Genomic DNA, 56,265 nt, shown 5'->3' with positions numbered 1-56,265 from the left:
TCCGTCAACCGGAGCAACTGCACACGCTCCGCGCCACCTAGCGCCCACCAAGTCTACGGGCTCGGCGAATTAAAGACCAATTCGGGGCCCGGCGGTGTATAAGGCGAAGCGGTCTGCACCTGCGGGCAAGTCTTACCCGGGACGCAGTTCTTTCACAGCGAAATGATAGGCAACGGGCAGACTCTGGAGACATGAACACATCAACCCAGACTGCCTCGCAGCCCGCGGTCCGTCGGGTGCCGGTGGAGCGGAACCCCTTCGAGGGACAGCAGCGCCGGCGGATGCTCAAAGCAGACCTCCTCACCGTGATCGCCTGGGCGTCGCTGGCGGGTGCGTTGGCGTTGTGGCTGGCCGACGGCGGCGCCAACGGCTTCTCGAGCTTGGCCGGAGCCTTCACGGCGGCGGGGATTGTGGCCGGGCTGGCCGGCATGGACCTGGTGCTGCTCATGCTGCTCCTCGCGGCTCGGCTTCCGATCATCGACGGCGCGGTCGGACATGACCGCGCCCTCGAGTTCCACCGCAAACTCGGCAAGCCTTCGCTGTACCTCCTGCTGGCCCACGGCGTCCTGCTCGCAGTCGGCTACGGGGTGGCCGAGGGACTGGATCCGGTCAGCGAGGCTGTGGCCCTGTGGGTCCAGGTTCCGGACATGTGGCTTGCGTATGTTTCGACGGCGTTGTTTATCGCCGTCGTCGTTACCTCCCTGGTGGCCGTCCGCCGGCGTTTTCCATATGAGTTTTGGTACGTCGTTCACCTGCTCACCTATGCCGCGGTGCTGACGTCCCTGCCGCACCAGTTCAGCGTCGGTGGACTCTTCGCCGAAGGGACCTGGCAGCGCTGGTATTGGCTTGCGGTGTGTATCGGCACGGGGGCAGCGCTCGCACACTACCGGGTCCTTGAGCCGATCGTTGCCACTTTCCGGCTCAGCTTGCGGGTCAGCCGGGTGGTGGCAGTGGCCCCCGGCGTGGTCAGCATCGAAATGGCGGGTCGGCACCTTGACGAACTTGCCGGCAGTGGCGGGCGCTTCTTCATCTGGCGCTTCCTCACCCCCGGTCAGTGGTGGCATCCGCATCCGTTCAGCCTCTCCGCCGATCCGCTGCAGTTCGACGACGGCGGCGGACGGCTGCGGATCACGGTCCGCAACCTCGGCCGGGGTTCGGCACGCCTGGCACGGCTGAAACCCGGCACCAGGGTGGCGGTCGAAGGGCCGTACGGACTGTTCAGCACCGCGTCGCGCAGCCGCAAGCACATTGTGATGATTGGTGCAGGTATCGGCATCACCCCGATCCGCGCCCTGCTGGAGAGCACTCCGTTGGCACCGGGCGATGCCACAGTGATCCTCCGCGGCCACAGTCCATCCGGGCTGTACCTCGGCCAGGAAATCCTCGATCTGTGCCAACGCCGCGGTGCCACGCTGTTCCACTTGACCGGCCGCCGTCCGCGGGGCGCGCACACATGGCTGCCGGAAAGTGAGGCGCGCTCCGGCTACCGGCTGGCAAGCTACGCGCCAAACCTCGCCGACTCCGACGTCTACGTCTGCGGGCCCTCCGGCTGGGCACAAAACGTCCTAGATGACGCGCGCCGGGCCGGCGTGCGGGACGAGCAACTCCACTACGAAAGGTTCGACTGGTGAGAATTCGCGCAGTTCTTTCAGCAACCCTGGCCTCGGTCGGGATCCTTGTGGTCGGCTGGCAGTCGGGAACCCACGTCACCACTACGGCCAGCGCCGTCGGCACGGCAGCAGGTACCAACGGGGCCGGGTCTAACGGAGCCGGGTCCGGCGCCACGGGCTCCAGCGGTTCGGCCGGGAGCCCGACGTCGTCCTCAGGGTCAACCGGGCCCACCGGCGCGCCGGCCGCGGCCGGCGCCACCTTCGCGGGCTCCGTCGTGCAGACGCGCTTCGGCCCCGTTCAGGTGCAGATCGCCGTAGGCGGCAGCACCATATCGAATGTCGCCGCCCTGCAATTGACTAATGAAGATCGCAGGTCGGTGCAGATCAGCAACTACGCCGCCCCGTTGTTGCGCTCCGAGGTCCTCCGGGCGCAGTCGGCCAAGGTGCAGACCATCAGCGGAGCCACCGTTACCAGTTCCGCGTACCTGACCTCACTCCAGTCGGCCCTCGATGCAGCCCACCTCTGAGTTCGGCCGGCCGGGCCTCAAGGCCAGGACCTTCCGCTGTATGGGCACGGTCGTCAGTCTCACCGTTCCCGCCGGAACCGAGATCGGGACCGCGGCGGCCGATGCCGCGCTGGCGGCCGCGACCGTCGTCGTCGAACAGCTGTTCCTGGAACTCGACGCCCGCTTCAGCCTCTACCGGCCCGGGTCCGAGGCCAGCCGGCTGGCACGCGGGGAGCTTTCGCTGCGCGAGGCCTCGCAGGATTTCCGGGACCGCTACGCCGAAGCCGCCGAATGGCGGCTTCTGACCGAGGGTGCGTTCACCCCCGAACGGCCGGACGGCGTGCCGGATCTGTCCGGGCTGGTGAAGGGCTTCGCGATCAAGGAAGCCGGGGCCGCGCTGGAGGCACTGGAGCTCGGCGACTGGTGCCTGAACGCCGGCGGCGATGTGCTGGTCGCAGGTTCGCCCATCATGGCCAGCGGTGCCTCGTGGCGGGCGGGGATCGTTGATCCGCAGGACCGCAACACCCTGATCGCCGCCTACCCGCTCGGCGGCGGCACCGGCGCCGCCGCGCTGGCCACCTCCGGCTCCGCCGAACGCGGCGACCACATCTGGACCAGCGGCGCGGGCCTTTGTGAATTCCACCAGGTGTCGGTGGCCGCGGCAGACATTGTCACCGCGGATGTGCTCGCAACGGCGATTGTGGCCGGCGGGGTTCCCATGCTTAACCGGGCGACCAGCGGCTGGGACGTGGAGGTGCTCGCCATCCGGAACGACGGCGGCCTCCTCGCCACGAAGGGGTTCCGCGCCTAGGCTCGCCTCCGCCTCGACTTCCGCCGGCATTGCCCGTTCCGTGTCTGCCGTCACCTATGCGGGCAGGACGTTCGATGCCGCCACACGCGAGTACCAGAGGCCGCTCGCCTTGGGGATCCTGCGCTGCGATTCGTATTCCACCCGGACCAGCCCGAAACGCTGGTGATAGCCGAAGGCCCATTCGAAATTGTCCAGCAGGGACCAGGCAAAATATCCGCGGACATCCACGCCGTCCGCCAGCGACTGGTGGAGGGCCCGCAGGTGCTGGTCGAAGAAGGCGAGCCGCGCCTGGTCATCGACGAATCCCGCGGCGTCCGGCACGTCAGCGAAGGCTGCGCCGTTTTCCGTGATGTAAGTCGGGATTCCGGCCGGGCCGGTGTATTCGCGCTGCAGCCGGTTCAGCAAACGGCGCAGGCCCTCCGGCTGGACCTCCCATCCCATCCCGGTGACGGGGAGGCCGCGCAGAACCTCCCGGACGCCGTCGGCCGCGACAAGGGGTGACGCATGCTGCTCCGGCTGCTCCGCATCCGTGGTGAAGGCGGCACCGTGGTAGTAGTTGACGCCCAGCACGTCGAGTGGCTCCGAAATCACGTCGAGATCCCCCGGCCGGATTACGTCGGCCATGCCGAGGTGGGCCACGTCGGCGAGCACGTCGGCCGGGTACTCGCCGTGGAAGAGCGGGTCCAGGAAAAGCCGGTTCGACTGGCCGTCAACCCTCCGGGCTGCATCCAGGTCCCCGTCCCGGGCGGGGTCCGCCGGATCGGCCACCGTTAGGTTCAAGGTGATGCCCAGGGTTGCCTCCAGATCGCGCCGACGGAGCTTCCGGACGGCCAGGCCGTGCCCCAGCAGCAGGTGGTGTACTGCCGCGAGCGCGGCAGCAGGGTCCCGTCGGCCCGGGGCATGGATGCCCGCAGCGTAGCCAAGGAACGCGGAGACCCAGGGTTCGTTGAGCGTGGTCCAGATCCTGACCCGGTCGCCGAGGGCCTCGTGCATCACCGCGGCGTAGTCGGCGAAGCGTTCGGCCGTTTCCCGCGCCGCCCAGCCGCCCTTGTCCTCGAGTGCCTGCGGGAGGTCCCAGTGGTACAGCGTCACCCAGGGCGTGATACCTGCGGCGAGCAGCTGGTCGACCAGACGCGAGTAGAACGCGATGCCTTCGGGATTCGGCGTCACGCCGTCGGGCATGCAACGGGCCCAGGAGATGGAGAAGCGGTAGGCGGCCAGGTTCAGGTCCGTCATCAGCCCCACGTCCTCGGCCGTGCGGTGGTAGTGGTCGCAGGCGACGTCGCCGTTATGGGCATCCGCGACGGCGCCGGGAACGCGGCAGAAGACGTCCCAGATGGAGTCCCCGCGGCCGTCCTCGTGCGCAGCCCCCTCGATCTGGTAGGCGGCGGTGGCGGCTCCCCACAGGAATCCGGCCGGGAAGGCGAGAGGGCTGGTGTTCATCCTGTTGTTGCTCCTTGCGTCGTGCCGGAAGGCGTCTTGCTAGAGGCGGGTGAGCTGAGCGTACCGCGGTGACAGCCCGTCGCCGGAGGATTTGCCGGTGACCCGGCGGAGCACCCAGGGTCCGGCGAATTCGCGCACCCAGCGGGCGTTCGCGCGGATCGCATCGGAGCGGCCGAGTTCCGGAACCGGGGTCATCGGCGGGACATCGATCGAGTGCTCGTGCTCCAGCACGGTAAGGACGCGCTTGGCCATGTTGGCGTGGCCGGCTGCCGACATGTGCATGCGGTCGGTCGCCCACATGCCCCAGTCGTAGTATTCGCTGAACCGCCAATAGTCCACCAGCAGGGCGTCATGGTCTCCGGCGATGCCGCGGACCAGTTCGTTGTAGATGGCGGTGCGGCCGCGCATGGTCCCGAAGACCTTGGAGCCGCGGGCGTCGAAGCCGGTGAACATCACCACTGTGGCCCCGGCCGCTCTCAGCTTGCGGATCCCGGCGTCGTATTCCGCCAGCAGGTCATCGATGTCGACCTTGGGCCGGAGGATGTCGTTCGCGCCGGCGTAGATGGTCACCAGGGTCGGATTGAGCGCGACGGCGGCGTCCACCTGCTCAGCCATGATCTGGCGGAGCTTCCGTCCGCGGATGGCGAGGTTGGCGTAACCGAATCCCGGATCTGCTGCGCCCAACTGCTCGGCGACCCGGTCGGCCCAACCGCGGACGCCGTTCGGGCGGGTCTGGTGATCGTCGCCGACGCCCTCCGTGAAGGAATCTCCGAGAGCAACGTAGCGGGCCGTAAAATCCATGGAGCCAGTCTGCCACCGGTTGCTGAGAGCAACCAAGGGGCGCTACGCGGGGGGAGGCGTGCTGTCGCGCAGGATCCAGTGGCCCGCGTCGAGCCGGGACACGATCTTCTCGCCAATCCGGGCCATCATCGCGACGTCGTCCGGATCCAGGGCGTCAAGGAACAGCGCGCGGACGGCCTCCACATGGTCCGGAGCGAGCCCCGCAATGGTGGTCATTCCGTCGTCGGTGAGATGCGCGGTGGTGACGCGGGCATCGCCGGGATGCGGCCGCCGCTCGAGCCACCCGCGGTTCTGGAGTTTGGTGACCACGTGCGAGAGCCGGGACAGTGAAGCGCTGGTGCGGGCCGCCAACTCGCTCATGGGGAGGTAGCGGCCCTCCGCCTCGGAAAGCATGGCCAGGACGTTGTAGTCGAATAGCGAGAGTTTTCCAGCGGCATGCAGCTGGGTGTCCAGTGCGGCGGGCAACAGTGTATTGATACTCAGCTGGGCCAGCCAGGCACGGCGTTCGTCAGCGGTGAGCCAGCGCGGTTCGGTCATGGCTCTATTCTAGGAGCCTTGATGATTGACGGTTCAACGTCGGTGCGGGCCGGGGCACCCGACTGCCCGCCTGCGAGCCCGGCGCAAGCGGTAGGCTGGCGCTATGTACGTAGTCTCCCTGACCTACAAGGTGCCCGAAGAGATCGTCGATTTCCACCTGCCCGCGCACGTCGCCTGGCTGCAGGATGCGTTCGACCGCGGGGTCTTCATGGTCGCAGGGCGCAAAATCCCGCGCACCGGCGCGCTCCTGCTGTCCAACGCGGACCGCGCCGAGCTGGACGCGGCACTTGTCAAGGACCCCTTCTACGTTAACGGCGTCGCCGACTACGACGTAGAGGAATTCCATGCCAGCCGCGTCGCACCAGGGTACGAGAACCTACAGGACAGCTAGCTCAGCCGGGCAGCAGCTTTTTCAACCCAGCCCAGGACCAATGCGGGTCAGCGCAGGACGATGTCCACCGGGTTGGCTTCGGACCGCCACTTGCCCTCCGAGCCCGGGCCCGCCGCGATCACCGGGGCCGTAAGGATACCGGACCGGTTGGTGCGCTTGTCCCGGAGAATCTCCGTCACCGAACCAAGGTGGCGGGACAGGTCGATCACGTTTTCCGGCGCGGCCAGCAACAGCTGGAAGCCGAACTCATGCAGCGCCTTAATCCCAGCGCCGGCGAACTCCTCCGAGGCCAGCACGAACGCCTCGTCCATCATCACCGTGCCATACGTGGTGAAGCCCTGCTCGGCGATGCCCAGCTGGTAGCTCAGCGCCGCCGCCATGATGAACGCGGTGAAACGCTGCCGCTCGCCGCCGGACATGGAGCCTGTGTCCGCGTGCATGAAGACCTCAGTCTTCGCTGCACGGTTCCCGGCGCCGTCCTTCGCCGCCGCTTTGGAACCGGGGGCCCGCACCTCGCGGTGCTCCTTGCACTGGATGAACAGATGCCCGCGGACGTCCAGCACCTCGGCACGCCAGCGCCGGTCCTCGGGGGTCTGCGACCCGAGCCGCTTCACGAGCGTTTCGAGCGACTTGTAGCGGTTGGTGAGCTCGTCGTCGTCGTCCGTCTGTGTGCTGGCGACGGCGGCCGGCGCGGCGGCCCTTCCGGGCCGGGCGTGCCGGACCTTCAGCGCGTTCTGGATAGCGTCCTTGAACTGCTTCGCGGTAGCCGGCAGGGTCTGCTTGATGTCCAGCGCCAGGAAGCTGCCCTCGTGGAAGTTGACCTCGGAAAGAATGCCGTTCAGCGGCAGGATGCGGCTCGTGATGGAGCGGCGTTCCTCGTCCAGCAGGTGCAGCAGCGTACTGAAGGACTCGTGCGTGCGCTGGTTGAAGAACTGCCGGAACTCGGCTTCCTGCGCGGGCAGTCCGTCGCTCACAATCGCGTGGTAGCGGGATTCAAACTCGCCCGCGGCTCCGACGGAGGTGCCGTGGTCCGCGGAAATTGCCGTTCCCCATTCGCGGACGAAGCCCTCGAAGATGCGGGTGAGCCGCTCGGAGGTGGCCTGTCCGCGGGACTCGGCCGCGTGGAGCTCGGCCAGCAGCCGGGTCCGGACCTGGTGGGCGAGGTTATCCAGCTCGTACATTTCGAGCAGCTCGCTGAAGCCCGTGAAGTAGGGTGCCAGCGCCGTGACAGTGGCGTCCGACGGCGGCTGCTCGGCCAGGCGCTGCCGGGCGGCGTCCAGCAGGGAGTCCGCCGCGGTGAGCTGCGCATCGAGGGCCTTGTACTCGCTTTGGAGGACGGCCGCGGCCTCGGTGCTGGACTGGTGCTTATGCCGGGCGGCTTCGATGTTGGCGCGCAGCGGCTCGAGGTCCGCCTGCGCGGCGAGGGCGTCCCTGAGCCGCTGCTCAATCCTGGCGAGCTCCTCGGCGGCAACCGCTGCGGACACCTGCTCCCAGGGCCGGTGGTCACCGGCCACGCGGCGCAGGGCGTCCAGCTGGCGGGCCATGCCCTGGTGTGACTCTTCCCGGCTTTGCGCCAGGTCGGCGGCCTGGGCGAGTTCCTGCCGGAGCTCCTCGACCTGCGCCGCCACCACCCCAAGCTTGGCGGCGTTGTCGAACCCGAGCACGTAGTCCTGCCGCGAGGTGAAGCGGTCGTCCTTTTCCACCGTGTGGCGGTTGCGCTTGACCACGCCGCCCAGGCTCAAGCCCTTGTCCAGCCGGGCCAGCTCGCCCGGATCCTCCACGCAGGCGTAGGCGAAATCGAGGGCGATCCGCTCCCGGATCCACTCGCCGGCCGCCGCGAAGGAGCTGCCGGCCGGGCCCGAGGTAAGGATGTCAAGCTTTGTCAGCAGATCGCTGTTGGCTACGTCCTGCACGGCCAGCGCGCCGCCGGCGAGCGGCTTCGAAATGTCCACCGCGCGCAGCGCCCCGCGGACCGGGTGGTTATTGAGGTAGCGGGTGACGGCGGCAAAGTGGTCGCCGGGCACCAGCAGGGTGGTGGCCAGGCTGCGCAGTGCACGTTCGGCGGCCGGACGCCACTGTTCGTGGCCATCCGCGAGGTCGATCAGTTCACCGCCGAAAGGCATCTGCTCCTCGGGAATGCCGGTGGCCGCCGCGATGGCGCCGCGGTTTTCAATGCTCGACGGCGGCAGCAGGGACTTGCGGGTCTTGAGCGAGAGGAGTTCCTGCTGGGCGGCCGCGAGCTCCCGCTTCCGGGTCGCGTGGCTGTCGAACGCCTCGAAGCGAAGCTCCTTGAGCGCCTCCGAGTCGTCCTGAAGCTCGGCCGAGCGTGCGGCCGCGTGCTCGTGGGCCTGCTCCCAGCCCGCGGGCGTCCACTCAAGTTCCAGGCCGGCGTCCGTCAGGGCCTTACGGGCGGCCTCCTCGACCTGCTCGCGGAGCTTGAGGCCCACCCGGGCGTTCTCCAGCGACTGTTCAATCGCGGAAATCGCGTTGCCGCCCTGGTTGTTGTAGTCCGCCTCAAGCTCGCGCAGATCCTTCGCCAGGCCGTCGCGGACGCCGCGTTCGGCGCCGAGCTGACGGGCCTTGTCCTGCGCGAGCGCCTTGACGCGTTCCAGGGTGTTGCCGTGCACGCTGACAGCCAGCTGCTGCTTATAGGCCTCGAACTCCCCGCCCGCGAGGTCCCGCAACCGGTTCGCGTCGAGCAGGGACCGGGCATACTCCTTGTTCAGTCCGGGGACGGGGGCGAGCTGGTCGCGCTGCTGCCGGACGTCCTCGAGCCGCTGCCGGATGGACATCAGGTTGCTGAATTCCTCGACGACGTCGTCCGCGGCAGCCAGCGTGGCGGGCGCATCCAGGACCTGGTCGCGGAAGAAGGTGTTGACGCTGCCGCCCAGACCTTTGCCGGCCTGGATCACACGAAGCAGCGGCAGGGCCTGGTCCGAGTTGATCCCCAACAGGCGCCGGAAACGCTCGGCGAAGGCCTTGTGGACGTCGAAGATCTGGGCGTCCGGGAAGATCGCGTCCAGGGCCGACTTGGTGAACCGCTTCTCTGCGATCCCTTCGAGCGCGGCCAGGTCCAGCGGCTTGTTGTCGATCAGGTAGAACCGGCCGACGCTGGACTCGGTCCCGTTCTTAGGCACGTCGAAAAGTGCCGAGATGGTCACCCTGGTGCCCGCGGCGTTGTCAAAGGTCAGCCCGACGGCGGACCAGGTCGCGCCGGGGCGCTGGAACGCACTGGCCGAGCCCTCGCCCACGGCCTTGTCCCCCACCTTGCCGCGCATGTACGTGAACGTGGTCCGTTTGTCCTCGACGGCGCCGCCGGCACGCTGGGCGGCCGCCTCGTTGGAACGCGGCCGGGCGTCGAACACCCGCAGCATGGCATCGAACAGCGTGGACTTCCCGACGCCGGAATTTCCGGTCAGCAAGGTGCCGTTGCGGTCCACGTGCATTGTGTGCGCGCCATGGAACGTGCCCCAGTTGACCACCTGGACTAGGGCGAGGCGCATCTGGCCGGGGTTGGTGAGCTCGCCCAGCGGGAGCATGGTTGCGATACTCACTGCTCGTCCTCCGCTTCGTCTGTGTGGTCGCGTTCCGCAGTCGAGCCGCTGTGGTCGCCTCGCGCGGCCCCACCGGAGACATGCTCTGCATGCTCGCTCGTTCCGCCCCACGGACTCCCTTGCCTCGCAAGCTCGGCCAGGGAACCCTGTCCGAGTGGGCCCTGCTTAGACGCATGCTGCCGCATGTCCCCGGCGCTGCCGCTGCTGTTAACAAGCGCGTCGTCGTCGTCCTCGGTGTCGTCGTCCGTCGGGGCTGCTGGGTCGGCGTCGAGGTCAAGGAGGGGTTCTGTTCCGGTGGGGTCGGTGCTGGCGGCGACGAGGGCTTCGATTTGGGCCGGGATGTCACCGATGTTTTGGAAGGGCAGCGCCAGGGGGAGGGCGTTGGAGATGGTGTAGACCTCGTCCAGGCCCGTGCTGAGGAGTAGTTGGCGAGCTAGGAGCTTGGTGATGGCGCGGTTGACGACGTCGGAATCGCGCAGCGCATCCTGCTGGCCGGCGGGCTGATAATGGGCGACGAGATCGGCTATTTCCTCGCGCGTGATCGTGGGGTCGGTCTGGGCGGTGACGTGGCGGTCCAGGAGCAGGCGCAGGCGCAGCAGCACGATGGTTTCGACCCGGCTCAGGGCACGCTGCTGGCGCAGGATGCTGGAACGGGTACTGCCGCCGATCGCCTCGGGATCCACCGGGCGCAGCACGGCGACCTTGCGCTCATGGTCCAACTGGAGCGTCAGGAACAGCTCGGAGAGGCGGCTGCGCAGGATCAGCTGGTTGTCCAGCAGTGTGGTCCACAGCTTTTCGTCGTGGCCGCCGTCGATGTAGGGGCCCTTGAGGAGTTTCACGAGCGCCTGGCGGACCTTCATCGGAAGCACGCCGGTGTCCCCCGGGAAGAGCGCGGCGCCGTCGACGAAGGTGTCCCGCGGGGTCACGGTGAAGGGATCGGCGTGCACGTGCCCGGGCGAGTGCTGGGGCTCGTCCACTGGCTCGGTGCCGGGCACTTCCTGGGCAAGTTCGGTCATCTTCAATCCTTCTTGAGCGTGACGACGGGCAGGTACGCGGTGCGGACGGAGCCGTCGATCTGTTCGAAGTCCAGTGTCGCCCAGGCCTCGCGGTCGAAGCCGGCACCCTGGTGCAGCGCGTGCGAGAGCAGGGCACGGATGGAGTTGATGTGGCGTTCCGTCTCTGGCAGTTGCTCCCAGGCCTCCGCCAGGGTGGACACCCCGGCGAAGGCGGTGCGGATCGCCTCGGGGCTGGCCTTGCCGGTACGCGGCGAGCGCGTCCGGTCGGAGTTGCTGAATGCGATCGGGTCCGCCAGCTTCGGCGGCACGGCAAACTCGTCCGGGTCGAAGAGCTTGACCATGGCCAGGGATTCGAAGCCGGCGTTGAAGAGCACCGGTCCGCTGACCAGGCCGGGGCGTTCGCGCTCGTAGGGCAGCGAGCGGATGGCCTGCTCGGCTTCGCGCAGGGCCTTGCGGAGCCTGACGGACTGGCGGTAGTCGTCGCTCTGGACGTAGGTGTTGAGGCTTTCGCTGAGCTTTCCGTAGATCCGCTGGATCTGGCTGTGCTGCGTGCGCAGTTCGGCCACGAGGTTCTTCAGTGTCTCGCGCTCATCTTGGCTGAGCTCGTCGGCGAACTGCCTGCTGAGCACCTCCCCGATCGCGGAACGGAAGCGCAGTTGCTGTTGCGGGTCCTCCAGGAACGCGGTGAAGGACCGGAAAGTCCTGCCTTCCGGGCTCTGCCGGAGCCGTTTGTCCGCCTCCAGCACCTGCGCCATGGTGGCGCCCTTGCTGAGGGATTCCTCGATGATCTGGTTCCGGAGCTCGCCCACCAGTTCCTCGATCCGGTCCCGCATCTTCTTGTAGTCCGCGGGCAGGCTCGCGGCGAGGTCCAGGATATTGCCGGCCGCTTCGACGGCTTCGTCGTCGTCGAGCAGCCCGTCGAACTCGCCCGAGCTGATCTCCTCGATCAGCTGTCGGCGGTCGCCGATCTCCTCTTCCAGGGATACCAGCCGGGCGCTCTGGTCCGGGTTGGTCTCGTTGGCGAGCTTTTCCACGTCGCCGAGCAGTGTGCCGAGCCTCGAACCGTTGAGCGTGGAACGTTCACTGGACAGGCTGTCCAGGAAGGCCAGGACCCGGGCCGCGGGCTCGGTGAGCTCGTAGACAATCTGGCCGGACTGGTTGCGGCGGGTCAGGAAGTTCCTGCGGGTCCACTCGTCGCCGAAACCCTTGCCGTTGGCGGAGCCCCCTAGTCCCGGGTCCTGGCGGCGGAGTTGCTCAAGGAAGGCGTCGACGTCGGCGTGGAACTGTTCCAGCGTCAGCTGCGGCCGGGTGCGGGTGAAGGAGGCCTGCAGCACGGCTATCACCCATGGCGCCGAGCGGGTCAGTGCCCAGGCCGGCCCCTTGGTGAGGAGTTCGAGGTCCCGGAGCCGGGCGCTGATGGCGTCGGCGGAGGACAGGGCGGAACGGGACACGCAGTTCTCCTATCGCTGCCGAGGTGGGGTCGGGCAGCGGATATAAGAAAACTGCCAACTACAAGGTTAACGCAGGGCCCGGGTAATCACCGTTGAACCTGTCGCGCTGCGGGAGCACACTGGAAGGACCACGTGGGAGGAGAGTGACATGCGGACAAAGACTGCATGGATCATAGGTGCGGCGTCGACGGCGGTGGTCCTGAGCGGCGCCTCGGTGGCCGTCGCGGCTGATGGACTGCTGGGCCCGAACGTTCCGGTCCCCGGCGTCAGTATCGCGCCGCAACCGACCGACACCCCTGATTCGGATGACGCCGGCCTGCTCCCCTGAGCGGCGCGGACGCGTGACGGAGCCGCTGCGGCCATGCGCGTGTGGCTCCAGTTGCTGGTGAGGTTTTCGCGACCTCACCGTGACCTACGCCCGGGTAGCATTTCGATCCCGTATCAAGCGCCCCCAACGCGCCCTCCGACTCTGGCTCGGCTCCCCTCCAGCACCCTACGCTCGGGCTACTGATTCAGCCGAAGCGACGGTGCAGGAGGAAGAATGCAGTTCGATCCAAGCGCGGTGGAAACGGGCACCATGGTGTTTCTCGGGACGCTGCTTTTCGCCCTAGTGATAGGTCTCTTCATCCTGGCTGCGGCCTTCGCGGCATTGGCACTGCTGGGGGTCGGCCGGGTGGCCTGGTTCGTTGCTGCCAGTGTCCTACTCGGCCTGGTCCAAGGTATTAACAGCCTCTGGGACCGGCTGCTCCACCATGCTGCCGCGGTGGAGCTTCCGGGCGATTTCCCGGCCGATCTGCTCGGGCAGCCCTCCCCTAGCACCGGCACCTACCCGCGGGTAGTATTGCGGGACAGCTGAAGGGTCCTCCACCCGCGGCGGATCCAGGGCTCGAGCCGGCCAACCCGGTTAGAGGAGATGCCCCGTGAGCTCCGCCGTCGATAACCCAGCCACCCACGATCCCGCCGCCGAAGTTCCGGTGGCGTCCCAACAGATCGGCTCCGGTGCCACCGCCGCCGACGCCCGGGCCGTGGCGGAAGCCGCCCGGGAGACCAGCTGGGACCGGCCCAGCTTCGCCAAGGGCCTCTACCTTGGCAGCTTCGACCTTAGCCTCGTCCACCCGTGGCCGCAGGCGCCGGTGGACGACGTCGAACGTGGCGAAGCGTTCATGGAGCACCTCACCGCGTACTGCCGGACCATGTCCGGGCGCACCATCGAGCGCGACGCCAGAATCCCCGACGAGTATCTGTCCGGGCTGGCAGGCCTCGGTGTCTTTGGCATGAAGATCCCCCGCGAATACGGCGGCCTGGGCCTGTCGCTGGTGTACTACGGCCGGGCGCTGGCGCTGCTCGGCTCGGTGCACCCCAGCCTCGGCGCCCTCCTGTCCGCGCATCAGTCGATCGGTGTTCCCGAGCCGGTCAAGGTCTTTGGCACACCGGAACAAAAGCGGGAGTACCTGCCGCGGTGCGCTTCCGGCGCCGTGACCGCTTTCCTGCTCACCGAGCCCGACGTCGGCAGCGACCCGGCCCGGATGGGCTGCACCGCTGTCCTGTCCGAGGACGGCGGCAGCTATCTGCTGGACGGCGTGAAGCTGTGGACCACAAACGGCGTGATTGCGGAACTCGTGGTGGTGATGGCCCTGGTCCCCGCGCACACCGACCCGGACGGCACCGAACGCCGGGGCGGCATCAGCGCCTTCATCGTGGAAATGGATTCCCCCGGCATCACCGTCGAGAACCGCAACGCCTTCATGGGGCTGCGCGGCATTGAGAACGGCGTGACCCGCTTTCACCAGGTCCGGGTGCCGGCCGCGAACCGGTTGGGCCGCGAAGGCCAGGGCCTGAAGATCGCGCTCACCACGCTCAACACCGGGCGGCTGTCCATTCCCGCGCTTTGTGTGGCCTCCGGCCGCTGGAGCCTGAAGATCGCCCGTGAGTGGTCCAACGCCCGCACCCAGTGGGGCCGTCCGGTGGGCCAGCACGAGGCGGTGGGCAAGAAAATCGCCTTCATCGCCGCCAGCGCGTTCGCACTGGACGCCGTATTCGAACTGTCCGCCGAACTGGCCGATGCCGGGCAGAAGGACGTCCGGATCGAGGCCGCCCTCGCCAAGCTCTGGTGCACTGAAATCAGCTGCCGGATCGCCGACGAACTGGTGCAGATCCGTGGCGGCCGTGGCTACGAAACGGCCGACTCGCTGGAGGCCCGCGGCGAACGCGCGGTCCAGGCCGAACAACAGTTGCGGGACCTGCGGATCAACCGGATCTTCGAGGGCTCGTCGGAAATCATGCGACTGCTGATCGCGCGCGAAGCCGTGGACGCCCACCTGGCCGCCGCGGGGGCCCTCGCCTCGGCGGACGCCAGCCTCTCCGAGAAGGCAAAGGCCGCGGTCGGCGCTTCCGGTTTCTACGCCCGGTGGCTGCCGAAGCTGGTGGCAGGCACCGGAATGGATCCGCGCTCCTACGGAGAGTTCGGCCGGCTCGGCAAGCACCTGCGGTTCGTGGAACGGTCCTCGCGGCGGCTGGCCCGGCAGACGTTCTACGGCATGGGACGCTGGCAGGCCAAACTCGAGCACAAGCAGGCGTTCCTGGGCCGGATCGTGGACATCGGCGCCGAACTTTACGCGATCGCGGCATGTTGCTCGCGGGCGGAGATGCTGCTGAGGACCTCCCCCGAACGCGGCGCCTCGGCCTACGAGCTCGCGGACTCCTTCTGCGAGCAGGCGCGGGTCCGGGTCGAGGAGTATTTCGACCAGCTCTGGCGCAACACCGACGACGGCGACCGCGCCCTGACCCGCAGTGTGCTCGCCGGGGACTACGAGTGGCTCGAGGCCGGCGTACTCGACCAGTCCGAAGGGACAGGGCCCTGGATTGCGGACGCCAGCCCGCGAGCCTCGGCGAAGGAAAACCTGCACCGAAAGTACCGCTGACGTGGGAATATGCCCCCGCCGTGACGGCTCAAATAAATAGTAAGCATCCTTGCTATCGATGCCGGCGCCGTGGTTAGGTGGAGGCAAGACCTGATGACGGTCGAAGCATTGCAGTGCCCGGCTCAAACAACGGAGCGCGGGTCAATCAATGAAAGCGAGCAGCCATCATGAGCAGCACAGCAGGCCCCGAAGACCGCATCCCCCGCCGCGCACGCGAGGAAGATGCAACCCCTGGCCAGGACGCCCGGATCCACGACGCCCGGCAGGACGGCGCGGAGCATGGCGCCGAGGCACGGGCGGAGCGCGCAAACGACACCCGCGCGTTCCCCACCGCTGCCGCCGGCACCGCTGCCGCCGGCACCGCCGGCCGTGACAACCGGGTGATCCACGGGACCCGCGATGACCGGCACGTCCACGACACCGTCGTCGAAGAAGTCCCGACCCGACAGACAGTGGTGGCCCGCGAGAAGGAGCAGTTCGGCGGCGTCAAGATCGGCTCCGCCTTCTTCGGCTGGCTCGCGGCCACCGGCATGGCCGTCCTGCTGACCGCCCTGGTCGCCGCCGCAGGCACCGCCGTCGGCCTGGCCACTAACACCAACGTCAACGACGCCGTCAACCAGGCTTCGAAGAACCAGAGCGTCGGGATTGCGGGCATCATCACCCTGCTTGTGATCCTCTTCGTCTCCTATTACTGCGGCGGCTACGTCGCCGGCCGGATGGCCCGTTTCAACGGCGTCCGCCAGGGCATGATGGTGTGGATCTGGGCACTGATCGCGGCGATCGTGGTCGCGGTCCTGGCCGTGACCGCAGGCCAGCAGTACAACGTCCTGGCGAACCTGAACAGCTTCCCGCGCATCCCCGTGAACGAGGGCGACCTGACCACCGCGGGCATCGTCGCGGCCATCGTCGTGGCGGTGGTGGCCCTCATCGGCGCCATGCTGGGCGGCCTCGCGGGCATGCGCTTCCACCGCAAAGTGGACCGCGCGGGTTTCACTCCGGTGGAAAGCGTCGAGGAGCGCTAGGCGGGCGTGACGCCGTCGAGGTAGTACCAGCGTCGGCCCTCACGGCGGAAGCGGCTCGTTTCGTGCTGGACTCCGCGTTCGCCGTCGTGCCGGAAATAGGCCTTGAACTCGACGGTGCCCTCGGTGTCCAGAGGACCGCCGCGTCCCGTCGAGACGATGTCCAGCCGCCGCCACTGCACGGCCGGATCCAACTCCAGCCCGGCGGGCCGGGTGCCCGGATACCAGGTGCGCAGCAGGTAGCCGGCGTCGAGCACCACGAAGGCGCTGTAGCGGGCACGCATGAGTTGCTCCGCGTTGGACGCCTCCGCCTCGCCGCGGTGGAACCTGCCGCAGCAATCGGCGTACTGCTCGCCGGACAGGCACGGACAATTGCCTTCGTAAGGGGCCCCGAGGGGGGCTGAACTGGCTGCGTGCTGGTGCGTCAATGCTGTCCTTTCAGGGGGCCTTCCGACCCGCCGGCAGGGCCGGTTTGGGCTGCTTCAGACTATAGACGCGACGAAGGTATCAGCTTGGACACATCCTGCCGCCACGGCCCCTTTCCACACGTGTCCTGCCGAATTTGTCCGTATGGTTAAGCGGGGCTGGCGCCTGGCGATGATTGCGGCACGGACCTCACTGCAGGCTGGATTGGAGAGGTGAAATGGGAGACCCGACAACCCTCACCATGAACCTGACCTTTTTCGGCACCCTCGCAATCGGTCTTGTCTTATTCCTCGGGGTCTTCCTCGCCTTCGTCATCACCTTGCTGCTTGCCGGCGGCGGGCGGCTGATTGCCACGGCGGCGACAGCCCTCTTCCAGGGCCGCACGTCCGGTCCCGGGACGGTTCGCCGGAAATCCGCCAATCCCGCGAAAACGGCGGTGGCAGCCGGACCCGCGGGCCGCGCGAAGCCGGCCCGTAAAGAACCCCAGCTCTCCCCGGAATGGGCCGCCGCCGTCGCACGCGCCGATGAACGCGCCAGCGCACGGGCCGGGGCGGAATCCGCGATGGACCGGAACCGCACCCTCGCATCCGCGCCGCGTGCCTTTGCGAATCCGCCGGTTCCGGCCCGGAGCCCGATTCGGGACACCGGATCGCTAACCATGCGCCAGCATCAGCCTGGCCAGAGGCAGGACCCGCAGCGGAAGGCCAGTTGAGCCCTTACCCCTGAAGATCATCTGGGCTACGTTGGAACCCATGGAATTCAGATACCTCGGGCACAGCGGCTTCAAGATTTCGGAAATCACCTTCGGCAACTGGCTCACGCACGGTTCGCAGGTGGAGAACGACGTCGCCGCCCAGTGCGTGCGGGCGGCGCTCGACGCCGGGATCAGCACCTTCGACACCGCCGACGTCTACGCCAACACCGCCGCGGAAACGGTTCTGGGCGGGGCGCTGAAGGACGAGCGGCGCGAGTCGCTGGAGATCTTCACCAAGGTCTTCGGTCCCACCGGCCCCAAGGGCCACAACGATCTTGGGCTTTCCCGCAAGCACATCATGGAATCCATTAACGGCTCCCTGTCCCGGTTGCAGACAGACTACGTTGACCTTTACCAGGCGCACCGCTACGACTATGAGACGCCGCTGGAAGAGACCATGCAGGCGTTCGCCGATATTGTGCGGCAGGGCAAGGCACTGTACATCGGGGTCAGCGAGTGGACGGCGAAGCAGATCCGCGACGGCCATACCCTGGCCAAGGACCTCGGCATCCAGCTGATCTCCAACCAGCCGCAGTACTCCATGCTGTGGCGGGTCATCGAGGCCGAGGTAGTTCCGACGTCGGAGGAGCTTGGCCTCTCCCAGATTGTCTGGTCCCCGATGGCCCAGGGTGTGCTCAGCGGCAAGTACCACCCCGGCAAACCCGCGCCCGAGGGCAGCCGCGCCACGGACGCCAAGGGCGGCGCCCGGATGATCGAGCGCTGGATGTCCGACGAGGTCCTCACCGGAGTCCAGCAGCTCAAGCCGATCGCTGAGGAGGCCGGGTTGACCATGGCCCAGCTGAGTCTCGCCTGGGTGCTGCAGAACAAGAACGTGGCCTCGGCGATTATGGGCGCTTCCCGACCGGAGCAGATTGCCGGCAACGTGGCCGCAGCCGGCGTGAAGCTGGACCCGGCCATCATGGCCAAGATCGACGCCGCCATCGGGTCCCTCGCCGAGCGCGACCCGGCCCAGACCAAGTCCCCCGCCTCCCGCGAGGCCTAGCCATGACCGCGATGCCGGAACTCGCCGTCACCGGATCCACCGGACAACCGGGCGGACAACTGGCCCGCCTGCTGGCGGCCCCGGGCAGCGCCTAGCGCCTCCTGGTGCGCGAAGCCGCGGCCGGAGTCCAGCACATCCTGTACACCTCATTCTTCGGCGCGGCTCCTGATTGCGGGTGCCGGGTGACCCTGCACTCCACCTGGACCGAAGTTATGACCCACGAACTGACCGTCAGGGAATTGCTGGGACCGGCCGCTTCCTGGCCGAAGCGCACACCATCTAGGCGCGCGGGCGCCGGGTTCCTGCCGGTGAACGACCAGCAGGGCCGATATGCTCTGCGTTACACGCATGGAACCGTTGTTATAGACGGCCGACTCTGGGGGAACTCTTGAAAAACCTATTTGACCTGTCGTTCACGCGATTCGTCTCTCCGTCCATCGCCAAGATCGTCTATGTCCTGATCATGGTGGCGCTGGGAATTATGTATCTGGTCTTCGTCATCGCAGCCTTCTCCAGCCGCAACTTCCTGCTCGGCGTCCTCGTGCTGCTGGTTCTCGGGCCGCTCTTCGCGTTGATCTACCTGGCGCTGGCAAGGATCGGGCTGGAATCTCTGGTGGCCGGCATCCGCACGGCGGAAAATACCGCTGAGCTCATCAGGCTCCAGGGCGGGACTCCCCCCGGCGGGACTGCCGCGTGGACCCAGGCAGGCCCCACCGGCCCGTCTTCGTGGGATACGCCGTCGGTCAACCCCCCGGCCGCGCCCCCGCAGGGCTCCCAGTACCCCGCCGGCTACCAAAACCCGGAACAGCCGCCGACGCCTCCTTCGTATAAAGGCTAATCCGGGCACGGAGGCGACTTGGTGTTGACGGGTTCCGGTCGGCGGCGTAGAGCTAGAGGCAGGCGCCGCCGGCCGGACCCGACTGACCGCCACTAGATATCGCAGTTAGATATCGCGGTGCAGCGCCGCCACACAGAATCGCAGTCCGATGACCGGTCAACTGCCCAGGCAACTGTCCCTGCACACCCCGCCCGGTATGGCCGGGCGCCGCCCAACGCAGAAACTGGCGCCGAACCCCGGCGAGCCCAGCAACGGCCCGCTCACGGCCGAAGAATTGCAACTGGCGGTGCGGAATCATTCGATGCCACTCGAGGCCCTGCGAAACGACGTGACACCGCCGGGACTGCATTACCTTCTGGATCACTTCGATATCCCTGCCGTCGACGGGGAAAGCTGGCACCTGAGGTTGGGCGGTGCGGTGCGACAGTCGCTGGAACTGAATCTGCGGGCGCTCCGCCGGGCGCCGAGCATCAGTGTCCCGGTCACCCTGGAGTGCGCCGGCAACGGCCGCTCCCTCCTGAAGCCGCGGCCGCTGAGTCAACCCTGGATGCTGGAGGCTGTCGGCACCGCCGTGTGGACCGGGGTGCCCTTGGCTTATCTGCTGGCCCGGGCCGGCGTGGATGAGGACGCCGTCGAGGTCTCGTTCACCGGAGCCGACGCCGGCATTCAGGGCGGCGTGCACCAGCAGTACGCCCGCAGCCTGCCCATCGACGAGGCGCTGCGCCCCGACGTCGTGCTGGCGTACCGGATGAACGGCACTGAGCTGCCTTTGCAGCACGGCTACCCGCTGCGGCTCGTTGTGCCCGGCTGGTACGGGATGGCGAGCGTTAAGTGGCTCTCCTCGATCAAGGTACTGACCAAGCCCTTCCACGGTTTCCAGCAGTCCGTCGCGTACCGCTACCAGCAGGACGCGGACGACGCCGGCACCCCGGTCACTTGGATGAAGGTCCGTTCGCTGATGGTCCCGCCGGGCATCCCGGACTTCTTCAGCCGCAGTCGGTTCCTGCCCGCGGGCCCGGTGATGCTGACGGGTCGGGCCTGGTCCGGCCGGGGCGCTGTGCAGCGGGTTGAGGTGGGGATCGACGGCAAATGGGTGGCCGCACAGCTGGACCATCCGGCGGCGCCGTTCGCCTGGTCCGCCTGGTCGATGCCGTGGGTGGCGGATCCGGGGCACCATGAGCTGTCCTGCCGGGCCACGGACGCCAGCGGCGCCACGCAACCCCTTGAGCCGGTCTGGAACTACCAGGGCATGGGCAACAACGTGGTGCAACGGATCAAGGTCACCGTGGAAAAGGCCGCATAGAACCGGGGGGTTCAGCGGCCGCGCCGCAGGTGCTCGGCATTCAGTGCGTCGAGTTGTTCGTCGGTCAGCTCATCGAAGCCGCGGGCCTCGCGCCCGTCACTCCGGGAGAACCGCATGAACATCAGGATGATCAGCGGCAGGTCGACAATTTCGCAGATGAACCACAGGAGGTCACCCGCGAGCTGCTGGTCGCGCAGTGCATCCGGGAACCACGCCAGGGTCGACTGCCGGGTGGTGATGTGGTCAAGGACCTGGCCGTTCAGGCGCAAGAGGATGCCGGGTACCGCGTCAATCAGGAGCTCAATGAAGACGAACAGGATTTCCAGGGTAATAAACGCGCTGGACCGGTGAAAGTCCGCTTCCTCGATGATCGGGAGAGCCATCAGCAGGCCCAGCAAGGGTATCCCGAGGGTCAAGAGCGCCTCGGCCAATGGATTCGTGCGCAGGGTATAGAACGCCGGGGTGAGGAACGTGGAAAAGAGCGCCAACCCCAGCAGCGGCGCCACCATGGAGTTGCTCACCACGCGGACCATGCGGTTGGAAAGCACGCCGTCCAGCCGCGCGGTACCCGTCGGCGAAAGTGCCGCACGGGCCAGGGAAAGAGGCTTCCCCAGGCCGATCAGGAGCGGCACCACAAAGAGCATCAGCGTAATTTTCAGGGTGAACGCCCACCGGAGCTGGGCGCTGTAGACGCCCGTGAAGCCGCACGTCAGCACGGTCAGGGAGCCAAGGCCAAGGACGTAGAACGCCGCGGTCCGCCAAAGCGGCCAACGGCGTCCCTTTGCCGCGGCAGCCTTGAGCCCGAGTCCGTACAGCACGCCGGAGGCCACCATGGCCGCCAGTGCGGTCCAGTCGAGCTGCCAGGCTGTGAGAACGACGTCGAGGGGCGGCATCGGCTCAGGATAGCCGCTCTTGCTTGGAGTACGCCCGGCTCATCATCGCGCGGCACGTCATTCAGCGGGCCGTCCCGGCGCGGCGGGGGACGCCGGCGACGCCTGCTCGATGACGGCGGCGAGTCGTTCAAGGAGGTAGTGCTGCCCGGCCACCGTTGGGTGGTCGCCGTCGGGGCCGATCAAGTCTTCGACGTCGTCGGTGATCCAGCCTTCCGCAATCGGGTCGACGAATTCGGCGCCGGCCCCCTGCGCCGCGGACTTGAGCTGCCCGCGGATGTCCAGGAGCCCCGGATCGGGGTCGCCGGAATACGAAGGCGGGCCAACCACGATGATCTTCGCCGCCGGGGCCAGGGCCTCCGCGTGTGTAATCGCGGCCGAGGCGGCGTCACCGAGGGCGCTCGTGGCGTAGCCAAGGTCGTTCTCCGAGCCGAAGAAGACCACGACGCCGGTTTCGGGGGTGACGAACTGGTCCACCTGGCTCCCGAACGTGCCGTCAGAATCGCCCGGTCTGAGATAGCCGCTGCCGTTCTCTGCAGCGTTGACCACGTGGACTCCGGCGAGGACAGGGTCGGTCCGGAGCAGGGCCGGCCATGCCTGCTCCGGCGAGGTGCCGTGTCCGGTGCTCAGCGAGTCGCCGACCACCACAACCCGGGCCGACGGAGCCGCCGTGATGGCCGGCTGCCGCGCACTGCCCGCCGCCACCGGCACCAGGCAGAGCAACACTGCCGCCGTTGCAAGCCGGCGGTGGCGCAGCTGGAGGGACGCGCTGGTCCGCATAGTTACGCCTCCTGCCGCAGATGAGCGGGCGCCCGGTCCGGCACCCTATCCAGCCATTGTCCTCCCTTAAATGTTTCATCGGTATTGCCCGGGGCCGGACGGGTAAGCGAAAAATCTCAGTAGTCCACGATCGCGCCGCTGGAGATGTTGATGGTGGCATCAGTGATGGCGCCGGCTTTTTCCGAGGCGATGAAGCACGCCACGTTTCCGACGTCCGCCAGGGTGGCGGTGCGGTCAAGGTGGGCGGCCTCTGCGATCTCTTGCACGATTTCCTCCCGGCTCTCCACCTGCCAGGGAATGGTCTCGATGATGCCGCCGGAGACCATGGTGACGACGCGCACGCCGAATTTGCCCAGCTCCAGTGCCCACTGCCTCCGCTGGCCCTCCATCGCATCCAGGGCCACCTTGAAGCCGCCCAGCCCGGGGAGGGTCTGCGGGCCGGAGCCGCCGAACATCAACACCACGCCGGACTTTTGCTTGACCATATAGCCTGCCGCGGCCCGGGTGGTCAGAAAGTGGGTTCGGGCGGCCAGGGTGATCGGCTGGGTAAAGTCGTTCGCATCGATTTCCATCAGGGGCTGTTGGATGTCGCCGAAGGAAATCACATTGAAGGAAATATCGATCCGCTTGGCCTTCTTGGCCACGGCGTTGACGAAGGCGCCCACCTGATCCTCGTCCAGTGCATCGACGACGGAAATTTCCGCCCGCCCGCCTTCCTCCCTGATGTCCCTGGCGACTTTCTCCAGCCGTGATTCGGTGCGGCCGGCGAGATAGACGATGGCGCCCTCGGCCGCGAAGGCCCGTGACACCGCTCCACCGATCGCGCCGCCGGCTCCGTAGACCAGCGCCGTCTTGCCCTGCAGCAAACCGCGAGTCGGCGCTTCGTTAGTAAGCATCGGTCCCTGCCTTATGCCGCGGGTGGTGAATTCCCTCAACTATGTTCTCGCCGGGGTCCGGTGGCAAGGGGAAAGGGGCTTGGGCGTCCGGTCAAGGTTAGAGCGGTGCTTGCTCCGGTGGAACTGACGCGGAGGGGCCGCCGATGCCATAGAAGTCCGGCGGCTGGCCCGGCTTACCCCCGGCCGGGCCCGGCTGTTCGTAGCCCGGGGCCACCGGCGGCCCCGCGGGCGGCGCCGCCGTCAGGACCGGCTGAAGGTCCCCCGGGTCAGTCGGTCCCATGTCCAGATGGAACGGCGGGTATTCATCCCGCATCAGGGCCACGTACGTGATGACGCGGTAGATCCAGCGGTTCAGCCCCAACAGCAAGTCGAACAGGCCTCGCCAGTACTGGCCGGTGAAGAGCAGAATGACAGCGACAATGAGCACCAGCAACCCGATCAAGGAGATGCCGGCGTTCTGCTGGACCCACTCCACGTCGGCCCGGTATCCGTCGCCGCCCCAGCCGCGCATGGTCCCGGTGAGGATACCGACAATCAGCAGGTGCGGGATGGCCAGCAGCCAGGACTTCACCAGCACCAGCCCGTGGGAGAGCTTCTCCGGGTAGTCGACGTCGAAATCCGCCGGGTAGCCGGTCCGCGCCAGCGTAAACGGCGGGTACTGATCTGTCCCGAGCACCGAATAGGTGTAGAAGGCCACCCGCCAGCTCCAGCGGATCACGCCCACGTTGAAGTTGAACAGCGAGCGCGGATAGCGCCCCGTGAAGAGGATCGCGAACCCGGCCACAATGGTTGTGACCACGAAAGCGAACCACAGGAAGAACAGCACGATGAAGTGCGGGATGGCCAGGAACCATTTGACCAGCCAGAGCCAGCGGGACAGCTGCGGGTCCAGATAGCCGCTGAGCCGCGCCGGATAGACGCAACCACCCGGCGGAGCGGCTGCGGCCAAGGAAGCCGCAGGGTACTGAGTCTTTGCGACCGGTTGACCCGGAGCCGCGCCGTATGGTGACGCAGCGGGGGTCCCGTAGGCTTGCCCGGGTTGCTGGCCGGGGCCGTGCGGCCCGCCGCGGCCCAGCCCGGCTGCCCCGGCCACGATCAGCGGCACGCCGGCGACCAGCAGCACGATTCCGCCGATCAGCAGCCCGAGGAAAACCGGCCACAGCAGGTCGGAGCGGGCGCCCCCGCGGAGGTCCACGGAGACCGGGCCGGTGGCATCGGCGTTCATGATCACCACGGCCCAGTTCCCGGAGCGAAGGTCCCATTTGAGTTCCTGGGTGCCGGCACCGGTGGCGGACGCCGTCCAGAAGTTCTGGTCTGTAGGCCGGGCGGGCGTCTTCGTGCCGGTCACATCACGATATTGGGCCCGGAAGGGCGAAAAGCGGACCTCGGTGAGCTCGGAGTGTTTGACGTCGTTAAGGTACGTCGCCACATCCGCCTGCGGTGCGATGCCGATGAAGATCTTCTGTGCGGAGTCGGCGGCGGAGCCCTGCAACGACACGCTGGCGGCCATCGCCACCGTGTCGACGCCGGAGGGGCCGGCGTCGACCATGACATTCAGCCGTGGCGACGTGAGGGCGTACGAGTCCACGGTGTAGCGCTCCGACGGCGTGGTGACGAAGCCGCCGTCGCGCTGCTGATAGTTGGCCCAGCCGGTGAAGCCGGCCCCGGCCAAGAGTCCCAGGCCCAGCAACGCAGCAAGCGTGCCGAGCACCAGCATGACTATCCGGCCCGGTCTCATGGCCGGCCCAACTCCCCGAGCAGTGGCGTTTCCCATGACGCCGCCTGGTAGGCGCTCATGCGCTGATGACCACTTTCAGGGCCTTCGTTTCCGCGGCGCGGGCAAAGGTGTCGTAGGCGTCCAGAAACTGGTCGAAAGTGAAGTGGTGGGTCGCGAACTTCTCCGCCGGCACCTTGTTCTGGGCCACCAGCTTGAGCAACATGGGGGTGGTGTTGGCGTTGACCAGGCCCATGCTGATGTTGATGTTCCGGATCCAAAGGTCTTCCACGTGCAGTTCCACCGATTTGCCGTGCACCCCCACGTTGGCCACGTTGCCGCCGGGCCGGACAATCTCGGTGCACATGCCGAAGGTGGCCGGGATGCCGACGGCTTCGATGGCCACGTCCACCCCCTGCCCGTCGGTGAGGGCCAGAACCTGGTCCTTCCAGTCGGCGTCCCCGGAGAGCACGAGGTCGGTAGCTCCGAACTCACGGGATTTTTCCAGCCGGTTCGCATCGAGGTCGACGGCGATGATGGTGGCGGCGCCGTATAGGCCTGCGGTGGCGATCGCGGCGAGGCCGACCGGCCCTGCACCGATCACGGCCACGGTGTCGCCGGGTTTGACCCGGCCGTACTGCACCCCGATCTCAAACCCGGTGGGGAGGATATCGGACAACATCACAGCCCGCTCGTCGCTCACGCCCTCCGGCAGCAGGTGCAGCGAGTTTTCGGCGTAGGGAACGCGGACGTATTCGGCCTGCGTACCGTCGATCAGGTGGCCAAAGACCCAGCCGATGCCCGACTGCCCTTCCTCGCCGAGGCAGTGCGAGTAGAGGCCCGTCCTGCAGTTGGCGCAGTGTCCGCAGGATTTGATGCAGGAAATGATGACGCGGTCACCGACTTTGAGGCTGGTCACGGAGGACCCGGTCTCGGTGATGGTTCCTACGCCTTCATGGCCGAGAATCCGGCCCTTGGTGACCGCGGGAACGTCGCCCTTGAGGATGTGGAGGTCCGTGCCGCAGATGGTGGTGGTGTCCACCTTGACGATCACGTCGGTCGGATTCTGGATCGTCGGATCGGGAACTTCCGTCCAGGACTTTTGGCCCGGACCACCGTACACGAGGGCTTTCATGCGAGTTCCTTTGTTCTAAGGATGACCTGCGGATCGACGATCCGCAGGCGGCACGGGGTGACCGAGGTGTCGATGCCGGACGAAACAATGGCCCGGCGGGCATGCTCGCGGACTTCTTCTAAGGCCGCCGCGGTGACCCGGGCGTGGGCGAGATCCACGACGAGCTCGTAGCCGGCGAGTTTAATGGCGACGCGGCGGCAGACGACGTAGACGGCACGGATGTTGTCGGTCGTGACGACGCCGCGCACCTCCACCCGGGCGCTTTCCTCGGTGCGGTCGATCCGGATCACTACCTTGATGCGCTGATTGCCGTGGGACGGGTGTGCGTTGAATGACCGAGCGCGGCTCGCGTGGTTCAGATGGCGCACGTGACTCATGTGGCATCGGAGCTGATTCGCGGTGTTGCAGACGCGCCCTGCGGATAACGTGTCTGAAAAAGGTTTCTTTGTCGACGGTGTGCTGCGGTCAAGAATCGAATGCTCATAGTGGCCGGTATCCTGCCTTTCCTACCCAAGCCGGAAAGTGCAACCGCCTTTTCCCCACTCCAGGTCCTAGCGAGACCGATACTTTTGAAGGAGCGGTTCGTCCCCCAATAGCCGTGCAGGAACCGCCCCAACTCCAGAATGGCTTCGCCGCCGTTCACGGGCAAGGGGGCTTAAGTCCCTTGCCCGTGGCGCGCGGCGAGCAGGCAAGGGAGGCGTGGGGGCGCAGTGGCCAATGTGAAAGGAAGTGTTGGCGCTTCATCGCTGCTTTAGCCTGTTCCTATGCCGAATAACGCCCCTGATCCCGCCCGGCCGCGCGTCGTCCTCTCCGCAGTTAGGCAGCCCGGCCAAATTTTGCTTTGTGACATTTTCATTACGGACGGCGTTGTTGCACAGATTGTGCCTGCGGGCTCAGTGGCCGGCCCGGCACTGGACGGCACGCAGGTAGTGGATCTCGACGGCCGCTTCGTCATTCCGGGGTTATGGGATGAGCATGTCCACATGACGCAGTGCGCCCTGGCCGCCGGACGGATCGACGTTTCCGGCGCCGCTTCCGCACGGGAGGCCGCCGCCGTCGTGGGTTCCCATCTGGCCAAACAGCGTTCTGCTCCAGCTGAATACCGCGCCTCCGGCGGGGCAGCGTTTGGCCCCGATGCCGGTGGCCCGACGCTCGTGGGAGTGGGATTCCGGGACGCCGTTTGGGGGGACACGCCCAGCCTCGAACTGCTCGACGACGCGACGGCCGGCGTCCCTTCGGCGCTGATCAGCCACGATCTGCACTGTGTGTGGCTCAATAGCGCGGCGGCCACCCGCTACGGCGTGACGGTGGGCGCGAACGGGCTGCTGCGCGAAGATCCAGCCTTTGAGCTGACCCGGGAACTGGGGCGCCTGCCCGACGAGGCGGTCGACGCCCTGATCGGTGACGCCGGACGGGCCGCTGCTGCACGCGGCATCGTGGGGATTGTCGACTTCGAGATGGCCTGGAACAGGGACCCCTGGCTGCGGCGGATCGCGGCGGGCTTCGATTATCTTCGGGTGGATGCCGGCGTTTACCCGCAGGACCTGGACCGCGCAGTCGGCGAGGGCATGCGGACCGGCCAGCCGGTCCCCGGGGGCGGCGGACTCCTGCGGGTGGGACCGCTGAAGGTGCTGATCGACGGGTCCCTGAATACGCGGACGGCGTACTGCGTGGATCCGTACCCGAACGGCGGACACGGAATGCTGACGGTAAGTGAGGCGGAGCTGCTGGAGCTGCTGCTAAGGGCCCGTGATGCAGGGTTTGTCCCGGCGGTGCATGCGATCGGCGACGGCGCCAACGAGGTGGCGTTAAACGCGTTCGCTGCGGCAGGGATCGGGGGCAGGATTGAGCATGCCCAGTTTGTCCGGCAGCAGGACTTCGCGCGGTTCGGCGGCCTGGGCCTCACCGCCAGCGTGCAGCCCACCCACGCGCTGGATGACCGCGACGCAGCCGACTCGAATTGGCCGGGCCGGACCGAGCGGGCGTTCCCGTTGCGCTCCCTGCTCGACGCCGGCGCGACGCTGGCGCTCGGCTCCGACGCCCCGGTGGCGCCGCTGGAACCCTGGACCACGATGTCCGCCGCGACCACCCGGGCACGCGGGGACGGCCGGGGTCCGTGGCACCCGGAGCAGGCTCTCACCCGGCAGGAGGCGCTGGCGGCATCGTCGCGCGGACGGCGCCGGATCAGCGTCGGCGACCCGGCCGACGTCGTCGTACTCGACGCCGACCCGCTGACGGTGCCGGACGCCGGGTTTGCCAAGATGCCGGTGGCCGCGACGCTGCTGGCGGGGCGGTTCACGCACCGGGGCGGGATTTAGCGGCCCGCACACGGCTAAGCGCCCTTCACGCGGGCCTGCACCAGATTCGCATAGGGCAGCCGGCCGTACTCCTCCACGAAGGCGGCGTGGTATCCGGCTTCGGCCGCGGTGAGCTGGTCGGGGGGCAACTCTTTCCAGGCGATGACGAGCCGATTCGCTGCGGCGAGCTGCCAGATCAGCCGTCCGTCCCAGTGGCCCGGCGGCTTGCCCGCGCCAAAGTCAACGAACTCCTGGATCTGCCGGCGCAGCCCGCGGTTCCCCTTGCTCCCAGGTCCGGCCTTGCCCAGATAGAGGACGTCGGCGCCCTCGACCCATTCGGCGTCGAGCGCTGCCGCCGTCAAGGTGGGGTCCTTCTTCTTGAAGACACCCGCGGTGCTTTTGGCGAGAAACTGCGGCCTGAGGCCTGCAGACTCAGTGCCGTCGGGCCGCAGCACTGCGAAAATTCCGGGCTTCTGCGGTATCCGGTTGATGTCCAGCTCTGCGAGCGGCCGGAAACCGGTGAAGCCGTCGTGTTTCAGGGACTGTCGGTTGATCATGGGTTCCTTGGCTCGGCGGCGCGGACGTTGCTTCAAAGCTTACGGATACGCAGTCCGGTGGCCAGCCACATTGTCACAGGTGGATGATTGACTGTTTCCATGGACGGCGAGCAGGGGTCCGAAGCGGCGTCGAAGGCAACGCTTGCGGTTACGGTCACAGAAATGATCCGCAGCCTGGCTATCGCACGGCCGCCCGCCGACAGCGCCGGGCTGATCGATGGACTCCGCGAACTCGAGGACCTGAAGTCCGCCGCGGCGGCGCTCCAGGCCCGGTACGCAGTGGCCTTCGACCTGCGGCAGCGGAGTGAACACGCCGACGCCGGGATCCCCGCCGAGCAGCAGGGCGCCGGCGTCGCCGCGCAACTAGCCCTCGCCCGGCGCGAATCTCCGGCCCGGGGCGGGCGGCTCCTCGGCCTGGCCAAAGCCCTCGTCACCGAAATGCCGCACACCCTCGCCGCCCTCGAAACAGGCCAGCTCAACGAATGGCGCGCCACCCTCCTGGTCCGGGAGACCGCCTGCCTGACCCCCGCCGACCGTTCGGCGGTGGACGAGGAGCTCGCCGCCGACGCCGGAACCTACGACGGAGCGGGCGACCGGGCGATTGTGGCCGCGGCCCGGGCCGCCGCGTACCGGCGCGACCCGCGGTCCGTGACCGAGCGCGCCGCCCACGCCGATACCGAACGCCACGTCAGTCTCCGCCCGGCCCCGGACACCATGTGCTACCTGACGGCCCTGCTGCCCGTCGCCGCCGGCGTGGCCATGCACGCGGCCCTGACCCGGCACGCCGACGCTCTTCGCTCGGCCGGGGATCCCCGCACCCGGGGCCAGCTCATGGCCGACACCCTGGTCGAACGCACCACCGGGACGTCGGGAGGGATCAGCGGCATCGAAATCCAGCTCGTCATGACCGACCGCACCCTCTTCCAGGCCGACAGCGAACCCGCCCGGCTCCCCGGCTACGGCGTGGTCCCCGCCGGGTGGGCCCGGGCACTGCTCCAGGAAAGCGGCTCCGGCCAAAATCCGGCCCGGGCTCCGGGAGCCGCGGGCGCTAACGACCAGGCCGCCTTCACGACCTGGCTGCGCAGGCTCTACACCGCCCCCGGCACCGGCGAACTGGTCGCCATGGACTCCCGCGCCCGGATCTTCCCCGCCGGGCTGCGCCGCTTCATCAGGCCCGCGACCACACCTGCCGGACCCCGTACTGCGACGCCCCCATCAGACACCTGGACCACATCGTCCCCTGGCACGGCGGCGGAAGGGCCAGCACCAGCAACGGCGCCGGGCTCTGCGACGCCTGTAACCACACCAAAGAAACCCCCGGCTGGAGCGCCCGACCCACCCCGGAACCGGCGCCCGGGCACCGAAGACACACACTCCAACTCACCACCCCCACCGGCCACAGCTACCACTCCACCGCACCACCGCTGCCCGGAACGGCGGAACGGGAGGCGGCAGCATTCCGCCACCGACGGGAACTCCGGCACCTCGCCAAGGCACTGAAGCGTCCCAATCCCAGGGCAGCCGCCGCCTGAGACGGGGCCGAAACGCTGCCCTCGTCCCCGCGGACGCCGTCGGACTTTCACCCAAGCGGTACCTGCACGGGCTTAAATCTGTACGGACCACCACAAGCAGGCCCGTAGGGGTGCGCCCCGGTCGATTCCGTTTCGACCCGCAGGACGCGGGAGATGCGGGCACCCGAGGTGTCCGTTGCCTCCACCGAGATGGAGGTGGCGCTGGCAGGCGGTGTCAGGTATGGCGCGGACTGCGGCACCAGCCATTTTCCGTCCGCTCCTGCCGTCACGGGCTGAGGGATGCAGCCATCCCCAAAGCAGGCAGCCACTGACGCCGGCTGCGTGGAAAAGGCAAGCTCTACCGGCCCCACGTAGGCGTATCCCACGGCCGGGCACGCTACGGGTACTCCCGGCATGCGCCCCGGCAAGAGCGTCAACGCCAACAAAGCGGCGAGGACACCCAGGCCAAGCAAAATGATCCCCCGAGGCTTCATGATGGGAGCGTAACCCGCCAGACCGCTGGAGTCTCGCCTTTTTACCCACAACGTTGCCCTCAACGGCACGCTTCCGGCGCGCGCCGGTTCCCGCTCGGACTAACGTCCCGTTAGTGCCGCAACCAGCCCGAGGATATCTCCCACGTTACGCACGCAGGACCTGCAGGTAACTTCGCGATCTCGCTATGAGCTGGCTCGGACATTTGCATGTCCTGAACGACCCGGAAAATCTGATGGTTACCTGCAGGCGCAATTTAAGCGTACGCCGCACCCTAGAGTCCTGCCTAGGGGCCCGAAGCCCCCGAGGCTCCCGGAAAACGTCCCCCGGCCTGAACGCGTAGAGTGGAACGAGACGCCTGATTCTGGACGCCGAGTGCTGAGGGAGAAATCGTGACGATTGACTGGGACGAAAAAAAGGCGCTGCTGCAGGAACCGAACATCGCGGCCGTGACTCAACTTTGCGACGAACTGATGGAAAAGAAGCCGGGGTCCGTGGTCCCCTACATCGACCCCATCCATGACGAGGACGAATGCCGGATCGTCAGTCTGCATATCGCGCCCGGCAAGGGCACCGAGTCGGGCTTCGTCTCCCACTTCAACGATGACGAGACAGCCCGCCGCGCCACCTCCATCTATGACGCCGTCGAGCTCGACCCGCGTTACGTGATGCCGTGGAACGCATACCCCTGGGTCCGCGACCCGGAACTGCCCTCCGCCCTGAACGTCCAGGAAAAGACCGACGGGCTGCGGCCGTTCCGGCAGTTCATGAAGATCAACAAGCGCACCACGGCGGTCATCGCACACGGCGCCGACGCCCACGCCTTCCTGACGCTCTTCGAAAAGACCTACCACTCCTCGCTGAAGAACCGCGGCGTGAAGATTTACAAGGCCACCGCCCTCGGCGGCCGGGCCTTCGCCGTCTCGGCGGCCAAGCAGGAGGAACTCCTGGCCAAGAACGTCGCGGTGTACAAGGACGCGATGCAGCGGGCAGGCATCCAGCACCTCTAAGGCCCGTACCTGCCCAGCGACCCGCGCCGCCGGTCTAGCGCCCCGGGGCCAGCAGTTCGCCTAAGCTCGGAGGAACAGTTCCACCTGGCTCAACGACGAACCACCCGGGAGACACCACATGACCAACTGGCGGATCAGGGATTTCCACTCGGCCGACCTGGACGGAATCCTGCACCTCTGGGAATCCCTCAAGGCCACCAACGTCGAACCGGTCTACGCCCTTTCCGAGGTCCTCGCCTCCTGCGAAAAGGACCACGCCGTGGTTGCGGTGCTGGGCGACCAGGTGGTGGGTGCCGCCGTCGGCCGCGCCGCGCACGACCAGGGCTGGATCGTCTTCCTGGCCACCCTCCCCGAATGCCGCGGACGCGGCATCGGCACCTCCCTGCTGGCCGCGGTCGAAAACCGGATGGCCCCGCACGGGCTGAACAAGCTCTCCGCACTTATGCCGGAGTCCGAAACCAGGGTGGAGGCCTTTCTGGGCCGCGGCTTTGTGCTGAAGAAAAACCTGCGCTACTTCGAGCGCAAAATCCCGGTCCAACGCCAGGAGCTCGAACCGCTGAGCCAGCTGGGCGGCCGGATCCTGGCCCGCGACCTCTGGGAAAACGTCGCCGGCATGCACAACGAGAAGGAACTCCTGGAACGCCGCCTCGTGCTGCCGCTGGCCGAAGCCGACCTCGCCGACGAGTACGGCGTAGTCCCGCCGCGCGCCGTCGTGCTGTTCGGCCCGCCCGGCACCGGGAAAACGACCTTTGCCAAGGCGATCGCCTCCCGGCTGGAGTGGCCGTTCGTGGAGGTCTTCCCCTCCCGGCTTGCCTCCGACCCGCTGGGCCTGGCCGGCGCCCTGCGCGAGACGTTCCTGGAGATCGCCGAGCTGGAGCACGCCGTCGTGTTCATCGACGAGGTGGAGGAGATCGCCTCGCAGCGCGCCGGGGACCCGCCGTCGCCGCTGCAGGGCGTCACCAACGAACTGCTCAAGATCATTCCGGCGTTCCGCGAACAGCCCGGCCGGCTGCTGGTCTGCGCCACTAACTTCATCCGCGCCCTGGACTCCGCGTTCCTGCGCCACGGCCGCTTCGACTACGTCATCCCGATCGGCCTGCCGGACCGTCTGGCCCGCGAGGCCATGTGGCAGCGCTTCATCCCCGCCGCCGTGGTGGACGACGTGGACGTGGAGCTGCTGGTGGACCGCACCGAGGGCTTCTCCCCCGCGGACATCGAATACGCGGCCCGGAGCGCCTCCCAGCGCGCGCTGGAGAAGGCGGTGTACGACGACGGCGGCGCGGCCTCCGGGGGCGCCGTCTCAGTCCGCGAGGCGGTCCGGAAGGGCCCCGCCACGCAGGACTACCTCGACGCGATCGCGGACACCCGGACTACCGTCAGTCCGGAGGTCCACCAAAGTTTCCTCGAGGACATCGACCTGCTGGGCCGTGTCTAATTAGTCCTCGGCCGCGCTTTCGTAAGAGAGGTTTTCGTAGTCCGTGTCGTCGTCTTCGTCGAGCCGGGCGTCGAGTTCCTCCAACAGCCACGGGTTGATCCGGGCGAGGATCTTGCGGATTTCCTCCACCGGGACCGCCTCGTAGAGCACCGGCCGGGCGTCGTCGTAGCGGGTGACCGGCGGCTTGTCCGGCCACTTCTCGGCCAGCGCCTTGACCCGCTCGGGCAGCGAGTTGTGTGCGTTGTCCGCGATCTTGACCAGGGTGGCGTCGTGGTCCTCGGCGATGAAGCGGATGCCGGCCTCGTAGTCGTCCGGGTTTTCGTGGAAGCGCTTCGTGACCCGCTCGATGATGTCCACGGCCCGCTCGGAAATGCCCATATCCAGCAGCGCCTGCCGCGTCATGGGGGTGTCCTCAGCGATGTCGTGCAGGTAGCCGGCGATCCGGATGTCGTCATCGAAGTCAGCCAACGCATCGCCGACGGCGATCACATGCTCGCGGTAGGGCCGCTTGAGCTTGTCCTTCTGCCGGTTGTGGGCCACCTCGGCGAGGACCTTGGCCGTCTCGACAGTGAATCGGGGCTCCGGGCCGCGCGCTTCCATGAACTCTGGTTCTGACATGATTCCAGCCTACGCGTCGCGTCCGCCCACCCCGGCCCACACCCACGGCTCCCGCGGCAGCACTGCCGGATCGAAGAAGGTGAGCGCCTGGTGCAGGGCGCCGGCGGGCAAGCCCAGCGAGGCAAGCAGCGCATCGCGCACGCGGTCCACCGGGACTCCGGCAGCAGCCAGGTCCGCGAGCGTGACGGCGCCGTCACGCTTCGCCAGCCGCGCGCCATCGGCGTTCAGGACCAGCGGGACATGCGCATATTCCGGAACAGGAATATGTAGGAGGGAAGCCAGGTAGGCCTGCCGCGGGGTGGACGGCAGCAGGTCGTCGCCGCGGACCACCTGGTCGACGCCCTGCGCGGCGTCGTCCACCACCACGGCCAGGTTGTACGCCGTGACGCCGTCATTGCGGCGGAGCACAAAGTCATCCACCACCCCGGTAAAGCTGCCGTGCAGGACGTCCAGCACTGTGGCCTGCGCAACTTCCGCGCGGAGCCGGAGCGCCGCCGGACGGACGGCACGCTTGGCGGCACGCTCGGCGTCGCCCAGGTTCCGGCAGGTACCCGGATATGCGCCTTGGGGTGCGTGCGGGGCCGACGGCGCCTCCTGGATTTCGCGGCGGGTACAGAAGCATTCGTAGCTCAGGCCGGCGCCGGTCAGACGCTCGATGGCCGTCGCATAGAGGGGTTCACGGTCCGTTTGGCGGACGACGGCGCCGTCCCAGCTCACGCCGATCGCCGCCAGATCGCGGAGCTGCTCCTCCTCCGCACCTGCGCGGGCCCGGTCCAGGTCCTCGACCCGCAGGAGGAAGGCCCGGCCCGTGGACCTGGCGAAAAGCCAGGCGAGGATGGCGGTGCGGAGGTTGCCCACGTGCAGTTCACCGGAAGGGCTGGGGGCGAAGCGTCCGGCTGCTGTCATGGCACCAGCCTATGCCGGGCAACACAAGAGCCCCTCAGCCACCGATGACTTCGGAAGATCCGACGTCGGGGGCTCAGGGGCTCTTGCCGATATGGGTGTGCGGAAAGACGATGCGTGAACAAGAGTCAATCAGCGGCGGGCTCCTTGCGGGGGCCACATCCAGGGTCCGGGAGGTGTGCCGGGGAACCTGTAGCCTTCGGGTGCCGGCGGTGGCCCGCATCCCTTTGTTGTCACTATTTGAGCAGTAGTCATACAGTTGGTGCAACGGACGCTACCCCGACTGGTCAGACTGACCAACAAGCGTCTCCATGATGAGCAGGGAGTGATCAGTTTGCAGCTCGACGCTACGGATCGGCGGATTTTCCTGGCCCTCGACGCGGATCCCCGGATGCCCATCATGGTGCTGGCCCAGAAACTCGGTCTGGCCCGCGGCACCGTCCAGGCCCGGCTGGAGCGAATGACGGCCTCGGGGGCGCTCCGGCCCAACAGCAGCAGGGTACTGCCGTCCGCGCTGGGCCGCGGGGTGGCGGCGGCTGTGAGCGCCGAACTGGACCAGAGCCACCTGAATGAGGCGATCGCGGCACTGCGGAAGATCCCGGAGGTCCTGGAGTGCCACGCGCCCGCCGGCGACACCGACCTGCTGATCCGAGTGGTGGCCACCAGCCCGGACGATCTCTACCGCGTTTCGGAAGAAATCCGCCTGTGCCCGGGGATAGTGCGGACCTCCACGAGCATGTTCCTGCGCGAGGTCATCCCTTACCGGACCACGGGGCTGCTGGGCGACTGAGCGGGCTGCTTAAACCGGAGGCCGGTATTGGGCTTCAGGTTCTTCATGACCAGTGTCGAGGTCAGCCGCTCGACGCCGGGCAGCGAGGTCAGCTCGGCGTCGTAAAAGCGCTGGTACGCCGGGAGGTCCGCCGCGATGACCTTAAAAAGGTAGTCGGGCTCGCCGAACAGCCGCTGGGCCTCGACGATATTGGGGTTCTCCGCCACCCGGTGCTCGAAGATCTCCATGGTGACACGGTCCACCTGCCGCAGCGTGACGAAGACAATCGCCTCGAAGCCAAGGCCGACGGCGGCCGGGTCGATGTCCGCCCGGTAGCCGCGGATGACTCCGGAGGCTTCCAGTTCGCGGAGCCGGCGGTGGCACGGCGCCACAGTCAGCCCGACCTTCGCCGCCAGCGCCGTGGCAGTGATCCGTCCGTCTTCGCGGAGGTAGCGCAACATATTTCTGTCAGTATGGTCAATCACGCAATAACCTTACCGTTGACACCGGAATCCGGGCTAAATAAGTAAACACTTATGGGACGAAAATTCCTAGGATTACTCCTGTAGCCGTTACAACAGGAGCCCGCCGTGAACCCCCAGCTCTTTCTTGCTTTCGTCGGCGTCGCCGTGGCCCTCGCGTGCACCCCGGGCGTCGACTGGGCCTACTCCATCGCAGCCGGGCTCAAAGACCGCAGCTTCGTGCCGGCGGTGGCCGGCCTGTGCGGCGGGTACGTCGTGCATACCGGCCTGCTGGCCGCCGGACTGGCTGCGGTGATCACCGGCCTCCCCGGTCTCCTCGGCTGGCTCACGGTGGCAGGTGCGACCTACCTGCTTTGGCTTGGCATCAGCACCGTGCGGTCGTGGCGGGAAGCCAGCTTCAGCGCGGAGGCCGCCGGCGTGACGGCCCAGGCGAATCAGTTCCGGGTCTTCCTCCAGGGCATGGGCACCAGCGGCATCAACCCGAAGGGACTGCTGTTTTTCGTCGCCCTGGTCCCGCAGTTCGTCAGCCCGGACGCCGCTCTTCCGGTGCCGCTGCAGTCCGGGCTGCTGGGCCTGACCTTTGTGTTGCTGGTGGCCGTCATCTACAGCTGCGTGGCTTTGCTGGCCCGCAAGCTCCTGCACTCCCGCCCCGGCGCCGCCCGGCGGGTCACCCTGGCCAGCGGAGTCATCATGGTGGCCCTCGGCGTGCTGCTGCTGGCCGAGCAGCTGGTCCCGGTGGTCGCGGGGATCGCCTGGCAGTAGCCCTGCAGCATCCGCCAACAGGCTGATTTGGGTCCTTCAGACCGGGTGCTCCGTGAACCATCTGTATCCCGGCGCTCCACCGCCCACAATGGATCATTCCCCGTTCAATTGCTTCCATTCCTGTTCCCAAAGCCTGCGTTCTTCCACGTCCTTCCGGATGACTTCAAAGGTTTCGAGCGCGGCGGGCCGGCCGCGCAGCCAGTCGCGGGGATTCAGTGATTTGCGGCCATTGTCCAGGAGCAGCAGGGCGCGGTCCGTCAGGGCATCATGACGGAGCGCCAGGTGGGTCTTTTTCCGTCGGAGAACCTCCTTCAATGCCGCCTGGGCGGCCGTAGAGGCACCAAAGCGGCGCAGTGACCGGGCGCGGATCAGCAGCAGCGCGGCCGAGAGGTCATCGGCATTGAGCAGCCCCTCCGTCCAGACCATCACCTCCTTGTCCCGGCCCAATGAGAACGCCACAGAGCACCGGGCCAGGGCTGCGGGCAGCGACGGCGGAAGCGAGGCCACGGTTTGCAGCGCTGCCTCGAGGTGGCCTGTCTCCCGCAGGGAGTGCGAAAGCGCAAGGAACACCGCTTCCTCGCTGAAGAGCACCGGAACCTCGATGCGCTCGGCGACTTCGACCCGGGTGACCAAACGGGTCAGATAGCCGGACGCGAACTGGTTGGCGTCGTCGTCGTTCCTGGTGGTGAGGCCCCGCTGGAGGAGCTCGGAGGCACGCAAGTACTCGCCCTGCTTGTGCGCCAGGAGTCCGGCCATCACGTAGCAAAACCCGGCCCAGCCGGGGTAGGTACGGCCCGTGGCGATCAGCCGGTTGGGGTCGGGGTTATGGAAGATCGCCTCGTGCACCTCCTTGGCCGCTTTCCCGGGGATCCGCTTAAGCCGGGGGATGGCGCCATCCACGCTGAGCAGCGCCCCGTTCCGGCCGCCTAAGGCGGTGTGCAGGATGCCGCCGACGCCGGCTGCGATGTCCCGCGCCGGCGTGCGGACCTGCGGGCTGCCGAACGGGGTGAGGTCGCGGGTATCGTGATAGATGGCTTCTCGAGACTGTCCGGCGCTCATTGTTACATGCTAGTAGTGCATGTTTGGCAGCCGATGGAAGGGCTAACTGGCCGCAGCCACCCAGACGCCGATCACCCAGGTGCTCGCGGCAAGGCAGGCCAGGCCGAACTCCACCAGCAGCCCCACGCCCGTGGCTTTGAAGGCCGTCCAGCTGGTGGTTATAGCGGTCCGGAAATCGCGAGTGCGGTGGGATTCGCTGAGCAGCAGGCCGGCGGCGAAACCCACGAAAAGTCCTACCACGGGGATGAGGAACATGCCCGCCGCTCCGAAGACGAGCCCCGTCACCACACTACGGCCGGGAATGCGGTGTTCCCTGAGTTTACGGCCCGTCAGGACGGCAGAGGCGGTCATCCCGGCGAGCACCAGCGCCAGGCCGATCCCGAAGACCACCCAGCCGGTGGTCCCCGCGCCGCCCCAGAGCGCCCAGGCCAGGAGGCTAAGGCCGATCAGGATGCTGCCGGGCAGCACGGGGATGATAATGCCCGCCACGCCCACCACAATGGCCAGGCCGCAGAGGACCGTCACGACGATTCCGGGGTTCATGCCCCCAGTGTAGGGTTGGCGGCCACGCCCACTGCGGACGTCCACGCCCCCGGACGACGACGACGGCGGTACCTCCCGGCACGGGAGGCACCGCCGACGAACTGCCTGGCGTAGTTTATTCCGCGGCTATTCCGCCTCCACCGCCGCAGCGACGGCTGCGGACACGGCCGGGGCGACGCGCGGGTCCAGCGGGCTCGGCACGATGTAGTCGACGGAGAGCTCACTCTCGGCCAGCTCCGCGATGGCGCGGGCCGCGGCCAGCTTCATCGCCGGAGTGATCCGGCGTGCGCCGGCGTCGAGCGCGCCGCGGAAGATGCCGGGGAACGCCAGCACGTTGTTGATCTGGTTCGGGAAGTCGCTGCGGCCGGTGGCCACCACGGCGGCGTACTTCACGGCCACTTCCGGCAGGACTTCCGGGTCCGGGTTAGAGAGGGCGAAGACGATCGCGCCCTGGTTCATCAGCCTGAGGTGTTCTTCGTCCAGCTTTGAGGACGAAACGCCGATGAAAGCGTCCGCGCCGGCGAGTGCCGTGCCCGGGCCGCCGCTGATGCCGCGGGGGTTGCTACGGCCGGCGATGTCAGCCTTCTTGCTGCCGGCATCGGCCACAAGGTCCGCCCGGTCCCGGTTGATCACGCCACGGGAGTCCAGCAGCACGACGTCGTCGATCCCGGCGGCCAGCAGGATTTCGGCGACGGCGATTCCGGCGGCGCCGGCGCCGGACACGACTACCTTGAGGCCTTCCAGTGCCCGGTTGGTCACCTTGGCGGCATTGGTGAGCGCCGCCAGGACGACGACGGCGGTGCCGTGCTGGTCATCGTGCATGACCGGGCAGTCCAGGGCTTCGATTAGCTTTTCCTCGAGTTCAAAGCAGCGGGGGGCGGAGATGTCTTCCAGGTTCACCGCACCGAAGCTGGGGCGCAGCCGGACCAGCGTCTCGACGATCTCCTCGACGTCGGTGGTGTTGAGCACCAGCGGGATGGAGTCGAGATCGCCGAACGTCTTGAAGAGGGCGGACTTGCCTTCCATAACAGGCAGTGAGGCGCTGGCCCCGATGTTGCCAAGACCCAGCACGGCGGTGCCGTCGCTGACCACGACCACCAGGCGCTGGGCCCAGGTGAGTGTCTTGGCCAGCTCGGGGTTGGCCGCGATGGCACGGCTGACCTGCGCGACGCCGGGCGTGTAGGCAATCGACAGGTCGCGCTTGCTGGCGAGCGGAACGGTGCTGGTAATGGAGAGCTTGCCGCCCTGGTGGGATGCGAAGATCTCCTCGTCGCTGAGCGCTGCTACCGCACCGTCGGGGGAACTGGGGTGGGCGGGATTGATCATTTCAATGGACACGTCGCTGTCTCCTGGGGCTCACCGTGGGCACACGGCACTTGGCTGCTTGGGCACTGGTGTGCCCAAGATGGTCTGGGGGGAACTCCGGGGCGGGCCCGGGTGGGCGGGCCGCCCGCGGCGAAATTCCCGGGAGTGCTGGCGCCGCCGCCGTTCCTGTTCCGCCATAGTAAACAACGGCGATCCCGCGCGAAGATTCGACTGGGACACATTCCGGTAACTGGTCTAGACCAACCGGGGGGCCTGGCGACCCTCGGCCAGCAGCGAGCAGGCCTTTTTCAAGTTTTCCTCGGCCTCGAACAGCGACAGCCGGCGGCAGCGGACGGATTGGACCAGGCCGGTGACGGTGAGCAGCAGAACCCGCGAGACGGCGGCGTCGCGGCTCAGCGTTGTCACGGCCTTCTCCGCCGTGGCGTCAATGTCCCGGAGCAGCCGGGTGGTGTCCGTGTCCTTCGCATAAACCACGCGGTTCAGGCACTGTTCCACGGCAGGCTGCATGAGGCGCATGTGGAAGATTTCCATCACCACACCCACCAGCGCGTGCGCGGGAACCTTGGTCCCCGCCGGCCACACGCCAAGGTGCAGCTCACCGAGTTGCTTGCGGTAAAGGGCCAGCATCAGCTGGGTCGGGGAGGGGAAATAGCGATAAAGCGTGCCGAGCGGCACGTCGGCCTTGGCCGCCACCTCGGACAGCACCACGGAGTCCAGGCCCTTGCGGGCGAAGCCGGCTGCGGCGTCGAGGATCCGCGCGTAGCGCTCCCGCTGCCGGGGCAGGGTGGGCGGCGGGGCCATCGGTGGAAGGTCCGAAAGAAGTTCAGGCATCAGCAGCGTTCCGGGGTTGATTTTCTCGGCAGCCGGGACGGTTGGTCCACAGCGCTGCCGCGGCAATGCCGTCCACTATACGGCACCCCACGGGGCTATTTGCCAGTCAAACGGTCTTCCCGAAAGCTAGTCCACGCCCTTGATCTTCACCACGAAGACCGCGCCCAGCAGACCAATCACCGCGGCCGCGAGGTACAGCGAAACATACCCGCCCCACAGTGCCACGAAGGGGTACGCGATGAGCGGCGCGAGCACCTGGGGCAGTGAGTTGGCGATGTTGATGACCCCCAGGTCCTTGCCCCTGTTCAGCGCCGTGGGCAGGACTTCGGTGATCAGGGCGAAGTCCACGGCCAGGTAGGAGCCGAAGCCGACGCCCAGCACCGCGGCCCCGATCAGGGCCCCGGGCCAGGTCGGGGCGAAGCCCAGGATCAGCGCGGCCGCGGCGATGATGACCGAGGAAAGGATGACGAGCGGCTTACGCCGGCCCATCCGGTCGCTGAGCCGGCCGCCGATCACACTCGTAACAATCACCATGACCGCATACAGGCCGGTGAGGATCAGGACGCCCAACTCCGCCCCGATCCCCTCCGTCTCCGGCAGGCGCACGGCGTCGGAGAGGAAGAACAGCAGGTAGAGCGTCACCATGTGATTGCCAATGTTCACGAGCAACCGGGTCAGCCACGCCCAGGCGAAATCCGGGTGCCGGGCAGGGGAGATCCAGAAGCCCCGGGCAAATTCGGCCAGTTTGAACGGCGGCCGGCCCTGCGGCGGCAGCGCGACGTCGTCGTTCTCAAAGAAGTACAGCACGACGCCAGCCAGCAGCGCCGCGGCACAAACCACGTAGCCGAGCGCGAAGTTGCCGGAGACGACGGCGGCGATCACGGCGCCGGCCAGAATGCCGACGGTCTGGCCCATCGCGGCGAGACCACCCACAGTCCCCCGCTGCGGCACCGGCACCCGGTCCGGGATAGCGGCAGTGATGGCCGCGTAAGCCCCGTTGCACCCCGCCTGCACGAAACACCAGAGGATGGCCATCACGGCGACGTTCGGGGCGCCGGCGAGCGCCACCAACGCGGCAGCGCCGAGCACGGCACCGAAGAGAACCCACGGCAGCCGGCGGCCGCGGCGCGAAACGGTGCGGTCACTTAAGGCGCCGAACAGCGGGTTGGCCACCAGCGACACCGCCGCGCCGGCCCCGGTGACGAGAGCCAGGATGGCCTCCTTCTCGCCCTCGTTGAACGCCGCCGCCTGCTGGCCGAGCAGCACCTGGAGCGGGCCGAAGAAGGCCGCGTTGATACCCACGTTGACCAGGACGACGCCCGCGGTCCAGACCGGACGCACCCGGCGCTCCGGCTCGGCAAGGGCGGCGTCTTCCGCGCCGCCCTTGGCGGCCTTGGCTCCGGAACCGGCGATGGCGTCGGGCCCATCGGACAGACTCATCTGGTTTCCCCCCGGAACTATTGTCTGAAGCTGATAATCCGTGTGGGCCCACACTATCGTGGGCAGCAACATCCACCCGCTGCGCAACAGGAGACACCTTGCCCGACTCCCCCGTGACCCCCGCCGACCCCGTTAACACCGCCGACCTCTACGATGAGCGGGGCGGGGAGCTGGACTCAATCCCCCTGCAGTTCCAGTCCCTGGGCGGCCGCACGCACTTCAGCGGCCCGGTCCGGACCATCCGATGCCTCGAGGACAATGCCCTGGTCAAGTCGGTCCTGGGCACGCCCGGGAACGGCGCCGTCCTGGTGGTTGACGGCGGCGGCTCGCTGCGCACCGCACTGATGGGGGACCTCATCGCGGCGAGCGCCGTCGCGAACGGCTGGGCCGGCGTCGTGATCAACGGTGCTGTCCGGGACCGGGTGGCGATCGCCGGACTGCCACTGGGTGTGAAGGCACTCGGCAGCAACCCGCGCAAGAGCGCGAAGGCCGGGGCCGGGGAATGCGACGTAGAGCTGGAAATCGACGGCGTCACCGTCCGGCCCGGCCAACTGATCTGGTGCGACCCGGACGGGATCCTATTGGAACGCTGAGCGGCTCCGCCTGAAGGACGGGAAGAAAGCGGGCACTAAGATAGTTACTGAAAGCAACCTTAGCTCTTGCCCCCGCAACTTCCCCTTGGAGCAGTTATGTCCAAAAGCACGTCCACACGCCTCCCCGGCACCGTTTTGACCCGACGGCAGACCATCACCGTCATGGTGGGCCTGATGCTCGGTATGTTCCTGTCCTCCCTCGACCAGACCATCGTGTCCACGTCGATCTACACCATCGCGAACGACCTGGACGGGCTCTCGCTGCAGGCGTGGGCAACAACGGCGTACCTGATCACCTCCACGGTGACTACGCCGCTCTACGGCAAGCTCAGCGACATCTTCGGGCGGCGCCCGCTTTACTTGGCCGCTATCCTGATCTTCCTGGCCGGTTCGCTCTATGCGGGCTCGGTCCACTCGATGACCGAACTCGCGCTTGCCCGTGGCATCCAGGGCATGGGCGCGGGCGGGCTTCTGGCCCTCGCCCTGACCATCATCGGGGACATCGTCTCACTGAAGGACCGCGCCAAATACCAGGGCTACTTCATGTCCGTCTTCGGCGTCTCCTCCGTGCTGGGACCGGTGATCGGCGGTGCCTTCGCCGGCTCCGCCACAATCCTCGGCTTCGACGGCTGGCGCTGGGTCTTCTTCATCAACATCCCGATCGGCCTCGCGGCCCTCGCCGTCGTGTTCCTGTTCCTGCACCTGCCGGTGAAACACGTCAAGCAGAAGATCGATTACTGGGGCGCCGCGGCCATTACCCTGGCGATCGTGCCGCTGCTCCTCGTCGCCGAACAGGGCCGCAGCTGGGGCTGGAGCTCGCCCGCTGCCTTCCTCTGCTACGGTCTTGGCGTGCTCGGCACCGTCGCGTTCCTGCTGGCCGAAAAGCGTGCCGGCGACTACGCCCTAATTCCCCTGCGGCTGTTCCAGAACATCACCTTCGGGCTTTCCTCAGTGCTGAACTTCATCATCGGCGTCGGCATGTTCGGTGCGATCGCGATGCTGCCCATGTACCTGCAGCTGGTCAAGGGCCTCACCCCCACCCAGGCGGGGCTGATGATGATCACCTTCACGGTGGGCATCCTCACCGGCTCCATCACTGCGGGACGGACCATCTCGGCCTCCGGCACGTACCGGATCTTCCCGATCCTGGGCACCGCCGCACTGACCTCGGCCGCCGTCGTCATGGGCCTCTCCCTCGGCGTCGACACGCCGCTCTGGGTTCCCGGCGCGATTGCCGTGTTCTTCGGCCTGGGCCTGGGCTTCTGCATGCAACCTCTCACCCTCGCCATGCAGGTCTCCGTACCGGCAAAGGACATGGGGGTAGGCACGTCCTCGGCCGCTTTCTTCCGGTCCATGGGCGGCGCCGTCGGCACCGCGGTTTTCATCTCAATGCTGTTCAGCCTCGCGGCGGACAAGATCGCCACGGGCATGAAAGAGGCCGTGCAGAACGCGGACTACCTCAAGGTGCTCAAGGATCCGGCCGTGGCGGCAGACCCCGCCAACGCCAAGCTGTACGCATTCTTCAAAAATGGGGCAAGCAACGACTCGCTGAACGACACGAGCTGGCTGCACACTGCCAACTCCGCACTGACCCGGCCGATCACTGAAGGATTCGCACAGTCGATCGACGCCGTCATGCTGACCGCCGCCGCCCTCACCGGCATCGCCTTCCTCATTACCTTCGCCCTGCCGAACAAGAAGCTCACAGATACCAAGGCTGCCGCCAGGGAGGCGGCCCCGGCCCACTAGGCCGCAGGGGACCGTCCTATCAACACCGCGTCCGCAGTTCCGTGAGGTGCATCCCAGCGGTGCCGGTGTAAGACTTGGGATGCGGCGTGAGCCGAGGACCGAGATCTGCCGAGGAGCCCCCATGACCAACAAGGACCAGTCCGTCGCCAAGATTTCCGGGCGGGTTATTTGGCTGGCGGCGGCGGGCGCGGTTGGAGGCTTCCTCTTCGGCTTCGACTCGTCCGTTGTCAACGGGGCAGTCGACGCCATCAAGGGGCAATTCGGACTCAGCGCGGCCGTGACCGGCTTCGCGGTCGCCGTGGCGCTGCTGGGCTGCGCGGTCGGTGCCTACCTGGCAGGACGGATCGCGGACCGCTACGGCCGGATCCCGGCGATGAAGATCGGCGCCCTGTTGTTCCTGGTCAGCGCCTTTGGCGCAGGTTTCGCCTTTAGCGTCTGGGATCTGGTCTTCTGGCGCCTCGTCGGCGGCCTGGGCATCGGCCTCGCCTCGGTGATCGCCCCGGCCTACATCTCCGAGATCTCACCGCGCCGGGTGCGCGGCCGCCTGGCCTCGCTGCAGCAGCTCGCCATCACCACCGGTATTTTCGCCGCGCTCCTCTCCGACGCCGTGTTCGCCAACTCTGCCGGCGGCGCCGGACAGCCGCTGTGGTTCGGCGTCGAGGCCTGGCGCTGGATGTTCGTCGCCGGGGCGGTCCCCGCGATCGTCTACGGCTGGGTCGCGTTTACGCTGCCCGAGTCACCGCGGTTCCTGGTGTTCAAGGGCAAAGAAGAGGAAGCCCTCAAGGTGTTCCAGTCCATCGCCCCGGACGAGGACACCGACCGCAGCCTGCGCGATATCAAGACGGCCATCGAAGAGGACGCGGCCTCAGGCAAGAAGGGCTCCTTGCGCGGCAAGGCTTTGGGCCTGCAGCCCGTGGTCTGGATCGGCATCATCCTGTCCGTGCTGCAGCAGTTCGTCGGCATCAACGTGATCTTCTACTACTCCACGACGCTCTGGAAGGCTGTGGGCTTCCAGGAGAAGGACTCGCTCACGATCTCCGTGGCAACAGCGATCACCAACATCCTGGTGACTCTCGTGGCCATCGCGCTCGTGGACCGCGTGGGCCGCCGTCCCATCCTGCTGACAGGCTCCATCGGCATGGCCGTCTCGCTGGCGACGATGGCCCTGGCCTTCAGCTCGGCCACCGGCTCCGGCAGCGACATCACCCTCCCCGGCGCCTGGGGCACGGCAGCCCTGGTGGCCGCCAACGTCTTCGTCATCAGCTTCGGCGCCTCCTGGGGTCCGCTGGTGTGGGTGCTGCTGGGCGAGATCTTCCCGTCCCGCATCCGCGCCCGCGCCCTGGGCCTTGCCGCGGCCGCTCAGTGGATCGCCAACTTTGCCATCACGCTGAGCTTCCCGGTGATGGCGGCGGCCTCGCTGCCATTGACCTACGCCATGTACGCCGCGTTCGCGGCGGCGTCGTTCTTCTTCGTGATGTTCAAGGTGCCGGAAACCAACGGCATGGCGCTGGAGCAGGCGGAGACGCTTTTTGTGCCGAAAGGCTCGGCCAGGAAGAAGTAATGCCCGCGGCTGCCACGCAGGGGCGCTGCGGTCGGGGCGTCCCCGTGCGGGGCGGGCTAGACCAGGTGCGGCTGGTGAGAGGTGAGATCTGGCCATCCATGAGGGAGGCTCCTGAATTCGTGATTCGTTCTGTTGTCCGCCAAGCCTGCCGCCGTCAGGTCTGCAGGGATTCGTTGAGGCGGCTGATCACCGGGATAGCGGCCTCGAGGGCCTGCCGTTCGGGGCCCGTGAGTGAGCCGAGGATCCCGGCCATCAATGCGTTGCGTCGCGTATCGGCGGATTCGACGGCGGTGTGGCCTTCGCCGGTGAGCTTGACCCGGACGGCGCGGGAGTCAGCCGGGTCAGGCTCGCGCCGGACCAGGCCGGCCCGTTCGAGTTTGATGATCTGCTCGGTGGCGCTGGGAACCTTGACGCCAAGGTTCCGGGCAATCTCGCCTACCCGTACGCCGCTATTGTCGACGGTGTCCAGCAACATCTTGAGCGTGCCGAGCTGGGCGGCACTGAGCTCGCCGTAGGCGTCCAGCCGCCGGACCATATGAATGCTGTGTCGCAGGGCCTCCCGAAAATCCCGGGAGAGCGCGATCAGGGCGGCATCCGGCACCGGTTTTTCGTTCACAATTAGGAATCCTAACATTTAGGGAGCCTAATAGACAAGGCTCGATGATGCACCACAGCCCCCCAGCATGTACCTTTGAGAGGCTGATTTTGTAACCGCCGTCACTTGACCGCGGCGGATAATGCTAAGGATTGTTGAAATGCCCGACCAGACAACCGTGGAGCAGAGAACTGTCTCCAGCCGCGACTCCGCGCCCCATCTTGCCCGCTCGTTGAGCAACCGGCACATCCAGCTGCTGGCAATCGGCGGCGCCATCGGCACCGGCCTCTTCATGGGCTCCGGCAAGACCATCTCAGTGGCCGGTCCGTCCGTGATCTTCGTGTACATGATCATCGGCTTCATGCTGTTCTTTGTGATGCGCGCCATGGGCCAGCTGCTGCTGTCCAACCTGAACTACAAGTCCTTCAGTGACTTCGCCGGCGACCTGTTGGGCCCCTGGGCGGGTTTCTTCACCGGCTGGACCTACTGGTTCTGCTGGGTGGTCACCGGGGTGGCCGACGTGATCGCGATTGCCGGCTACGCCGAGGAACTCTGGCCCGGCATCCAGCTGTGGGTCCCCGGGGTCGCCACCATCATCATCCTGTTGCTGCTGAACCTCCCGACCGTCAAGGCCTTCGGCGAGACCGAGTTCTGGTTCGCCCTGATCAAGATCGTGGCCATCGTGGCGCTGATCGTGGTGGGCCTGGTCATGATCTTCACCGGATTCCAGTCGAACGCCGGCACCGCCGCCTTCAGCAACCTCTGGAGCCACGGCGGTTTCTTCCCCAAGGAATTCATGGGCTTTGTGGCCGGCTTCCAGATTGCCGTGTTCGCTTTTGTGGGCATCGAGCTGGTGGGCACCGCCGCGGCCGAAACCAAGAACCCGGAGCACAACCTGCCGCGCGCCATCAACGCGATCCCGCTGCGCGTCATGCTGTTCTATGTGGGCGCCCTTATCATCCTGATGTCGGTCACACCGTGGACCGGCTTCAAGGCCGGCCAGAGCCCCTTCATCGCCATGTTCTCCCTCGCCGGCCTCGGCATGGCTGCCACGGTGGTGAACTTGGTGGTGCTCACCTCCGCCATGTCCTCGGCCAACTCCGGCATCTACTCGACCTCCCGGATGGTCTTCGGGCTGGCCAACGACGGCGATGCGCCCAAACTCTTCGGCCGGCTCTCGAGCCGCAAGGTTCCGCAGAACGCCCTGTTCCTGTCCTGCGTGCTGCTGCTCGCCGGCGTCGCACTACTCTATGCAGGCAAGGACGTGGGCGTGGCGTTCGATATGGTCACCACGGTGTCCGCGGTCTGCTTCATGTTTGTCTGGAGCATCATCCTGGCCAGCTACCTGGTGTTCCGGAAGCGCCGCCCTGAGCTAAACTCCGCCTCGACGTTCAAGGTGCCCGGCGGCATCCCGATGGTGTGGGTGGTGTTCGCGTTCTTCGCGTTCCTGGTCTGGGCGCTGACCACGCAACCGGACACCCTCGTGGCCCTGCTGGTCACGCCGCTCTGGTTCGTGATCCTCGGCGCGGCGTACCTCGTCGTCCGTCGTTCGCCCTTGCACCAGGCGCGGGTCACAGAGTGGAAGGCGATGGCCGACGCCGAAACCGCGGCCGCCGTCCGTTCCTGACGCTCCCGCAGATTCACGGGAGACGCTCCCACAGATCCCCGGCTCAAATGACGGGCCCTCCCTCACATCAGGTGAGCGAGGGCCCGTCTTTTTACGCAGAACATGAGGGAGCGTCCGGCTAGACGGCCGCCTTCGCCTCCTCGACGAGACCACAGACGGCCGGAAACAGGGGGTGCTCCGCGTCCAGGCCGGTGATCTTCGCCGTGGCTTCCTCCGGGGTGGAGGAGTTCAGGATCTGCGCCAACTCGACGGCCTCGGCGTCGGCCGGGTCGTTGAAATGCAGGGCGGCCGCGATCGCGCCGAGCAGCGCCTCGGGGACGATCCCGCGCTCGGCCAGTTCCGCCGCCGGGCCGATGAAGCGCTCATGCCGGCTGAGCTTGCGCAATGGTGCCCGCCCCACCCGGTTCACGGTATCCGGAAGGTGCGGGTTGGAGAAGCGGCCCAGGATCTTCTGCACATAGGCTTCCTGCTCGTCGCGGTTGAAGCCGTGCTTGGCCACCAGGAGCTCCTTGGTCTCGTCCAGCACGGCGCGCACATCCGCGGCGACGTCCTGGTCCGCCATGGCCTCGGCAATTTTCTCCCGCCCGGCCTGGAAGCCAAAGTACGCGGCGGAGGCGTGCCCGGTGTTGACCGTGAACAGCTTGCGCTCGATGTAGGGCGCCAGGTCGTCCACGAAGGTCACTCCCGGAATCACCGGCGCTTTACCCGCGAACGGGGTGCGGTCGATGACCCACTCGTAGAACGTCTCCACCGTGACGTCCAGGCCTTGGCCCGGCGCCTGGTTGGGCACAATCCGGTCCACCGCCGAGTTGGCGAACACGGCGGCGTCATCCAGGGAACCTGCGGCCGGATCCCACTTGGCGGCCACTTCGGTCTTCAGGATGTCGGTCGCGTTGATGGCGTTTTCACATGCCATCACCTGCAGCGGTGCCAGTCCCGCCGCCCGGGCCGCGATCCCCTTGGCGATCACGGGCGCCACAAACTTGAGGATGTGCGGTCCCACGGCGGTGCTGACAATGTCCGCCGTGGCGATTTCCGCGACGACCTCGGCTTCCTGGGTGCCGGAGTTCAGGGCGCGGAATTTGTCCACGGTACGCACGGCGGGGTTGTCCCCCACCTCGTGGACCTGGTAACTGTCCGCCGCGGCGAGCTGGGTGATGAGGGCGCCCGCGACATCCGCGAACACCACCTCGTACCCTGCCTCGTGCAGCAGCAACCCGACGAACCCGCGGCCGATGTTTCCGGCTCCGAAATGAACAGCCTTCACTAGGCATTGACCTTTCCGAACAGGTCGAGCACTTCATCGACGGTGGTTGCCGCCTCCAGCTGCGCGACCTGCGCCTTGCTGGTGAAGACCTTGGCGATGGAGGACAGGATCTGGAGGTGCTCGTTGTTGATGCCAGCGACGCCGACGACGAACTTGACCTCCTTGCCGTTCCAGTCAATGCCGTTCGGGTAGCGGACCACCGAGACCGCGGACTTCATGATGTGGTCCTTGGCGGCGTTGGTGCCGTGCGGGATGGCGAGGTAGCTGCCCATATAGGTGGAGACGGATTCCTCCCGCTCGTGCATGGCCGCCACGTAGTCAGCGTCGACCGCGCCGCGCTGCTGCAGCAGCCGGCCCGCCTCCTCGATCGCGGCGTCACGGGTGGTCGCCGTGCCGCTGAGGACCACGCTGTCTGCCGCCAGGATGCCGGACGGACCCGCTTCTGTGTTGGCTTCGGGTTCGGCGACGGCGGTCGCTGTTGGAGCGTTGCTGCTCTTGACCAGCTCTACGACCTCGTCGTACTTGGGCGAGTTCATGAAGTTGTCCACCGAGACGTGAATGGCGCTGGACGTGGCGGGCTTCGCCCGTTCGGTCAGATCCTGGTGCGTGATGACGACGTCGTACGTGTCGCTGAGGTTCGCGATGGCGGAGTTGGTGACCAAGACGCCCGGGTAGCCGGCCGCCTTGATCTTGTTCCGCAGCACCGAGGCGCCCATGGCGCTGGAGCCCATGCCGGCGTCGCACGCGAAGACAATGTTCCTGACCGGCCCGGCAAGCACCGCGACTCCGCCCGCACCGACGGCCGTTCCGGCGCCGGCTCCCGCGAGGGCGGACGAGACGGAGCTCTTCTTGCCCTTCATGGTTTCCATCCGGGTGGTGGCGGCGCCGAGTTCTTCCTCGTCCGGGGTCTTGCTGGTTCGCAGGATGACCGAGGCAATCAGGAAGGACACGGTGGCAGCGAGCAGCACCGACAGGCCCACGCCCAGCAGGCTGTCCGCCGGAGTGGCGGCAAAAACGGCGATGATGCTGCCCGGGGCGGCCGGGGAGCGAAGCCCCGCGCCGGTGAGTACGAGGGTGAAGATGCCGGTCATGCCGCCGCCGATCGCAGCAAGGATGATGATGGGCTTCATCAGCACGTACGGGAAGTAGATTTCGTGGATACCGCCGACGAACTGGATCAGGGCCGCGCCCGGGGCCGAAGCCTTGGCCAGGCCCTTGCCGAAGATCATGTAGGCGAGCAGGATGCCCACGCCCGGACCGGGGTTGGCCTCGAGCAGGAACAGGATGGACTTGCCCTGGGCGAGCGCCTGTTCGGTGCCCAGCGGGGTGAGGATCCCGTGGTTGACGGCGTTGTTCAGGAACAGCACCTTCGCGGGTTCGATGAAGATACTCGTGAGGGGCAGCAACCCGTTGTGGACCAGAAACTCGACGACGGCGCTTGCGCCGTTGCTGAAGGCTTTCACCACCGGTCCGATGACGAGCATGCCAAAGATTGCCATGATGGCGGCGACAATACCCGCGCTGAAGTTGTCGATCAGCATCTCAAAGCCGGGCTTGACCTTGTCCTCCCAGAGGCGTTCGATCTTCATCAAGATCCACGCCGTCAGCGGCCCCATGATCATGGCGCCGATGAACATCGGGATGTCCGTTCCGACGATCACGCCCATGGTGGCGGCCGCACCCACGACGCCGCCGCGCACGCCGTAAACCATGCGGCCGCCGGTATAGCCGATCAGGAGCGGCAGCAGGTAGGTGATCATCGGGCCGACCAGTTTGGCCAGATCGGCGTTCGGGGAGAAGCCGGCCGGGATGAAGAAGGCGGTGATAATGCCCCAGGCAATGAAGGCGCCAATGTTGGGCATGATCATTCCGGACAGGAAGGTGCCAAATTTCTGGACGCCGACCCGCATGCTGGTCCGGGGTTTCGCAACTGTCTCTGTTGCCATGTGATTTCCTAACCGTGATTCCTGCTGCACCGCAGGATTGTCCGATATTTTCGGCGAGCTAGTTGGTGGAGATCCGGTGAAGCCATTCGAGGAAGAGCTTGAGTTCGGAGCTGGAGAGCTGGTCCGAGTGCGAGGCTTGCAGCGCCGCGTTCAAGGCGATGGCTGCCACCACCACCGGGGATTTCCCGGAGTCCTCCGGTGCGGTTTGCCGGGCCTGTTCCGTGGAGACCGCGAAGATCATGGCGTCGCGGGTCATGGTGGAAAGCTCAAGGTTGCGTTCAGGCGCCTTCTCGGTGATGAGCATCAGTGTTACGCCCACGTTGGCGGCCAGGATGCTCCGGGCTGCCTCCTTGGGCGGGACGGCGAGTTGCCCGCCGACCGCTGCTTTGTTCAGCATTTCCTCCATCAGTGCCTCGGCGTCAGCGACGACGGCGGGACGGCTTTCGGAGCGGATATTGCCGAACATGACGAGGTACAGCTCGGGCTGCTTCAGGCCGAACTGCACATGCTGGTCCCACATCCGCCGAATGTCCTCCAGCGGTTGCCCGGACGGGGCAAAGTCGCGCTCCCCGGCCACGTATTCGTCGAATCCGGCGGCCACGACGGCGTCAAAGAGCCCTTCCTTGTCGCCGAAGTGGTGATAGAGGGTGGGTGCGGTCACCCCGGCCAGCTGGGTGATCTGGCGGGTAGAAACCGCGGCTCCCCCGGACTTGGCCAGCAACCCCGCCGCTGCACGCAGCAGCCGGGTTTTGGGCGGTAGCTGGCCATTGGTACTCATGACCGCTACCCTAGCACCTATAGCAACGCTATATGAAGTGAATCACATACACTTTTTTCAGGTGCGGCTTTCCAGAGACAGCGAGTCGCCGGTTGACGCAGCGGACAGCCGCAGGAAATCTATGATCCAGCGGACCGAGGCGGCACCTGAACAGACTTACTGGCTCACGGCAGGGAATGAGGATTTCAGTGCAGAACTTCCAAGGTGTAGGCGTCAGCCCCGGCAGGATCATCGGCACCATCCGCCAGATGCCTAAAGCGGTCAGTGAGCCGCCGGCAGGCGAACAACTCCCGGCCGGCGTGTCCGCCGAGGATGCGACGGCGGCGCTGAAGACGGCGGCCAAGGCAGTCCACGACGAACTCAAGGCCAGGTCCGAGACGGTCAGCGGTGACGGCAAGGCGGTCCTCGAAGCCACCGCCCTGATGGCCACGGACACCATGCTGCTGAAGTCGGCGGCGAAACTGATCGGCCGCGGCAGCTCCAACCAGCGGGCCATCTGGGAAGCCGGCGCTTCAGTTTCGGAGATGCTGCACAACCTCGGCGGCTACATGGCCGAGCGCGCCACCGACGTGCTGGACGTCCGGGCCCGGATCGTGGCGGAGCTGCGCGGCGTCCCGGCCCCGGGCATCCCCTCGTCCGGGACCCCGTTCATCTTGATTGCCGAGGACCTTGCTCCCGCAGACACGGCCACGCTTGATCCCGAGAAGGTGCTGGCGCTGCTCACGGCCGGCGGCGGACCGCAGTCGCACACCGCCATCATCGCCCGCTCGCTGGGCCTGCCCGCCGTCGTTGCCGCCGTCGGCGTGGACGCGCTGCCGGACGGCACCGAGGTCTTTCTCGACGGCGCCGCAGGCACCATCACCGCGGACCCGGACGCCGCCCAGCGCGCCGCAGCGGAAAACTGGGCCGCGACCGCGTCGCTGCTGGCCGCCTTTGACGGGACCGGAGCGACGGCGGACGGCCACCTCGTCCCGCTGCTCGCCAACGTCGGCGGGGCCAAGGACGCCGTCGCGGCCGCCAAGCTCAATGCCCAGGGCGTGGGGCTGTTCCGGACCGAGTTTTGCTTCCTGGAACGGGACACCGAACCCACCGTGGACGAACAGGCCGCCGCGTACAAGGGCGTCTTCGACGCCTTCCCGGGCAAGAAGGTGGTGCTTCGCACCCTCGACGCCGGCGCTGACAAGCCGCTGCCCTTCCTGACCGACGCCACCGAGCCCAACCCTGCCCTCGGCGTCCGCGGCTACCGGACGGACTGGACCACCCCGGGCGTGCTGGAACGCCAGCTTGAGGCGATCGCCCGGGCGGAGCAGGACTCCGCGGCCGACGTCTGGGTGATGGCGCCGATGATTTCGACGGCAGAGGAGGCCGCACGCTTCGCGTCTTTGTGTGCGACGGCCGGCATTAAGACGCCCGGCGTCATGGTGGAGGTGCCGTCCGCGGCGCTCACAGCCGAAGCCATCCTCCGGGAGGTGGGCTTCGCGAGCCTGGGCACCAACGACCTCACCCAGTACGCCATGGCCGCCGACCGGCAGCTCGGCCCGCTCGCGGGGCTGAACACCCCGTGGCAGCCGGCGGTGCTCCGGCTGGTGCACCTCACGGTGGAGGGTGCCACCGCGGAGGGCCGCGGCAAACCGGTGGGCGTCTGCGGCGAGGCCGCGGCGGATCCGGCCCTCGCCGTCGTGCTGACCGGACTGGGCGTGACCACCTTGTCCATGACGGCGCGCTCCCTTGCCGCCGTCGCCGCAGTGCTGAAGACGGTCACGCTGGCCGAGGCGAGGGAGCTGGCCACGCTTGCCCTCTCCGCCCCGAGCGCCACCGAGGCGCGCGCGTGGGTCCGGGCGAAGCTGCCCGTGCTCGAGGAACTGGGCCTGTAACCGGCCTGTGACGCCCACCCGGGACGTTAGGATGCAGTCCATGACACTGATTGCTCCCCGGGTGACGGCCGGGCTCCCTGCCAAGGACGCACAGAACCTGCAGTACGCGCTGAACGGCAGCAACGACATCACGGTGTTCGTCGACGGCACCGTTCACCGCCTGCCGCCCGGCGCGAGGGACGCCGTCGTCGACCTGTTGGGCCGCTTCAGCCGGGGCGAGTCGGTCACGGTCAGCAGCGTGGAGGAGATGCTGACCACGTCGAAGGCGGCGGAGCTAGCGGGGATCTCGCACACCTACCTTCGTAATATGACGGACCGCGGCGAGATCCCGGTCGAATACCGCGGCACGCACCGGCGGATCCGGCTGGCCGACATCATGGCATGGCTGGAGACCCAGAAGAAAAATTCGGATGGTTCGTGACGGCTTGATAAGGATCAAACAACGATCCGGGCCCGGCGCGGAAACGCGGCAGAGGCCGGGGTTACGCTTGAATCGTGGGTAAGTTCAGAGGGTGGCACATCCTGGCCGGCATCGCCGCCCTGGTGCTCACCGGCATCCTCGGAACCGCGATGGGACTGAACTACACGGCAGCTTTCATGGCCGGCTGCGTGGCGTTCGTGGCCGTGGCCCTGTGGACGGATAGCCGGATTGGTCGCCGGAGGCGGGAGGCCGCGCGGGAGGCAGCGCGGGCGTCAGCGTCCGAAACGGCGCAGCCGTCGTCCGAGCCGGCCCTCCGGGACGGCCACAAACCCCAAGGCTCTTAGAGCCTCGGCCGTTCGGCCCAGCGCCGCGCTTTCAGCGCCGCGTGGAGTTCCAGCCGGACGATGCCCTTGAGCGGATCGACGCCCAGTACCTGCCGGATCCGGCCGAGCCGGTTGTAGATGCTGCTCCGGTGCAGGTGCAGCTTGGCCGCTACCTCCTGGACCGAGCTGTCGTTGTCGTAGAAGAGTTCCAGCACCGGAAGCAGTTCACCATTGCGGTCGTGGTCTTCGAGCATCCGGAAGTAAACGGAGCCGGCATCCGCCCACGCTCCGGCGCCCCCGCCCGCGGAGGCCAGTAGCTGGTACAGGCCGGTGGCGCGCGAGTCCACGAGTTCGCCGAGCTGGGGGTCCACTGCCGCGGCCTGTGCCGCCTGGCGGGACTGCCGGTACGCCTCGGTCAGCTCGCGCGGCCGGGAGAATCCCTCGGAGGTGCCGAGGATGACCCGTTGGACCGGCCGGCCGCCGCGCTTGGCAAGTTCCAGCTGGTAATGCACCAGGACCTGGGCGTGGTCGGCGCGCCCGGTGGACTCTTTGAACAGCACGACGGCGTGCGTCTCCGTCCCGGCGCTGAACAGGGCGGCATCCACGCCGATGGTGGCCTGCAGCGCGGATGATCGGTGGATCAGGGTTGCCGCGATCGGGTCGGAGCCCCCGGCCCAGCCGTCGGCGTCGAGGACTGTCACCAGCTGCCACGGCCCGCGGCCCTGCACTTCTTTCCAGCCCGCGACGGCGGCGACGGCGTTCGCCTCACCCCGGCAGGCGGCCAGGAACTCCTGCTCGCGCCGCCGGCGGAACTCGGATTCGGCGGTGTTCGAGTCCAGCAGCAGCGCGGAGAGTTGTTCCAGCTGGCGCTCCACGTCCGGGAGCTGCGCCAGGACGGAGCCGGCCGTGGGCTCCTCGGCGTCGAGCTGGACCCAGAGATAGCCCACCCGGAACCCGCGGACCAGCAGCGGGACGCAGACCCGTCCCAGCATTCCGAGTTCCTCGTTGGCCGGCACGATCACCGGGCGCACCGCCGTCGCGATGCCGTGGGAGAGCTGCCAGGCGCTGACGTCCACCGGAACACGCTTGCTCAGCAGGAAGTTCACCCGGACCCGGTCCGCGTGCGACTGGTTGGAGCTGTAGGCGAGCAGGACGCCGTCGAGGTCTTCCAGCGATAATCCGCGCCTCAGCCTGAGAGCCACGAGCTCCACGAGCTGCTCCACATCCGGCTGCTGCATGTTGCCACATTACTGCCCCGGCGGTCCCGCGGCGAACGGAAAGGCCGGCGGACAGCAGGCGACACCTGACGTCCCGCGAGTCGACACATGTCGAGGGCATCTTTTCAAAATCCCCGAAAACCCGGGAGGTGCACCCGCGGCGGGCCTGGATGCTCAGTAGCCTGCCTCACAACGGGTCATATTCTTGAATCACAACTTCCCCCGCACAGCCCGGCCCACCGGCCGCCACCACTGGAGCCCAAAAATGATCATCGGTATCCCTAAAGAAATCAAGAACAACGAATTCCGCGTGGCCATCACGTCCGCCGGGGTGCACGAGTTCCGCCAGCATGGCCACACCGTCCTGGTGGAGCGTGGTGCCGGCCTGGGTTCCGGCATTACGGATGAGGAATACGCGATTGCCGGCGCCGAAATCGTGATGGATGCCGACGACGTGTGGGCCCGCGCCGACATGGTCAT

50 protein-coding genes and 3 pseudogenes are annotated in these 56,265 nt (G+C 67.2%); 26 read left to right on the top strand and 27 right to left on the bottom strand.

From position 1 onward, the window contains the following. The first annotated feature begins 191 nt into the window (after window positions 1–191). The 3 genes from ABIB14_RS15695 to ABIB14_RS15685 are packed head-to-tail and all read left to right on the top strand — an operon-like array spanning window position 192 to window position 2,927. Window positions 192–1,631, top strand: coding sequence for a ferredoxin reductase family protein (locus ABIB14_RS15695; RefSeq protein WP_354236846.1), 1,440 nt, complete (start codon window positions 192–194; stop codon window positions 1,629–1,631). Continuing rightward, window positions 1,628–2,137, top strand: coding sequence for an FMN-binding protein (locus tag ABIB14_RS15690; RefSeq protein ID WP_354236845.1), 510 nt, complete (start codon window positions 1,628–1,630; stop codon window positions 2,135–2,137). The genes ABIB14_RS15695 and ABIB14_RS15690 overlap by 4 nt, the downstream gene beginning before the upstream one ends. After that, on the top strand, window positions 2,121–2,927 hold the full coding sequence (locus ABIB14_RS15685) for an FAD:protein FMN transferase (protein ID WP_354236844.1): 807 nt from the start codon (window positions 2,121–2,123) through the stop codon (window positions 2,925–2,927). Before ABIB14_RS15690 ends, ABIB14_RS15685 begins: the two co-directional genes overlap by 17 nt. Before the next feature lie 54 nt (window positions 2,928–2,981). Here the strand turns inward: ABIB14_RS15685 and ABIB14_RS15680 are convergent, their stop codons facing one another. The 3 genes from ABIB14_RS15680 to ABIB14_RS15670 are packed head-to-tail and all read right to left on the bottom strand — an operon-like array spanning window position 2,982 to window position 5,708. Continuing rightward, window positions 2,982–4,370, bottom strand: coding sequence for a GH1 family beta-glucosidase (locus ABIB14_RS15680; RefSeq protein ID WP_354236843.1), 1,389 nt, complete (start codon window positions 4,368–4,370; stop codon window positions 2,982–2,984). A 39-nt stretch (window positions 4,371–4,409) separates the two neighbouring features. Continuing rightward, window positions 4,410–5,171 carry an SGNH/GDSL hydrolase family protein gene (locus ABIB14_RS15675; RefSeq protein WP_354236842.1) on the bottom strand — a complete coding sequence of 254 codons (762 nt, stop codon included), beginning with the start codon at window positions 5,169–5,171 and terminating at the stop codon, window positions 4,410–4,412. Between the two features lie 42 nt (window positions 5,172–5,213). Further along, window positions 5,214–5,708 carry a MarR family winged helix-turn-helix transcriptional regulator gene (locus ABIB14_RS15670; protein ID WP_354236841.1) on the bottom strand — a complete coding sequence of 165 codons (495 nt, stop codon included), beginning with the start codon at window positions 5,706–5,708 and terminating at the stop codon, window positions 5,214–5,216. A 103-nt stretch (window positions 5,709–5,811) separates the two neighbouring features. On the opposite strand from ABIB14_RS15670, the gene ABIB14_RS15665 reads away from it, so the two are divergent. Continuing rightward, window positions 5,812–6,099, top strand: coding sequence for a YciI family protein (locus ABIB14_RS15665; RefSeq protein ID WP_354236840.1), 288 nt, complete (start codon window positions 5,812–5,814; stop codon window positions 6,097–6,099). A gap of 47 nt (window positions 6,100–6,146) precedes the next feature. Here ABIB14_RS15665 and ABIB14_RS15660 read toward each other — a convergent pair whose 3' ends face one another. From ABIB14_RS15660 to ABIB14_RS15650, 3 genes and pseudogenes are all read right to left on the bottom strand, one after another. Next, window positions 6,147–9,653: an ATP-binding protein gene (locus ABIB14_RS15660; RefSeq protein WP_354236839.1), complete on the bottom strand. Its 3,507-nt coding sequence runs from the start codon at window positions 9,651–9,653 to the stop codon at window positions 6,147–6,149. Window positions 9,654–9,871: 218 nt separating this feature from the next. After that, a pseudogene (locus ABIB14_RS15655) lies at window positions 9,872–10,669 on the bottom strand (DUF4194 domain-containing protein); the annotation flags it as partial. A 2-nt stretch (window positions 10,670–10,671) separates the two neighbouring features. Next, a complete protein-coding gene (locus tag ABIB14_RS15650; protein WP_354236837.1) occupies window positions 10,672–12,120 on the bottom strand; it encodes a DUF3375 family protein in 1,449 nt (482 codons plus the stop codon). 148 nt (window positions 12,121–12,268) lie between these two features. On the opposite strand from ABIB14_RS15650, the gene ABIB14_RS15645 reads away from it, so the two are divergent. The 4 genes from ABIB14_RS15645 to ABIB14_RS15630 all read left to right on the top strand — a co-directional run bounded on the left by ABIB14_RS15645 (window position 12,269) and on the right by ABIB14_RS15630 (window position 16,063). After that, window positions 12,269–12,448: a hypothetical protein gene (locus ABIB14_RS15645; RefSeq protein ID WP_354236836.1), complete on the top strand. Its 180-nt coding sequence runs from the start codon at window positions 12,269–12,271 to the stop codon at window positions 12,446–12,448. A gap of 213 nt (window positions 12,449–12,661) precedes the next feature. Further along, entirely contained in the window at window positions 12,662–12,976 is a 315-nt protein-coding gene (locus tag ABIB14_RS15640; RefSeq protein WP_354236835.1) for a hypothetical protein, read from the top strand. A 64-nt stretch (window positions 12,977–13,040) separates the two neighbouring features. Further along, a complete protein-coding gene (locus ABIB14_RS15635) occupies window positions 13,041–15,041 on the top strand; it encodes an acyl-CoA dehydrogenase family protein (protein WP_354236834.1) in 2,001 nt (666 codons plus the stop codon). Window positions 15,042–15,208: 167 nt separating this feature from the next. After that, complete coding sequence (locus tag ABIB14_RS15630; RefSeq protein ID WP_354236833.1) at window positions 15,209–16,063, top strand: hypothetical protein; 855 nt, start codon at window positions 15,209–15,211, stop codon at window positions 16,061–16,063. Here the strand turns inward: ABIB14_RS15630 and ABIB14_RS15625 are convergent. After that, window positions 16,060–16,488 carry a YchJ family protein gene (locus ABIB14_RS15625; RefSeq protein ID WP_354236832.1) on the bottom strand — a complete coding sequence of 143 codons (429 nt, stop codon included), beginning with the start codon at window positions 16,486–16,488 and terminating at the stop codon, window positions 16,060–16,062. The two genes, ABIB14_RS15630 and ABIB14_RS15625, sit on opposite strands and share 4 nt — an antisense overlap. A 215-nt stretch (window positions 16,489–16,703) precedes the next feature. On the opposite strand from ABIB14_RS15625, the gene ABIB14_RS15620 reads away from it, so the two are divergent. The 4 genes from ABIB14_RS15620 (at window position 16,704) to ABIB14_RS15605 (ending at window position 20,384) form a co-directional block, all read left to right on the top strand. Then, on the top strand, window positions 16,704–17,198 hold the full coding sequence (locus ABIB14_RS15620; protein WP_354236831.1) for a hypothetical protein: 495 nt from the start codon (window positions 16,704–16,706) through the stop codon (window positions 17,196–17,198). Between the two features lie 40 nt (window positions 17,199–17,238). Then, a complete protein-coding gene (locus ABIB14_RS15615) occupies window positions 17,239–18,243 on the top strand; it encodes an aldo/keto reductase family protein (RefSeq protein ID WP_354236830.1) in 1,005 nt (334 codons plus the stop codon). Between the two features lie 388 nt (window positions 18,244–18,631). Then, window positions 18,632–19,081, top strand: coding sequence for a DUF4282 domain-containing protein (locus ABIB14_RS15610; RefSeq protein WP_354236829.1), 450 nt, complete (start codon window positions 18,632–18,634; stop codon window positions 19,079–19,081). A 196-nt stretch (window positions 19,082–19,277) separates the two neighbouring features. Continuing rightward, window positions 19,278–20,384, top strand: coding sequence for a sulfite oxidase (locus ABIB14_RS15605; protein ID WP_354236848.1), 1,107 nt, complete (start codon window positions 19,278–19,280; stop codon window positions 20,382–20,384). An 11-nt stretch (window positions 20,385–20,395) separates the two neighbouring features. On the opposite strand, the gene ABIB14_RS15600 is transcribed toward ABIB14_RS15605, so the two are convergent. The 6 genes from ABIB14_RS15600 to ABIB14_RS15575 all read right to left on the bottom strand — a co-directional run bounded on the left by ABIB14_RS15600 (window position 20,396) and on the right by ABIB14_RS15575 (window position 26,176). Then, window positions 20,396–21,277 (bottom strand): cytochrome c oxidase assembly protein, encoded by an 882-nt coding sequence (locus tag ABIB14_RS15600; RefSeq protein ID WP_354236828.1) that lies wholly within the window; start codon window positions 21,275–21,277, stop codon window positions 20,396–20,398. Window positions 21,278–21,334: 57 nt separating this feature from the next. Beyond that, window positions 21,335–22,054: an SGNH/GDSL hydrolase family protein gene (locus tag ABIB14_RS15595; protein ID WP_354236827.1), complete on the bottom strand. Its 720-nt coding sequence runs from the start codon at window positions 22,052–22,054 to the stop codon at window positions 21,335–21,337. Between the two features lie 116 nt (window positions 22,055–22,170). Further along, a complete protein-coding gene (locus ABIB14_RS15590; RefSeq protein ID WP_354236826.1) occupies window positions 22,171–22,950 on the bottom strand; it encodes an SDR family NAD(P)-dependent oxidoreductase in 780 nt (259 codons plus the stop codon). Window positions 22,951–23,047: 97 nt separating this feature from the next. Beyond that, on the bottom strand, window positions 23,048–24,688 hold the full coding sequence (locus ABIB14_RS15585) for a DUF4389 domain-containing protein (protein WP_354236825.1): 1,641 nt from the start codon (window positions 24,686–24,688) through the stop codon (window positions 23,048–23,050). A gap of 55 nt (window positions 24,689–24,743) precedes the next feature. Further along, window positions 24,744–25,799: a zinc-dependent alcohol dehydrogenase family protein gene (locus ABIB14_RS15580; RefSeq protein WP_354236824.1), complete on the bottom strand. Its 1,056-nt coding sequence runs from the start codon at window positions 25,797–25,799 to the stop codon at window positions 24,744–24,746. Then, window positions 25,796–26,176, bottom strand: coding sequence for a DEAD/DEAH box helicase family protein (locus ABIB14_RS15575; RefSeq protein ID WP_354236823.1), 381 nt, complete (start codon window positions 26,174–26,176; stop codon window positions 25,796–25,798). Before ABIB14_RS15575 ends, ABIB14_RS15580 begins: the two co-directional genes overlap by 4 nt. 387 nt (window positions 26,177–26,563) lie before the next feature. On the opposite strand from ABIB14_RS15575, the gene ABIB14_RS15570 reads away from it, so the two are divergent. Next, a complete protein-coding gene (locus tag ABIB14_RS15570) occupies window positions 26,564–28,117 on the top strand; it encodes an amidohydrolase (RefSeq protein ID WP_354236822.1) in 1,554 nt (517 codons plus the stop codon). A 14-nt stretch (window positions 28,118–28,131) separates the two neighbouring features. Here the strand turns inward: ABIB14_RS15570 and ABIB14_RS15565 are convergent, their stop codons facing one another. Next, window positions 28,132–28,653 (bottom strand): hypothetical protein, encoded by a 522-nt coding sequence (locus tag ABIB14_RS15565; protein WP_354236821.1) that lies wholly within the window; start codon window positions 28,651–28,653, stop codon window positions 28,132–28,134. Window positions 28,654–28,752: 99 nt separating this feature from the next. On the opposite strand from ABIB14_RS15565, the pseudogene ABIB14_RS15560 reads away from it, so the two are divergent. From ABIB14_RS15560 to ABIB14_RS15550, 3 genes and pseudogenes are all read left to right on the top strand, one after another. Further along, a pseudogene (locus ABIB14_RS15560) lies at window positions 28,753–30,185 on the top strand (HNH endonuclease). 863 nt (window positions 30,186–31,048) lie between these two features. Next, complete coding sequence (locus tag ABIB14_RS15555; RefSeq protein WP_354236820.1) at window positions 31,049–31,666, top strand: uracil-DNA glycosylase family protein; 618 nt, start codon at window positions 31,049–31,051, stop codon at window positions 31,664–31,666. 118 nt (window positions 31,667–31,784) lie between these two features. Continuing rightward, window positions 31,785–33,101: an ATP-binding protein gene (locus tag ABIB14_RS15550; RefSeq protein WP_354236819.1), complete on the top strand. Its 1,317-nt coding sequence runs from the start codon at window positions 31,785–31,787 to the stop codon at window positions 33,099–33,101. Here the strand turns inward: ABIB14_RS15550 and ABIB14_RS15545 are convergent, their stop codons facing one another. Next, window positions 33,102–33,719: an HD domain-containing protein gene (locus ABIB14_RS15545; protein ID WP_354236818.1), complete on the bottom strand. Its 618-nt coding sequence runs from the start codon at window positions 33,717–33,719 to the stop codon at window positions 33,102–33,104. Window positions 33,720–33,728: 9 nt separating this feature from the next. Continuing rightward, window positions 33,729–34,625 carry a tRNA glutamyl-Q(34) synthetase GluQRS gene (gene gluQRS, locus ABIB14_RS15540; protein ID WP_354236817.1) on the bottom strand — a complete coding sequence of 299 codons (897 nt, stop codon included), beginning with the start codon at window positions 34,623–34,625 and terminating at the stop codon, window positions 33,729–33,731. Between the two features lie 322 nt (window positions 34,626–34,947). Here gluQRS and ABIB14_RS15535 point away from each other — a divergent pair, with 322 nt between their 5' ends. Continuing rightward, a complete protein-coding gene (locus tag ABIB14_RS15535; protein WP_354236816.1) occupies window positions 34,948–35,412 on the top strand; it encodes an Lrp/AsnC family transcriptional regulator in 465 nt (154 codons plus the stop codon). Here the strand turns inward: ABIB14_RS15535 and ABIB14_RS15530 are convergent. After that, window positions 35,382–35,876, bottom strand: a complete 495-nt coding sequence (locus ABIB14_RS15530; RefSeq protein WP_354236815.1) for an Lrp/AsnC family transcriptional regulator — start codon at window positions 35,874–35,876, stop codon at window positions 35,382–35,384. The genes ABIB14_RS15535 and ABIB14_RS15530 overlap by 31 nt on opposite strands. Before the next feature lie 105 nt (window positions 35,877–35,981). Here ABIB14_RS15530 and ABIB14_RS15525 point away from each other — a divergent pair, with 105 nt between their 5' ends. After that, complete coding sequence (locus ABIB14_RS15525) at window positions 35,982–36,635, top strand: LysE family translocator (RefSeq protein WP_354236814.1); 654 nt, start codon at window positions 35,982–35,984, stop codon at window positions 36,633–36,635. Between the two features lie 93 nt (window positions 36,636–36,728). On the opposite strand, the gene ABIB14_RS15520 is transcribed toward ABIB14_RS15525, so the two are convergent. The 5 genes from ABIB14_RS15520 to ABIB14_RS15500 all read right to left on the bottom strand — a co-directional run bounded on the left by ABIB14_RS15520 (window position 36,729) and on the right by ABIB14_RS15500 (window position 41,834). After that, the gene (locus ABIB14_RS15520) at window positions 36,729–37,694 is read right to left on the bottom strand and encodes a hypothetical protein (RefSeq protein ID WP_354236813.1); all 966 of its coding nucleotides are present in this window, start codon (window positions 37,692–37,694) and stop codon (window positions 36,729–36,731) included. A 42-nt stretch (window positions 37,695–37,736) separates the two neighbouring features. Then, window positions 37,737–38,237 (bottom strand): DUF456 domain-containing protein, encoded by a 501-nt coding sequence (locus ABIB14_RS15515; RefSeq protein ID WP_354236812.1) that lies wholly within the window; start codon window positions 38,235–38,237, stop codon window positions 37,737–37,739. A 126-nt stretch (window positions 38,238–38,363) separates the two neighbouring features. Continuing rightward, window positions 38,364–39,563 (bottom strand): NAD(P)-dependent malic enzyme, encoded by a 1,200-nt coding sequence (locus tag ABIB14_RS15510; RefSeq protein WP_354236847.1) that lies wholly within the window; start codon window positions 39,561–39,563, stop codon window positions 38,364–38,366. Window positions 39,564–39,797: 234 nt separating this feature from the next. Continuing rightward, the gene (locus ABIB14_RS15505; RefSeq protein ID WP_354236811.1) at window positions 39,798–40,394 is read right to left on the bottom strand and encodes a TetR/AcrR family transcriptional regulator; all 597 of its coding nucleotides are present in this window, start codon (window positions 40,392–40,394) and stop codon (window positions 39,798–39,800) included. Between the two features lie 126 nt (window positions 40,395–40,520). Continuing rightward, entirely contained in the window at window positions 40,521–41,834 is a 1,314-nt protein-coding gene (locus tag ABIB14_RS15500; RefSeq protein ID WP_354236810.1) for an MFS transporter, read from the bottom strand. Between the two features lie 98 nt (window positions 41,835–41,932). Here ABIB14_RS15500 and rraA point away from each other — a divergent pair, with 98 nt between their 5' ends. The 3 genes from rraA to ABIB14_RS15485 all read left to right on the top strand — a co-directional run bounded on the left by rraA (window position 41,933) and on the right by ABIB14_RS15485 (window position 45,737). Continuing rightward, window positions 41,933–42,427 (top strand): ribonuclease E activity regulator RraA, encoded by a 495-nt coding sequence (gene rraA / locus ABIB14_RS15495; protein WP_354236809.1) that lies wholly within the window; start codon window positions 41,933–41,935, stop codon window positions 42,425–42,427. A gap of 96 nt (window positions 42,428–42,523) precedes the next feature. Next, the gene (locus ABIB14_RS15490) at window positions 42,524–44,176 is read left to right on the top strand and encodes an MDR family MFS transporter (protein WP_354236808.1); all 1,653 of its coding nucleotides are present in this window, start codon (window positions 42,524–42,526) and stop codon (window positions 44,174–44,176) included. Between the two features lie 121 nt (window positions 44,177–44,297). Next, window positions 44,298–45,737, top strand: a complete 1,440-nt coding sequence (locus ABIB14_RS15485; RefSeq protein WP_354236807.1) for a sugar porter family MFS transporter — start codon at window positions 44,298–44,300, stop codon at window positions 45,735–45,737. Window positions 45,738–45,891: 154 nt separating this feature from the next. Here the strand turns inward: ABIB14_RS15485 and ABIB14_RS15480 are convergent, their stop codons facing one another. Further along, a complete protein-coding gene (locus ABIB14_RS15480) occupies window positions 45,892–46,371 on the bottom strand; it encodes a MarR family winged helix-turn-helix transcriptional regulator (RefSeq protein WP_354236806.1) in 480 nt (159 codons plus the stop codon). A gap of 121 nt (window positions 46,372–46,492) precedes the next feature. Between ABIB14_RS15480 and ABIB14_RS15475 the strand changes: the two genes are divergently transcribed. Further along, window positions 46,493–47,959, top strand: coding sequence for an amino acid permease (locus ABIB14_RS15475; protein ID WP_354236805.1), 1,467 nt, complete (start codon window positions 46,493–46,495; stop codon window positions 47,957–47,959). A gap of 118 nt (window positions 47,960–48,077) precedes the next feature. Here the strand turns inward: ABIB14_RS15475 and ABIB14_RS15470 are convergent, their stop codons facing one another. The 3 genes from ABIB14_RS15470 to ABIB14_RS15460 are packed head-to-tail and all read right to left on the bottom strand — an operon-like array spanning window position 48,078 to window position 51,950. Next, window positions 48,078–49,226 (bottom strand): mannitol-1-phosphate 5-dehydrogenase, encoded by a 1,149-nt coding sequence (locus ABIB14_RS15470; protein ID WP_354236804.1) that lies wholly within the window; start codon window positions 49,224–49,226, stop codon window positions 48,078–48,080. Then, window positions 49,226–51,172, bottom strand: coding sequence for a PTS mannitol transporter subunit IICBA (locus ABIB14_RS15465; protein WP_354236803.1), 1,947 nt, complete (start codon window positions 51,170–51,172; stop codon window positions 49,226–49,228). The genes ABIB14_RS15470 and ABIB14_RS15465 overlap by 1 nt, the downstream gene beginning before the upstream one ends. Window positions 51,173–51,230: 58 nt before the next feature. Next, window positions 51,231–51,950 carry a TetR/AcrR family transcriptional regulator gene (locus tag ABIB14_RS15460; RefSeq protein ID WP_354236802.1) on the bottom strand — a complete coding sequence of 240 codons (720 nt, stop codon included), beginning with the start codon at window positions 51,948–51,950 and terminating at the stop codon, window positions 51,231–51,233. Window positions 51,951–52,138: 188 nt separating this feature from the next. On the opposite strand from ABIB14_RS15460, the gene ptsP reads away from it, so the two are divergent. The 3 genes from ptsP to ABIB14_RS15445 all read left to right on the top strand — a co-directional run bounded on the left by ptsP (window position 52,139) and on the right by ABIB14_RS15445 (window position 54,589). Continuing rightward, entirely contained in the window at window positions 52,139–53,824 is a 1,686-nt protein-coding gene (gene ptsP, locus ABIB14_RS15455; RefSeq protein WP_354236801.1) for a phosphoenolpyruvate--protein phosphotransferase, read from the top strand. Window positions 53,825–53,864: 40 nt separating this feature from the next. Continuing rightward, the gene (locus ABIB14_RS15450; protein WP_354236800.1) at window positions 53,865–54,245 is read left to right on the top strand and encodes a helix-turn-helix domain-containing protein; all 381 of its coding nucleotides are present in this window, start codon (window positions 53,865–53,867) and stop codon (window positions 54,243–54,245) included. 74 nt (window positions 54,246–54,319) lie between these two features. Further along, the gene (locus ABIB14_RS15445; RefSeq protein WP_354236799.1) at window positions 54,320–54,589 is read left to right on the top strand and encodes a hypothetical protein; all 270 of its coding nucleotides are present in this window, start codon (window positions 54,320–54,322) and stop codon (window positions 54,587–54,589) included. Here the strand turns inward: ABIB14_RS15445 and ABIB14_RS15440 are convergent. Next, entirely contained in the window at window positions 54,586–55,806 is a 1,221-nt protein-coding gene (locus ABIB14_RS15440) for a PucR family transcriptional regulator (protein WP_354236798.1), read from the bottom strand. The two genes, ABIB14_RS15445 and ABIB14_RS15440, sit on opposite strands and share 4 nt — an antisense overlap. Window positions 55,807–56,050: 244 nt before the next feature. Between ABIB14_RS15440 and ABIB14_RS15435 the strand changes: the two are divergent. Beyond that, window positions 56,051–56,265 (top strand): annotated as a pseudogene (locus tag ABIB14_RS15435) (alanine dehydrogenase); the annotation flags it as partial.

This window comes from Arthrobacter sp. UYEF3 (assembly GCF_040546245.1).
GTDB lineage: Bacteria > Actinomycetota > Actinomycetes > Actinomycetales > Micrococcaceae > Arthrobacter.
The sequence above is the reverse complement of the archived record's forward strand: the minus strand, read 5'-3'. Positions and strand labels throughout refer to the sequence as shown.

Coding starts and splice junctions, on each gene's coding strand:
- ABIB14_RS15695 (WP_354236846.1), top strand. CDS start 192: ATGAACACATCAACCCAGACTGCCTCGCAGCCCGCGGTCCGTCGGGTG.
- ABIB14_RS15685 (WP_354236844.1), top strand. CDS start 2,121: ATGCAGCCCACCTCTGAGTTCGGCCGGCCGGGCCTCAAGGCCAGGACC.
- ABIB14_RS15680 (WP_354236843.1), bottom strand. CDS start 4,370: ATGAACACCAGCCCTCTCGCCTTCCCGGCCGGATTCCTGTGGGGAGCC.
- ABIB14_RS15675 (WP_354236842.1), bottom strand. CDS start 5,171: ATGGATTTTACGGCCCGCTACGTTGCTCTCGGAGATTCCTTCACGGAG.
- ABIB14_RS15670 (WP_354236841.1), bottom strand. CDS start 5,708: ATGACCGAACCGCGCTGGCTCACCGCTGACGAACGCCGTGCCTGGCTG.
- ABIB14_RS15665 (WP_354236840.1), top strand. CDS start 5,812: ATGTACGTAGTCTCCCTGACCTACAAGGTGCCCGAAGAGATCGTCGAT.
- ABIB14_RS15645 (WP_354236836.1), top strand. CDS start 12,269: ATGCGGACAAAGACTGCATGGATCATAGGTGCGGCGTCGACGGCGGTG.
- ABIB14_RS15640 (WP_354236835.1), top strand. CDS start 12,662: ATGCAGTTCGATCCAAGCGCGGTGGAAACGGGCACCATGGTGTTTCTC.
- ABIB14_RS15630 (WP_354236833.1), top strand. CDS start 15,209: ATGAGCAGCACAGCAGGCCCCGAAGACCGCATCCCCCGCCGCGCACGC.
- ABIB14_RS15620 (WP_354236831.1), top strand. CDS start 16,704: ATGGGAGACCCGACAACCCTCACCATGAACCTGACCTTTTTCGGCACC.
- ABIB14_RS15615 (WP_354236830.1), top strand. CDS start 17,239: ATGGAATTCAGATACCTCGGGCACAGCGGCTTCAAGATTTCGGAAATC.
- ABIB14_RS15605 (WP_354236848.1), top strand. CDS start 19,278: ATGGCCGGGCGCCGCCCAACGCAGAAACTGGCGCCGAACCCCGGCGAG.
- ABIB14_RS15600 (WP_354236828.1), bottom strand. CDS start 21,277: ATGCCGCCCCTCGACGTCGTTCTCACAGCCTGGCAGCTCGACTGGACC.
- ABIB14_RS15595 (WP_354236827.1), bottom strand. CDS start 22,054: ATGCGGACCAGCGCGTCCCTCCAGCTGCGCCACCGCCGGCTTGCAACG.
- ABIB14_RS15590 (WP_354236826.1), bottom strand. CDS start 22,950: ATGCTTACTAACGAAGCGCCGACTCGCGGTTTGCTGCAGGGCAAGACG.
- ABIB14_RS15585 (WP_354236825.1), bottom strand. CDS start 24,688: ATGAGACCGGGCCGGATAGTCATGCTGGTGCTCGGCACGCTTGCTGCG.
- ABIB14_RS15580 (WP_354236824.1), bottom strand. CDS start 25,799: ATGAAAGCCCTCGTGTACGGTGGTCCGGGCCAAAAGTCCTGGACGGAA.
- ABIB14_RS15575 (WP_354236823.1), bottom strand. CDS start 26,176: ATGAGTCACGTGCGCCATCTGAACCACGCGAGCCGCGCTCGGTCATTC.
- ABIB14_RS15570 (WP_354236822.1), top strand. CDS start 26,564: ATGCCGAATAACGCCCCTGATCCCGCCCGGCCGCGCGTCGTCCTCTCC.
- ABIB14_RS15565 (WP_354236821.1), bottom strand. CDS start 28,653: ATGATCAACCGACAGTCCCTGAAACACGACGGCTTCACCGGTTTCCGG.
- ABIB14_RS15550 (WP_354236819.1), top strand. CDS start 31,785: ATGACCAACTGGCGGATCAGGGATTTCCACTCGGCCGACCTGGACGGA.
- ABIB14_RS15545 (WP_354236818.1), bottom strand. CDS start 33,719: ATGTCAGAACCAGAGTTCATGGAAGCGCGCGGCCCGGAGCCCCGATTC.
- gluQRS (WP_354236817.1), bottom strand. CDS start 34,625: ATGACAGCAGCCGGACGCTTCGCCCCCAGCCCTTCCGGTGAACTGCAC.
- ABIB14_RS15520 (WP_354236813.1), bottom strand. CDS start 37,694: ATGAGCGCCGGACAGTCTCGAGAAGCCATCTATCACGATACCCGCGAC.
- ABIB14_RS15515 (WP_354236812.1), bottom strand. CDS start 38,237: ATGAACCCCGGAATCGTCGTGACGGTCCTCTGCGGCCTGGCCATTGTG.
- ABIB14_RS15510 (WP_354236847.1), bottom strand. CDS start 39,563: ATGATCAATCCCGCCCACCCCAGTTCCCCCGACGGTGCGGTAGCAGCG.
- ABIB14_RS15505 (WP_354236811.1), bottom strand. CDS start 40,394: ATGCCTGAACTTCTTTCGGACCTTCCACCGATGGCCCCGCCGCCCACC.
- ABIB14_RS15500 (WP_354236810.1), bottom strand. CDS start 41,834: ATGAGTCTGTCCGATGGGCCCGACGCCATCGCCGGTTCCGGAGCCAAG.
- ABIB14_RS15490 (WP_354236808.1), top strand. CDS start 42,524: ATGTCCAAAAGCACGTCCACACGCCTCCCCGGCACCGTTTTGACCCGA.
- ABIB14_RS15485 (WP_354236807.1), top strand. CDS start 44,298: ATGACCAACAAGGACCAGTCCGTCGCCAAGATTTCCGGGCGGGTTATT.
- ABIB14_RS15480 (WP_354236806.1), bottom strand. CDS start 46,371: ATGTTAGGATTCCTAATTGTGAACGAAAAACCGGTGCCGGATGCCGCC.
- ABIB14_RS15475 (WP_354236805.1), top strand. CDS start 46,493: ATGCCCGACCAGACAACCGTGGAGCAGAGAACTGTCTCCAGCCGCGAC.
- ABIB14_RS15465 (WP_354236803.1), bottom strand. CDS start 51,172: ATGGCAACAGAGACAGTTGCGAAACCCCGGACCAGCATGCGGGTCGGC.
- ABIB14_RS15460 (WP_354236802.1), bottom strand. CDS start 51,950: ATGAGTACCAATGGCCAGCTACCGCCCAAAACCCGGCTGCTGCGTGCA.
- ABIB14_RS15450 (WP_354236800.1), top strand. CDS start 53,865: ATGACACTGATTGCTCCCCGGGTGACGGCCGGGCTCCCTGCCAAGGAC.
- ABIB14_RS15440 (WP_354236798.1), bottom strand. CDS start 55,806: ATGCAGCAGCCGGATGTGGAGCAGCTCGTGGAGCTCGTGGCTCTCAGG.